Consider the following 51,999-nt stretch of genomic DNA (forward strand, 5'->3'; position numbering starts at 1 on the left):
GCAGTACTACCGGCGAACCGCGTTCGTACCCCTCCCCGGGCCTTCTACCAGCGAGATCGCCGCGGCGGTCGCCGGACTCGACGGCCAACCGGACGCGTTGGAGACCATCGATTCGGCCGACGAGCATTCCAGCGGTTAACATCGACGTCGCCGCGTTAGTCCGCGGCCACGGTGGCTGTAGTTCAGTTGGTAGAGCACCAGGTTGTGATCCTGGATGTCGCGGGTTCGAGCCCCGTCAGCCACCCCAAGAGGTCAGAGGGCGTTTTCGCCCTCCGACCTCATGCACCAGACCGGTCGGACCTCCGGTGCCCGCCGACTTCTTAGATCTCTCCGACAGGCGTGAGGTCAACCGCTATTCGAAACCGGCCAACGTAATCCGCAACGCGTTCTCCATCTCGACGTGCATCGGCGACGTCGGCGTGTTGTCCGCGGTGAGCCACCGGTCGATGACGAATCGGACCGTCGCCAAACTCGTGTGGACCAGCAGCGCGGGCCGGATGTCGACCGACGCGTCAACGCCCATCCGGGCCGCGACGTGCTCGACGAACTTCTGTTGATCCTCGTCGCTCACCAGGGATGTCTTCCGGAGCAGATGGGGGGCGGTCGCGACGGCTCGCTGCCAGGTATCCAGGTTGAGATCGCTGGCGTTTTCGGCATGGGTGACAAACAGGTCGATCAACGCCTTCACCGCCGATTCATCGGCCGGCTTGGCGCTGTAGGACACAACGATCTCCCGGACCGCCTCCCGGACCGGGTCGACGAGAAGCCCTTCCTTGGTCGGCGCATGCCGGAAATAGGTGCTGATCGAGATTCCGGCGGCGGCCGCGATGTCCTCGGTCGTCACGACGTCGAACCCACGCTCGGCGAACAAGTCGTGCGCGGTGTGCCGAATTTGCGAGAGCAGCTCTGCGCGGCGTCGGTCCCGTAGCGAATCGGTGTTTGCTGTGGACATGCGATCACCTTCGCGATTCGGGCATTTCCAACACGATCGTGCGATCCAACGCTGGAGTCAAGTGACTGACACTACACTATTGAAAGTGCCTATCAACTAGGCTAGCGTGTTACCGCGAACCCGACTGAGCTGCAGAGTTGCGGGACCGCGGGCACCCCTACCACAGCAGGGCTCGCTTGACGCCGCTCGATCCCTTCTGCTCGGCACTCGCAACGCAACTGGTGGAAAGAGCGCAAATGAATGCGGATTTGTACCCGCGATGACAATGCTGTGGGTTTGCTCAGAGTCTTGCCGGGCACGTTGAGATGACTCTCCAACACGATCCCCCGGTGCGCGACGACGGCGTCGGCGCCATCAAAGAGTGGGGAGTCGGGTACGTCGACCGCCACCCGGTGGCGTCGCTGCGGACGGTCGGAGAACAGTTCGTCCTCGGTGTGCGGACAATCCAATACTTCTTCATCGATCTGTTCACCGGCCGCTTCCAGTGGCAGGAATTCGTCCGGCAGGGCGCATTCATGGCCGGCACCGCCGTGCTGCCGACCGTCCTGGTGTCGCTGCCGATCAGCGTCACCCTGTCCATTCAGTTCGCGCTGCTCGCGGGTCAAGTGGGCGCCACCTCGCTGGCCGGGGCGGCCAGCGGCCTCGCGGTCATCCGGCAGGGCGCTTCCCTGGTGGCCGCCGTGCTGATGGCGGCGGCCGTCGGCTCTGCCATCACCGCCGACCTGGGTTCTCGAACCATGCGCGAAGAGACCGACGCGATGGAGGTGATGGGGGTCTCGGTGATCCGGCGCCTGGTGGTACCGCGACTTGCCGCCGCGATCATGATCGGTGTCGCGCTGACCGGCGTGGTGTGCTTCGTCGGGTTCTTCGCCAGCTACATGTTCAACGTGTACTTCCAGGACGGCGCCCCGGGCAGCTTCGTGTCGACCTTCGCCTCCTTCGCCACCACCGGCGACATGATCCTCGCGCTGCTCAAAGCAGTCATCTTCGGCGCCATCGTCGCCATCGTGTCGAGCCAGAAAGGGCTGTCCACCAAGGGCGGACCAACCGGTGTGGCCAACTCGGTCAATGCCGCGGTGGTCGAATCGATCCTGCTGCTGATGATCGTCAACGTCGCAATCAGCCAGCTCTACATCATGTTGTCGCCCAGGACGGGGCTGTGACATGACCGCCTCTCCGTACCTGCCGCTGGCGCCGATCAGCACCCGGCTACTTCGCGCCTACCGCAGGACGACGAAACCGATCAGCCGGCTGGGCCACATGCTCGTCTTCTTCTTCCGCGCCCTGGCCGCCATCCCGCTCACCCTGCGCCACTACAACGGCGAGTTCCTGCGCTTGCTGTCCAACATCACCTGGGGCAACGGCTCGATCGTGGTGGGCGGCGGGACCGCCGGTGTCGCAGTCGTTTTGGGCGTCACGGTGGGTGCGCTGGTGGGCATCGAGGGGTACAACTTTCTCGACCTGCTCGGGCTGGGACCCGCAACCGGGTTCGTGTCGTCACTGGTCAACACCCGGGAGCTGGCACCGCTGATGGCCGCGATGGCGTTCGCGATGCAAGGCGGTTGCCGGTTCACCGCGCAGCTGGGATCGATGCGCATCGCCGAAGAGATCGACGCGATGGAATCGATTGCGATACGGCCCATTCCGTATCTGGTGACGACCCGGTTGATCGCCTCGGTGATCGCGATGGTCCCGCTTTACGCCGCGTGTCTGGCCATCGGCTATCTCACCACTCAGGTGGTGGTGCAGATCAGCAGCGGCGGCTCCACCGGGTCCTATCTGCACTACTTCTCGCTGATGCTGGCCGGCCAGGACATCTTGTACTCGCTGTTCAAGGCGATCATCTTCGTCTGGATTTCCGCGACCATCCAGTGTTACTACGGTTTCTACGCCAGCGGCGGCCCCGAGGGCGTCGGTGTCGCGGCGGGCCACGGTATGCGGGCCAGCATCACCGTGATGATCATGGTCAACATGCTCCTCACGATGGCGCTGTGGGGAGTCGACTCCGGCGCAAGGTTCGGTGGCTAGGTTGAAGAACCAGCCCAATTCCTTTGACGTCGACGGACGTGGCCCGACTGATCGGCAGCTGCTCGGCTGCGGGGTGGCCGTGGTTCTGGTGGCAGCCCTGCTCACCACGGGACTGTTGTTCAAGTCCACCGGCCGCCTCGATGACTACATCCGGGTGATCGCCGATCTGGTCAACGTGGGCGACGGTCTGCCGCAGAAGTCGGACGTCAAATATCACGGCGTGCTCGTCGGCATGGTCGACGACGTGGTGCCGGCCGCGCACGGTAAGCCGAACTTCGTCCAGATCAACCTGAAACCCGAATACGCCAAGTCGATTCCGGCCGCGGTGACCGCTCGCGTGGTTCCCAGCAACGTCTTTGCGGTGTCCTCCGTCCAATTGGTCGGAACCGGCCCGGGAGCCATTATCCGGCCGGGCGCGCACATTCCGGAAGACAAGAACCTGCCGACGGTGTTGTTCCAGACCACCGTCAGCAAGTTGCGCGACCTGCTGGCCGCGGCTGGGCGCGGCCGCGACGACAGATCTGTGGGCATCCTCGCGGCGCTGGGGGCCGCGACCGATAACCGCAGAGTCGCCCTGCTCAACAGCGGAACACAGTTGAATCGCGCTCTCGACCAACTCAATTCGATCGTCAGCACCGACGCCGGCCCCTCGACGGTGTCGGCGCTTCTGGACGCGGCGCGGGGACTTGGGGAAACCGCCCCCGACCTGCTCGACGCGCTGCACGAGGCTGTCGAACCGATGCGGACCTTCGCCGAAACACGCGCGCAATTGACCAATTTGCTCACCGGCGCCGACTCCACGATGGGCACCGTGCACCAGTCCTTCGACCATCACATGGACCAGCTCATCAGGATTTCTTCCGACCTGACGCCGGTGCTGGGCATCCTGGCGCTGAAGTCGGACAACTTCGTGCCCGCGGTGATCAAGCTGGACAACCTGGCCACAAAATTCCTGCAGGAAGTCTGGGACCCGGTGCTGGGCGTCGGCAACATGAGGGCCAGGCTGTCGTTCACCCAGACTTTCGCCTACACCCGTGCCGACTGTCCGCGCTACGGAGAACTGAAGGGACCCAGCTGTTTCACCGCGCCGTTGGTTCCCAACAAGCCTGATCTGCCCGAAGTGCTGCTCCCGCAGAACTACCATCCGCCCCAGAGTCTGGCGCCACCCCCCGGAACCGTCATCGGACCGGACGGCAACCTGGTGGCTGTGGGGCCGCCGTATATCAACCCGAATCCGAGCCTGGCCGACCCCAATCCCGCTCTGCCGCCTTTCATTTCCCCGTCACCACCGGTTCGCACCGATGCCAATCCGGACGATCCGGACCCGTCACCGCCGGCGCATGGCCCGGTTGCGCCGCCACCCCTGCTCGGGCCGCCGGCGCCGGGGTCGGTGACGCCGTCATCTTTCGGTGGCAACGTCGGGCCGGTCGGCAGTGACTACGAGCGAACGATGTTGGGCGTGATCACCGGTCGGCCCGCCACCGCCGCCACCGAACTGTTGTTGGGACCCGTTGCTCGCGGAACCACGGTGTCCGTGGTTCGTCAACCGCCGACCGGGGAGGCCAAGTGAAGTTTCGTGGCCCCCTGATCGGCCTCACCCTGTTCATGGTCGTCGCGCTGGCCCTCACCTGGATGGTGTATGTGAGCCTGCGCCGCGACGTCGGCGGCACGACGGCGCAGTATTCGGCGATGTTCACCGACGTGTACGGGCTTCGTGACGGTGACGACGTGCGGATGGCCGGGGTGCGGGTGGGCCGGGTCGAAAAGGTCGAGTTGAGCGGAAAACTCGCGAAGGTTTCCTTCGTGGTGCAAACCGATCAGCACCTGTTCGGCAACACCGTGGCCTCGGTGACGTACCAGAACATCGTCGGGCAGCGCTATCTCGGTCTGTCCCTGGGCACCGAGGGCAACAGCCGCGTACAACTCGCGCCGGGCAGCACCATCCCCCTCGAACGCACCGAACCGTCGTTCGACGTCACCGCGCTGCTCAACGGCTACGAGCCGTTCTTCAGTCTGCTGAACCCGCGCGACGCCGACAACCTCACCAAGGGCGTCCTGGAGTCGCTGCAGGGCGACACCTCCTCGATCGCCACCCTGATCAGTCAAACATCAACGCTCACCGAGACTTTCGCCGGGCGAGACCAGGCACTCGGTGACGTCATCACCAATCTCAACAAGGTGGTGGTCAACCTCGCCGCGCAGAATGCCAGCTTGGACGGTGTCCTCACCCAGACCCGCGACGTGGTGAACGCCCTCGACCGGCGACGCCCGGAGCTGGTGGCTTCGATGGGCTCCATGTCGCGCATGTTGCAGAACCTGTCCACGATCGCCGACGAGGACTACCCGGCGCTGCGCGAGTTCATCGACCGTCGGCCCGGTGCCACCCGGCACATGCTCGACATCGAACCGCAACTGGCCTTCTTGGGCGACAACGTTCCGTTGTTGCTCAAAGGCCTGGTCCGCGTCGGCAATCAGGGCGCGTTCGGGAATGCCTACCTGTGCGACGTGAACGCGTTCGGTTTCTTCCCGGGCCTCAACGACGTCATGCCGATCATCGTCAACGCGGCAACGCCGGGAAACAAAGCCAAGCACACACCCAAGTGCCGGAACGTCGGCGATGAGTGAGCCAACCGCGCGGCGGCGACTCGGTCCGCCCAGGCGGCGCCCGCTGGAGACCTACAGCAAGACGTGGCTGGGGTCCATCGCTGTCGCGGTGGTCGCGGCGCTGATCGGCGCACTGCTTCTGGTGCACGCGCTCGGCGCCGGCTACCGGCACTACACCGCGGAATTTCTGCAGGCGGCCGCGCTGCGGCCGGGAAACCCGATCACGGTGGCGGGCATCCCGGTTGGCGAGGTCACCAGCATGAAGCTGGTCGGCGACCATGTCGAAGCGGGCTTGAAGATCAAAGACGACGTGGCGCTGGGCAAGGACTCGAAGGCTTCCATCCGGGTCACCACCATTCTGGGTTCGCGCTACCTTGCGCTGGAACCCAACGGCTCAGGTTCTCTGGCCCACAACACCTTCGATCTGGCGCACACCGACGTTCCCTACGATCTGCAAGCCGCACTGCACGACGCGACAACCACTTTCGAGCAGGTCGACTCGGATCGGTTCGCGCAGTCGTTGGCGGTGCTGGGCAAGCAACTCGAGGGACTGCCCGCGGTGGTACCACAGGCGATGGCCAACATCGATTCGCTCTCGACGATCATCGGCCAGCGGCGTGACCAACTCGGCCAACTACTCAGAAGCACCGAGCAGGTCACCAATACCTTGCGCCGGCAACAAGGCAGCCTCGGCACTGTGGTCAATCAGGCACAGGATCTGTTGGGGCAGTTCGTGGCCCGTCGGGCGGTCTTTCACGCCATGATGCGATCCCTGACCAATGTCGTCGACATGATGAACCAGATAGTGGTCGACGATCGGGCGGGGGTGGACACCCTGCTCAACGACACGCGTGACTTCACCGCGCTGGTCGCCCAACATGACGACTTGCTGCGCAACATCTTGCAGGTCACCCCGATCTTCGTGCGCGAGGCCGCCAACCTCAGCGGTGACGCCAATGCCGTCAGCTTCAACGCCCCCAACGCCCTACTCATCGACTCGTGGATGTGCGCGATCAGCGGCCGCGCCCAGCAATTCGGGATGATCCCCTATTTCAAGGACTGCAAATGACCGGCCGGGTCATCGCTCTCGTCGCCGTCGTGGCATCGGTGATCGCGACCGTCGGCGTCGGATGGTGGTACCTCACCAAGCCGGAGCCGATCACGGTAACAGCTCAATTCGACAGCGCCACTGGACTATACGAGGGCAATGTGGTCGCCGTGCTGGGCATGCCGGTCGGCAAGGTCACCAAGATCGTCCCGAAGGGCGGCTACGTCGAAGTCCAGTTCACCGTCGACCGGAACGTCACCGTCCCGGCGGACGTCCAGGCGGTGACGGTGTCGACGTCCATCCTGACCGACCGGCAGATCGAGCTCACCCCGCCCTACCGCGGCGGTCCGGTGCTGGCCAACCACGACACCATCGGCTTGACCCGCACCAAGACGCCCGTCGAGTTCAGCCGCGTGCTCGCCGTCCTGAACAAGGTGACCAAGTCACTGGAAGGCGACGGCCACGGCGGCGGGCCGATCGCCGACGTGATCAACGGCGGCGCCGAAGTCGTCAACGGCAACGGCACCAAAATCAAAGGGGCACTCGAGGAGCTGTCCAAGGCTCTAAGGTTGAGCAGCGATGACGGCGCTCAGACCCGCGCCCAGGTCACCACGATCGTCAAGAACCTGGCGTCGCTGTTCAACGCGGCCGCCACCAACGACGGCAAGCTGCGCGAATTCGCCTCGACCATCCATCAACTCAGCCAGATCCTGGCCGACGAGGACATCGGCGGGGGGAGCACCGGCCGGAAGCTCGACCAACTGATGCAGCGGGCCAACGACCTGCTGAACGCCCATCGGGCCACCCTCCGTCAAGCCCTGCTCAACGGCAACGTGCTGGCCAAAACGCTGGTCGACGAGCGGCGTGGCCTGGCCGAAACGCTGGATGTGGCTCCGTTGCTGGCCGACAACGCCTACAACATGATCGACCGCGAGAACGGGGCCGTGCGTGCGCATTTCCTGACCGACCGGATGATCTTCGACAGCCAGATGACCAAAGAGATTTGCAACCTGATGGGTCTGCGACAACTCGGCTGCAGCACCGGGACCATACAGGACTTCGGACCCGATTTCGGTCTGACCTATGTGCTCGACGGCCTGGCCGCGATGGGGCAGAAGTGACCGGCGCACGCGGGAAGACCGCCGCCGCGCTGGCCGCCGTGGCGATCGCCGCTTCCGGATGTGCCACCAACGGCCTTGCCAGCCTTCCGCTTCCGGCCCCGGGAATGGGGTCGGGCGGATACCTGCTCACCGCGGTGTTCTCCAATGCGCTGAACCTGCCGATGAACGCCAAGGTCAAACTCGCCGGCGCCGACGTGGGACAGGTCGAATCGATGGTCGCGCGCAACTACAGCGCGGTCACGACGCTGCGCATCCGTGAGGGTGTCCTGCTGCCGACGGGCAGCACCGCGGAGTTGCGCACCGCGACCCCACTCGGCGATGTATTCGTCTCCGTCCGGCCGCCGGCCGAGATCCGCCCGGCCACAGCGATGTTGAAGGACGGCGACACGATCGGCCTGGAGTCGACGGCGGCCGCGGCGACCGTCGAGTCGGTACTGAGTTCGGCGGCAATCCTGGTGAACGGCGGCGCGGTGCGCAACTTCACCAACATCATCAACGGATTCGGCAGAGCCACCGGCGATCAGGGACACGCGTTCGGGGACCTGATCCGCAAATCCAACCAGTTGCTCGGCACCATGGATTCACGCTCCGCGCAGATCTCCGACGCGTTGACCGAATTGTCCAGCCTCAGTGAGCAACTCGACGCCAAGAATCAGAAGCTGACCGAGCTGATGACGGCTGCCAACCCGGCGATGAACGCGTTGTCCGCCAACACCACGGAACTCTCCAACATGATGGTGCAACTCGGCGACACCAGCCGGCTGTTGTCCAGGTTCCCGTCTCTGGGGGGCACCGACACCAGCGGGCGCAGTGTGATCCGCGACCTGAACACGGTCGCCGGGGCCGCCAACGACGTTGCGGTAAGCCCCGACACCAGCCTGCTGGCGCTGAACCGGCTGCTGCCGGTATTGATCAAATCCACTGCCGGGAACTCGATTTCCGTTCACATCAGCCTCGACCAACTGGTCCTGGGGTCGATACCCGACATCGGATTCCCCGGCGATCGCGGACTGCACGGACCCAACAGGTTCACCTGGAATCAGTTCATCGGGACGCTGAAGTACACGTTGTGGCGGTTGCAGGAACGCGTTGTCGGGCGAGGACCCGACGCGCCCCAGCTGCCGGTGATACCGGACCCGAACATCCCGGCTGGAATCCTGCCCGCCCCGCCCGGTCCGCTCTCTCCGGGACCACCGCCGTGATCTCCTCGGCCTCGAGCACCGTGGTCCGCGCGGTACGGGCCGCACACCGCCGACAGGTTTGGTTGTCGGTGGCGGGTCTGGCGCTCATCCTGGTCGTCGCGACCACCTATCTGCTGATCGGCGCGCTGCGGGTGAAGCCTTTCGCGTCGTCCTACCGAATTACGTTGCAGCTGACCGAATCCGGTGGACTGCTGCCCAATCAGGACGTGTCGATGCGTGGGGTGCGGATCGGTCGGGTCGATTCCCTGCAACTCACCGACCGCGGCGTCAACGCCATCGCCAGCATCGACGGCACGGTGAAGGTGCCCGCGTCGGCCGTGGCGCACGTGTCGGCGCTGTCCCCCGCCGGAGAGCAATTCATCGACTTCCAAGCCGAATCCGACGCCGGCCCGTACCTGCACGACGGCAGCATGATCGGGCTCGACCACACGACCGTTCCGGTCAGCCTGGCGCAGTTGCTCGGCGACGCCGACGGCCTGCTGGCCCAGGCCGACCCGCACAAGATCGAACTGATCAAGCGCGAACTCAGCATGAGCAAGGAGGGCCCCGGCAAGCTGGCTGCCATCGTGGACGGCGGGACGTTCCTGCTGTCCACACTCGATTCGGTGCTGCCCGAAACGGTCAGCGTCCTCAAGAACAGCCGGGTGGTGCTGACGCTGGCAGCCGACAAGAACGCCGGATTGGCCGCAGCCACCGTCGACCTCAATCGGACGCTGGCAGGCGTGGCCAGAATGCAGGCGGGGTATCGGCGCCTGGTTGATCGGTCACCGCAGACGTTGGCGGCGATCGACAACTTGTTCACCGACAACTCCGAGACCATGGTGCAGTTGCTGGGTAGCCTGGCCACCGCCTCCCAACTGCTGTATCTGCGAGTGCCCGCACTCAATGCGCTGTTCCCCGACTACCGGGGGTCGGTGCTGGACGCGGTGGCGAGCGCCTTCCACGATCACGGCGTGTTCGCGACGGCCGAGCTGTACCCCCGTTACGCGTGCAATTACGGCACGCCGGCCTATCCGCCTTCTGCCGCAGACTATTACGAACCGTTCATGTACACCTACTGCCGGGACGACGATCCGGGCGTCGGGATCCGGGCCGCGAAGAACGCACCGCGTCCGGCCGGCGACGACACCGCCGGCCCGCCCCCGGGCGCGGATCTGGGCCGAAGGACCGACCCGACCCCGCGGGGCCGCTACACGATTCCCACCCCCTACGGTGGCCCGACCCTGCCGATCGAACCGCCGCACTAGGCCCGACACACACAACCCGAGGAGAACATCATGACCGCGACAACCGAGGAAGGCGTCGACCTCAAGAAACCTGTCGGCGCAACGGAAGAACTCGACGACGTCGAAGACACCCCCGACGCGGGTGAGGACCTCGCCGATCCGGACGCCCGGGACACCGACGAGACCGACGTCGAGGACGAGGACACCGACGCAGAAGACTCCGACGAAGACGACGGGCCGCTGCTGAAAGGGAAGGGCGAGAAGGCCAAACGCACCAAGCGACCATGGCGCGCCTACCTGCGTCGCAGCATCATGCCGCTGTTATTGGCTATCTCCCTTGCGGTTTCAGGCTTCCTGGGCTGGCAGCTCTGGCAACAACATCAGGTGCAGGTGGCCGCTCAGGAGGCCCGGGAAGCCGCGATCAAGTACGCCGGGGTACTGACCAGCATCGACTCCAACAACGTGGACGAAAACTTCCGGCAAGTGCTCGACGGCGCGACCGGTGAGTTCAAGGACATGTACACCCAGTCCAGCGTGCAGCTCCGACAGTTGCTGATCGACAACAAGGCCACTGCGCACGGTGTGGTGGTGGACTCCGCGATCGCCTCCCAATCGGCCGAGAGGGTTGTGGTGCTGGTCTTCATCGATCAAACCGTGGCCAACATGGCCGTGCCCGACCCGCGCATCGACCGGAGCCGGATCAAGATGACGATGGAAAAGGTGGACGGTCGCTGGCGGGCCGCCAAAGTCCAGTTGCTCTAACCGAATCGGAGCCACCTGTGTTCAGAAGGACAGTAGCGATATCGATACTGCTGGTGGCCATGTCCGCTGTCCCGCGCCCCGCGACCGCGGGGGCGTCGGCCGAGTCGTTCTGCGGCGAGCTCGGTGGCGGCTGGGACGGCCAGTACTGCCACACCGCGGTAACATCCGAACGAAACGCCGTGCGCGACATCAAAGTTGCGGTACCGGCCGAACTCGTCGACAACCCCACGACCGGCCCGGTGATCCGCGACTATTTACGCACCCTGGTCGCCAATTGGCGAAAAGCCAACACGCTGATGGCGGCGGACAGCTACGGCGAGGAGAACTACCAGGTCTTCCAACACAGCGACCTGCTCAGCGCGGTCTTCCACGAGGATTATCACGCCGACGGGCCCAAACCCAACAACGCCTACCGCACCTTCACCTTCGACATGGCGCGCGGCCAACGGGTGCAGTTGTCGGACCTGGCCGGCGGTTCACTGGGCGCGATTGCGGGTCCGGCCCAGCCGTTCATCGAAGCTGCGCTGAATCAGGCTGCGCCACCGCATGATCCGGGGACTTACCCGTTCACCGTCGACCGGTGGACGCCCGACAAGGTCTACTCCGGCGCCTACCGCGCGTGGGCGCTGACCCCCGACGAACTGATCCTGTACATGCCCGACTACCCGGTCGGGCACGACGAACCCGTGAATTACTCGCCGGGGATGCCGCAGTGGTTTATGGACGGCGGCACAGTCGAGGCGCACATCCCGCTGTCAGCACTGGGCGGCGTGCTGCACGTCTGAGTCGGGCCCGCGATCACCTAGCTGGCGTTGGCGTTGCCGGCCCGCCACTGCTCCCACGGAATGTTCCAGTCGCCGAGGCCGTCGGTACCGGGCAGGATGCTGCCGACGGTGTTGACGATCTCGACGATGTCGCCGCGCTTGCTGTGGTCGTAGAACCACACCGCGTTGCTCGGGCTCACGTTCAGACAACCGTGGCTGGTGTTCGAGTGACCCTGGGCGCCCACCGACCACGGCGCGGAGTGCACGAAGATTCCGCTGTAGGAAATCTGTGTGGCCCAGTCGACGTCGGTGCGATACCCGTTGGGCGAGTTGACCGGAACGCCGTACGTCGACGAATCCATGATGATGTGCTTGAACCGGGCGCCGACGGTGTAGATGCCGTTGTTCGTCGGCGTGCTGTCCTTGCCCATGGACGTAGGCATGGTCTTGACGACCTCACCATTGATCCGCACCGTGATGATCTTGGTGTTGTCGTCGACCGTGGCGATGAACTCGTCCCCGATGGTGAAGTGCATCTTGACGTTGTCCTCGCCGAACATGCCTTCGCCGAGGTCGACGCCGTAGGTGTTGACCGCCACGTCGACGGTGGTGCCGGGCTTCCAGTAATGCTCTGGACGCCAACGGACTTCGCGCCGGTTCAGCCAATAGAACGCACCCTCGACCGGCGGATTGGTGGTGATCTTGATGGCCTTTTCGGCGGCGGCACGGTCGGCGATGTTCTCGTCGAACCGGATGGCCACCGGCTGCCCGACGCCGACGGTCTCGCCGTCGCTCGGCACGACGTAGGGCATGGTCAGGTGCGCCGGTGAACTGGTCTGGAAGGTCATCTGCCGGTTCGCGGCGCCGCCGAGTCCCAGCGCCTTCGCGTTCAGTGTGTAGCGGCGGTTGTAACCGAGTTGTTCGGTGGACTGCCAGTGCAGCCCGTCGGGGCTGAGCTGACCGGCGATCTGCCGACCGCTGTCGTTGGACAGGGTCACCGACCCCAGCACGCCGTCGGCGACGCTCACCGTCACCGGCGCGTCCACGGTCACCCCGACGGCGCCGTCGGTGACCGAGGCGGTCAATTTCGGGACCAACAGGTCGGCAAACGGCGTGCCCTTGTTTTCGATGACCTTGGGGGCTGCCGGCGCCTTGCCGCCACTGCTACAGGCGACACCGAACACAGCAACTAGGACCATGGCCACAGCCAGCCACGATCGACGTCTGCGCAAAGGCGTCATCAAGTGACCTTCCCCATTTTGTTCACCTACAACGGTCACCGCTGACCAGGATTGTTTCTAGTATTGTAGTGCCTTCTCCCCACCCACCGAGTCAGTCCGGCCGATTGCGGCTTTCCGTGCTGCAGCTCACTGTGAGGGATTTCCCTCCGCGACGCAATGCCTGTTATTGTCGATAGCCGGTCTCTGGCCGTGCACGCGCCGTTAGCTCAGTTGGTAGAGCAGCTGACTCTTAATCAGCGGGTCCGGGGTTCGAAACCCTGACGGCGCACTTCAAGTCGTTTTGCCCTTCCCCTTCATCCGAGTGAAGGGGGAGGTGTATCCGACGGAGGCAGCAACGTGAGTTGCCGGATGCGCCTGGACCGGGCGCGAGCATCAGCGGCTCGTCCGCACGTGTCTCTTGCCTCCCGACAAAGGCGCTCGGAGGTGTCCTGATAAACCCCTTGCCGCAACTGGCGGTAAATCCGTTCGAGTTCGAGGTCGATGACTTGCCGGTCCGAGCTTTCACCGGGGACAACTGGCGGACTGGCGTCGTTGCGACTCATACGCACCGAATACCAGGGCCGGAGCACTTTAAACCGCCGAAAATTCGTTCGAAAGTTTCGGATTAACAGTTGCACATACAAAGTATTCGCCCTGCGGATTCGGTGCAGAGCCGGATCTCGGTGTATGCCGTAGGCAAACGGGTACCTCCCGCGGTATGGACAGCGCCACGCTGAGGCTGCCGGGCATCGTTCTCGGTGTCGGCTTGGGCGGGTTCGTCGACGGCATCCTGCTCCACCAACTGCTGCAGTGGCACCACATGCTCACCAGCGCTGACACCGCGCGCATCAACATCGCTTCCTATCCCGCCGACACCGTGCACGGCCTGAAGGTAAACACCTTGTGGGACGGCCTCTTTCACACCTTCACCTGGCTCGCAGTGCTCATCGGGCTGGCGCTGCTGTACTCACGGTTGACCCGAACCAGGCAGCGGGTGTGGACGGCTCGCCCCCTGTGGGGTTGGGTGCTGGTCGGCTGGGGGCTGTTCAACCTGGTCGAGGGGACGATAGACCATCAAATCCTGGCCATCCACCACGTCCGCAGCGGTGCCCATCAAGCGTTGTGGGACATCGGGTTTCTGGTGTTGGGTGCGCTGCTCGTGCTCGGCGGTTGGCTGCTCCAACGCAGCACTCCGACGGCCTCGGACACGACGTGACGCTCCTCGCCCACGGACCTGTCAGCCACGAAGGCGGCACCGCTCTAGCGGCTGGCATCGCCTTCGCGGTAGCCGTCGGCTATGTCGCGCTTGCACTGGCACGAAGCCGGGAGCCGCGCGGCCGGAACCCGTGGCGGACGTGCAGTTTTCTCCTCGGCACGGGCCTGCTGATTCTCGGCGTCGAGTCCGCGGCCACCACCGGATTCGGTCACCACATGCTCGGACACTTGCTGATCGGTATGTTCGCGCCGACGGCGCTGGTGCTGGCGGCACCCGTCACGCTCATCCTTCGATCGGTCACCCCGCGCTACGGCCGACTCCTCGTCCATGCGCTGCGCTCCGCACCCGCGCGGACCGTCTCCCACCCCGCTGTGGTGCTGACTGCAAACCTCGGCGGCCTCGTCCTGTTGTACTTCACTCCGCTGTTCACCGTGGCGAGCTCCAATACCCTTGTGCACCAGTTGGTTCACCTGCATTTCTTCCTCGGCGGGTATCTGTTCGCGTGGCTGATCGTCGGTCCCGATCCGGGGCCGGACCGCCCGTCGGTACGCAGTCGCATCGTCATCCTCGGGGTCGCGGTGGCAGGGCATTCGGTGATCTCCCAGCTGCTGTACGGCGGGTTCTTCGTTTCCGCGCCTATCCCGCCCGACGAGCTGCGCGACGCCGGGACGCTGATGTACTACTGGGGTGATATCGCCGAGATGCTGCTGGCGGTGGCGCTGCTGTCGTCGTGGCGAAGGGCCTCGGGGGTCCCCGGCGTCAAAGCCCAGCGGATGGGCTCTCCGGTCCGGTCACCATGGCGAACAGCCTGCTGCCCAACAGCCGAACCGCGCTCACGGCTGACGACACAATCACAGCTTTACGGTACGAGCCGTGCCGCAGATTACTCGAAGTCGACGTTGCGAAACTAACTACCGGCTATGCGAAGACAGCCGGCGCATGCCACGAACTAGGACTCGCAGGCGATACCGTCTCCGTCGCGGTCCAGCTTCGAACTGTACGCGGGGTCATCCTTCGTTATGTTGTACCGGCCGTCTTTGGCAGCGGCCTTGCAGTTGGCGTACGGCGGATCAGCCTGTGCGACAGGCGCAATGGTCACCCCGACGCTCAGTCCCGTAGCAATGGCGACCACTACGGCCGCGAGAATGCGTATCTTCATCTCGAAACACCCTCCCTGTGTCGGTTGGCGAGATTACGACACGCGGGGGCCGCCCGCGCCGAAATCGGCAAAAAACAGGGAATTTGCTGATGACCGCGTCAGACAGGCGCCACGATGCGCCGGGCCGCCTCGATCAAACCGGCACGCCGAGCGGCGACGACTTCGGGATCGTCGGACCGCGCGTCCGGGTGCGGCGACTGCGCCCACGCCAATCCCACGCCGAACAACAGCACGAGCAACTCCATCGGCTGCCAGGACGGGTCGACGTGGCCGGCCGCCTGCGCGGCCTCGATAGCGCGGATGTCGCGGGCGGGGACTGAATCCCATTCCTCGGCCGGGGGCGGGTTCAGAGCAAGTCCTTCCAACTGTGCCCAGGTGAGCATGCGCAGATGCTCGGGACGCCGCCGGGCGAGGTCGTAGATGTCCCCCACGAACTCCGGCACCGCGTCCGGGCGCAGGGCGACCGAGGCGAAGAACTCGGCCCCGTCAGCGGCGACCACGCTGCGAAACAGCGTCTCTTTGTCCTTGAAGTGGGCGTAGAGCCGTTCTTTGCTGGCCTCGGCGACGCGGGCGATGCGGTCGATGCGGGCGCCGGCCAGACCGTAGTTGGCGAACTCGGACCGCGCGGCGCTCAGGATCGAGTCGCGAAGCTCGTCGGTGGTCCGCACGGTCAGATCATACCCCATACGAACTAGTTCGTTTGTTATGCTGCCATGCATGGCCCCTCCTTTCCCTTCTCGGATCGACCAGCTCGCGAAGCAGCCGATCGACCTCGACGCCGTGATGACCCACCCGCCCCGCGTGCAGACGCTGCGCAACGCGCTCGACAAACTGCAAGACGGCATTGCCCCGTTGATCGACCTGTGGCGTCCTTTCGTGGACGGTTTGGACACCCTCCCCGCCGACGGCCGATTTCTGTTGGTAGGCAATCACACTCAGTTCATCGGCGGCGAAGTGCTGCTCATCCCGCACTTCGTGCGGCGGGCCGTCGGCACCCGGGTCCGCCCGCTGGCCGATCGACGCTTCGCTCAGCAGCCCGGTTTCGGCCACGACGTGATGACCGCCTACGGCGGGGTCATCGGTGCACCCGAGACGGCGCGGGAACTGATGCGCCACAACGAGACCGTCCTGGTCTTCCCGGGCGGCGGGCGCGAAATCGCAAAGTTCAAAGGCGAGGAATACCAGCTGAGCTGGCACGGTCGTTCCGGGTTCGCCCGGGTCGCCGTGGAGAACGACTATCCGATCGTCCCCGTCGGCTTGGTCGGGGGTGACGACGTCTACAAGAGCCTGATCACCCGCGACAGCACGCTCGGTCGACTCAGTAGCACCCTCAGCGCCCGGTTCGGCGGCGGAAGCGACATGGCCGTGCCGCTGATGCGAGGCATCGGGCCCACCTTCATTCCCCGCCCGCAGCGGATGTATCTGCGCTTCGGCGAACCGATCGTCACCACGAAACCCGAGGGCGAATCGCCGGAGAGCTGGGTGGCCACGGTCCGAGAGCAAACCAGGCACGCGTTGGAGAAAATCCTGGCCGACCTGCTGGCCATCCGCGCGGACGACCCGTTCCGCGAACTGAATCCGCTGGCGTGGTCGCGCGCGGCCTAGCCGTCCTAACCTGACCGCGATCCCGAAAGCAGCCGGCGCGCAACCAGATCCAGCACGTAACCGATCAATCCGATCACCACGATCACCGCGACCACCTGCCCGTACGCCAGCTGGTCGCGTGCGTTGAGGATCTGATAGCCCAAACCCGAACGCACCCCGAGCATCTCGGCGGGCACCAGCACCACCCAGGCGATGCCCAGTGCGACGCGCAGACCGGTCTGCAGGTGACCGCGGATCGCGGGCAGCACCACCACGGTGAGTTGTTCGACCCGGGTGGCCCCGAACGACTTTGCCACCTGTAGGTAACCGGGGTCGATGGCATGCACGCCGGCGGCGGTGTTGATCAGGATCGGCCACACCGACGCCGCGGCGATCAGAAAGATCACCGGTTCGTTGCCGATGCCGAAGAGTGCCACCGAGATCGGTGCCCACGACAGCGGCGAGATCATGCGCAGGAACTGCACCACCGGGCGGGTGGCCCGATCGGCGGTGTCATTCAACCCGATCAGCAACCCGGCGGGGATGCCGATGACCGCACCGACCAGCAGCCCAACCAGCAAGCGCCACAGGCTGACACCGGTGTCGGGCAGCAGGACTCCGCGGTGGTGCAGGTCGGCCAGCGACTTGACCACACGCAGCGGCGTCGTCTCCCGCAACAGTGACTGGGCCGGGGCCAGGACCCCGGTCGCCAACCACCACACCGCGACAGCCGTGCCGATGGCCAGCACCGGTGGCCACCAACGCTGAGCCAGCGCGCCGGCCGTGGAATCTTCGGGCTTAATGGTCGTGGTGTCCGAAGTCATCGCGGCTGTACCTGTTCCGTTCGGGTCAAATCAGTAGGGATACCGAAACTTTCGGGACCTCCGTGTGCGCTCAACGCGGAGCGTACGAAGGTGTCGTCCACCAGATCGGCGTGCACGGCCCCGGGATCCAGCCGCTCTAGAAACCGCCGGTCACCGTCCACGACGGTGTCGTGCATGGCCTCCACGAGGCGGCGAGTGAAGCTGGGAAACGGAAAAGGCTGATAGCCCAACCGCTGCGGCTGCCAGTCAGGATGAGCGATCCGATAATCCTGCGGGCGATAGCTGAGCGCGGTCTTGATCGCCGGGAGCGGCTGCGGCAGATACGCGCCCTTGGACAAGGCGGCGGCCGCCGCGGCTCGGTCGGCATTGATGTGTTGCTGCGCAACCACAATCGAGTCGACCAGCGACGCGGCTGCCTGCGGCCGGTGCTCGATCAGGTCCTCGTGGGCCAGCACCACGCAGCAGGCATGGTCACGCCACACGTCGCCGAGGAAGGTATGGATGCGACCGATCTTGCGCACCTGGGCCATAGCGTTGAACGGGTCGGCCACCACGTAGCCACTGATCGACCGGTTGGCCAAGGCCGGCACCATGTCCGACGGGCTCATCACGATCAGTTCAACGGTCCGCGCGCTGCGCGAGGCGCTGCGGCGCACCACCGGCACCAGGTCGTGGGCGCGCAGCAACTGCTGCAGGATGATGTTGTGGATTGACCACCAAAACGGTATCGCCACTTGCGTTCCCGCCAACTGGCCCAGGTCGGTGATGTCGGGCGCCACGGTGAGGGCCGAACCGTTGGTGTGGTTCCAGCTCAGTATCCGCACCGGACTGCGCAGCAGGAAGCGCAGCTGAATCGCGGTCGGCATCAGCATGTGCACCGCGTCGACCTGGCGAGTGACGAAGGCCTCGGCAAGCGATGCCCAGCTGCGGAACAGCACCGGCTTGGCCGCGCTCACCACACCCGGCTGATAGAGGCCGGCCGCGTGCGCGATCAGCAGCGGCGCCGCGTCGGTGATGGGCAGATATCCGATCCGTAGTTGCCCACTGGTGTTGGTGCGGTCGATGCTGGCGGCGTGCGCCAGATCAGCCACCCCTGCCACGCCTCCCACTGCGGCCAGGGCCGCCGCGCCGGTCAGCAGGGACCGCCGCGAGATCAGGCCGTCCGTCACCGCTCGACCAGGCGATAGTGGTCGAGGATCTCCTCGCGGAGCGGCTGGCTGCCGGGCTGCCATTCCCGCCGGATCCGCCCGTCGGGACCAAGCAGCACCACGCGGCTGGCCAGCAGCAGGGCCTCGTCGACGTCGTGGGTGACCAGGACGACGGTGACGCCGAGTTCAGCGGCGAGATTGCTCAGCCAGCGCTGCAGATCGGCGCGGATGGCGGGGTCGAGCGCGCTGAACGGTTCGTCCAGCAGCAGTAGCCGTGGCCGGGTAGCGACCGCGCGGATGATGGCGACGCGCTGCGCCTGCCCACCGGAAAGCTGGTCGGGGTAGCGGTCGGCGACCCGGTCCAGATCGAATCGGCGCAGCAGCTCTTGCGCGTAGTCCCGTTGGAACGTCGCTTTCTGCGCGGCGAACCGCCCGGCCAGCAGTACGTTCTCCCCGGCGGTCAGCCACGGTAGCAGCAGCGGCTGCTGGAACACCACGCCGCTGTGCGGTCGCGCCGAACCGCCGTCAGCCCATTGGACCGTTCCCGACGTGAGTTGCTCCAGGCCGGCGATCACCCGCAGCAGGGTGGATTTCCCACTGCCACTGCGTCCCAGGATGGCCAGGAAGTCGCCGTCGTCGATGGTCAGGTCGACGTCGGCCAGCGCGTGGCTGTCGGCGTCAAAGTGCTTGTGGCCACCGACTATTCGCACAGCGGCAGTTCCCACGTTCGTTCCTTTCGACGGTGGCGCCGTCCCGAGGGACACGGCACAGGCAGCACGCTGCCACTGGATCCTGCGACTTGTCCACGCGTTGCGGTGTGCGCGTAACCCGAAGCGACTCCCAGGCTCCGTCGCGGTTGTGCCGCCGCCGCACTCGGCGACACTTGTCGAACGGTGCGAACTGTGTTGACCTACAACATGTTTGGCTTGCTCCGGACCGCACGCTGACGCAATTGCCCGTACCGTCGGCCGCCTGGAGCCGCAAGATGGGATCGCGCTGATCGCAACGAAGCGTGAACCGACCCCGTCGAGTCCGACGCGGGTCTGTCGCGCCGCGCCGGCCGCAGGTACTTTTTCATCACACAGCATGCCGTCGAAGGAGCCGCAATGGGGTTCATCCAGCCGAACCTGCCCGTCGTCGACGTTCCGGAGTGGAGCCGGCGGACGCGATCGGAGCGGGTCGTGCCGATGATGCGGCACATCGCGGAGAACGGCTTCGGCACTCCGCTGGTGATGCACGTGATGTACGGAGTGAAGATCGTGCTGTACATCCTGGGCATCTGGGTGTTCGCCTGGACCACCGATGGCATCGGTGGCTTCACCGATCTCACCGCGTGGTGGACCGAGCCGATCGTGTTCCAGAAAGCCGTGCTGTTCACGATGCTCTTCGAAGTCGTCGGACTGGGTTGCTGTTTCGGCCCGCTGGCCGGGCGGTATTTCCCGCCGATCGGTTCGATCCTGTACTGGCTACGGCCCGGCACGATCCGGCTACCACCCTGGCCCGGCCGGGTTCCACTGACCAAGGGCCACAATCGAAGCCCGCTCGACGCGCTGCTTTACGGCGCGCTGATCACGTTGCTCCTCCTCGCACTGGTGTCCGACGGGGCCGGGCCTATTCCGGCGTTGGGCACGCAGATCGGCGTGCTGTCACCGTGGCAGACGGTCGCGATCCTGTCCGTGCTGGCTGCGCTCAGCGTGCGGGACAAAGTGATCTTCTTGGCCGCCCGCGCCGAGGTGTATGCACCACTGGCGCTGGCCTTTCTGTTCACCGGTGCCGACATCGTGGTCGCAGCCAAGCTGGTCTTCGTCGTGATCTGGATGGGTGCGGCGACGTCGAAGATCACCCGGCACTTTCCGTTCGTGATCTCGACGATGCTGGCCAACAACCCGTTCATCCCGTCTGGGATTCTCAAGACGTCGTTGTTCAAGCGCTACCCGGATGATCTGCGCCCGGGTGCGGTCTCGGGCTTCATCGCTCATTTCTCCACTGCCATCGAAGGACTGGTGCCGCTGGTGCTGTTCTTCTCGCACGGCGGGTGGCCGACGACCATCGCCGCGCTCGTGATGATCGTGTTCCACTTGAACATCCTGCTGGCGTTCCCGATGGGGGTGCCGTTGGAATGGAACGTCTTCATGATCGTCGGGGTGCTGTGGCTGTTCGTCGCGCACGCGCCGCTCGGGCTGTCCAGTGTCGGTAACCCGCTGCCGGTGGCCGCGTTGTTCGCCGTCATGGTCGCCACCGTCATCCTCGGAAACCTGTTCCCGCGCAAGATTTCTTTTCTGCCCGGGATGCGGTACTACGCCGGCAACTGGGACACCACGCTGTGGTGCGCGAAGCCGTCCGCCGACGAGAAGATCCGCCTCGGCGCCCGCGCGCTCGGGCCGATGCAGCACTTGCAGCTCGAGCGGCTGTACAAGAGCAAAGACGCCACCCTGGTCCCCCTGCACCTGGCATACGCGTTCCGTGGCATGAACACGCACGGGCGTGCGTTGTTCACGCTGGTGCACCGCGCGCTGGCCGGGTACGACGAGGACGACTACAACCTGTGCGAAGGCGAGACGCTGTGTGCGGTGGCGGTCGGCTGGAACTTCGGCGACGGGCACATGCACAACGAATGCCTCATCGAGGCGCTCCAGGAGCGTTGCGGATTCGAGCCCGGCGAGGTTCGGGTGGTGATCATCGACGCCCAGCCCATCCACATCCAGCGTCAGGAGTACCGCCTCGTTGACGCCGCGACGGGCGAATTCGAGCGCGGCTACATCGAGGTCGACGACATGGTCACCACCCAGCCGTGGGTCGATGATCTCCCGGTGCACGTCACCAGTGGCACGGGCCTGAAGGCATGACGACGGCTCTGGTCACCGGCGCCTCGACGGGTTTGGGCCGCGAATTCGCGGGTTTGTTCGCGGCTGACGGGATCGACGTGGTCGTGGTGTCCAGCGAGCGCAGCGCGGCACAACTGGCTGAATTGGCCGACGAACTGCGGTCCCGCCATGGTGTCCGCGTCGACGAGATATCGATGGACTTGTCCCGGGCGGGTGCCGGGGCAGAGCTCGTCGCGCGCGTCGACGAACTCGGTGTCGACGTCGAGTACCTGGTCAACAATGCCGGTGTCGGGATCTTGGGTCTGAAGATCCAGGAGTGCGATCCGGCGGCGATATCGAAGATGATTCGGCTGGACGTGGTGACGTTGACCGACCTGACCACGTTGTATGCCGCGCGGATGGTGAAAGCGGGGCGCGGAGCCATCCTCAACGTCAGCTCGATCGCCGCCTACGTCATTCCGCATGGGCTCGAGGCGGGCTATGCCGCCAGCAAGGCCTATGTGCGCAGCTTCTCCGAGGCGGTGGCTGCCGACCTGCACGGCACCGGCGTCACCTGCACGCACCTGGCGGCGGGTCCGACCCGCACCGAGTTCGGGCGCACCGCCGGTGTCGGGGACTGGTCGCGCCTGGATCGGTTCATCATGGACGCCGCGCCGACGGCCCGGGCCGGGTACGACGCGATGCGGGCCGGTCGGGTCATGGTGATGCCGGGAGTGGGCAACAAGATCATGCGCGCGGCCGCGCCGCTGTCGCCGTCACGTCGGCTGAAGGCGCGGATTTCGGGTTACTTCGTAGCGCGTCGGTGAAGTTCCGGCGTCGAGTGCGCGGCTGGCGTCCCACTTGGCGGGAGGCGCGCGGGGTCAGCGGTTCCTGATCTTGTGGATCACCACGATGACGGCGACGACACCTGCCCCGGTCAGCGACACCGTCACGATCGGCTTGTTCAGGAACTCAATCACCTTGGCCTTGACGTCGTCGGCCAGACGGCGGGGATTGGCACGCTCGGCAAGCGAGTCGACGGTCGCCGCGAGCTGCTCGCGGGCCACATCGATCTCCTGCTTGATGGTGTCGGGATCGCGGTCCGCCACGTGTCTGTCCTCCAAGTCAGGCTGGTGCACTGACGAACTACCCTAGAGCAGCTGAGGCAAACCCCGACGCACCGGTGAACCGAAAGGACTCCGCACGTGACTGAGACCGCCCGCCTGGCTCCCGGTGACAAAGCGCCCGCGTTCAGCCTGCCCGACGCTGACGGCAACAAGGTGTCCTTGGCGGACTTCAAGGGTCGTCGCGTCGTCGTGTACTTCTACCCGGCCGCGTCCACGCCCGGCTGCACCAAACAGGCCTGCGACTTCCGCGACAGTCTGTCTGAATTGGACGGGGCCGGGATCGACGTCGTCGGCATCTCCCCCGACAAACCGGAGAAGCTGGCGAAGTTCCGCGACGCCGAGAAGTTGACGTTCCCGTTGCTGTCCGACCCCGATCGCAAGGTGCTGACCGCCTACGGCGCGTTCGGTGAGAAGAAGATGTACGGCAAGACGGTCACCGGCGTGATCCGGTCCACCTTCGTCGTCGACGAGAAGGGCAAGATCGAGGTCGCGCAGTACAACGTGAAAGCGACCGGACACGTCGCGAAGCTACGGCGCGATCTGTCGGTTTAATACACTCGACCCCGTGGGGGAAATAGCCGGCTATCACAGCGTCGGACCGGAGCCGTGGCTCACGACGATCGGTGACATCTCAGTCTCCGAGCACTGGGTGTCGACGCCGAGTGGGCCGCACCCGATCCGCGGCTCGGTGTGGACAGTGACAGACATGTCGCGCTACGAGGAGAGCATCTCAACCGTTGGTGTCGTTCTCGCGGTGGTGTTCGTGTGGTTTTGCCTGCTGGGCTTGCTCTTTCTGCTGATGAAGGAACGCAGGCTCGGCGGATTCGTTCAGGTCACCGTGCAAGGCAACGGCTTCTACCACTCCACGTTGATTCCGGTGACGGGCCCGCACTCGGTGATGAACGCTCACCAGGCGGTGAACTACGCGCGATCGTTGGCCGCTGCCGCCTGAGTGTGCGCAAGATTCGCCAGCAACAGCGCCTCGGCGATCGCCGCACGCTCCAGCACCCCCAGGTGCAGGCTTTCGTTGATGCTGTGCGCCTGGGTGCCGGGATCCTCCACCCCGGTGACCAGGATCTTGGCCTGCGGGAACGCCTCGGCGAACTCGGCGATGAAGGGGATCGACCCGCCCATGCCCATGTCGACGGCGTCGACACCCCACGCTTGCCGGAATGCCGCTCGCGCGGCGTCGTAGACCGGACCGTCGGCGTCGATCGCGTAGGGCTGGCCGATCTCGCCGCGCACGACGTCGACCTGGGCACCCCACGGCGTGTGCGCGCGCAGGTGGGCTTCCACGGCGTCCAGGTGCTGCACCGCGTCGCCGCCGGGTGCCACCCGAATGCTGATCTTGGCGCGGGCCCGCGGAATCAGCGTATTCGACGCTGCCGCAACGGATGTGGTGTCGATGCCGATCACGGTGATCGCCGGCTTGGCCCACAGTCGTTGCGGCACCGAACCCGAACCGATCTCGCTCACCCCGTCCAGCAGACCGGAGTCCCTGCGTGCGCGTCCGGGCGGATAGTCCGGGTAATTCAACCCTTCGGTGTCCAGTTCATGCAGACCCTTTACCGCCACGTTGCCGTCGTCGTCGTGCAGGCTGGCCAGCAGTCGCACCAGTACGCTCAGCGCGTCGGGGATCACGCCGCCCCACAGCCCGGAGTGCAGCCCGTGATCCAACGTGGCGACCTCCACCACGCAGTCGGCCATGCCCCGCAGCGAAATCGTCAGCGCCGGCACCTCAGTGCTCCAGTTGTCCGAGTCGGCGATCACGATCACGTCGGCGGCCAGGGCGTCGCGGTGGGCGGCCAGCAACCTGCCCAGGGACGGAGATCCGGACTCCTCCTCGCCCTCCACGAAGACCGTCACACCCACCGGCGGCTGACCGCCGTGCGCCCGAAAGGCCGCCAAATGTGTTGCTATTCCGGCCTTGTCGTCGGCGGTGCCACGGCCGTACAGTCGCCCGTCCCGCTCGGTCGGCTCGAACGGCTGCGACAGCCATTGCCCGCGGTCGCCTTCGGGTTGCACGTCGTGATGGGCGTACAGCAGCACGGTCGGCGCCCCCGGCGGCGCCGGATGGTGCGCGATGACGGCTGGGGCGCCACCCTCGCTGACGATGCGCACATCGTCGAAACCGGCCTGCGACAACAGGTCTGCTGTTACCTGCGCGCTCCGGCGGACTTCGTCGCGGCGCGCCGGGTCGGCCCACACCGACTCGATCCGCACCAGATCCTCCAGGTCGCGCCGCACCGACGGCAGCACCTCACGCACCCGCTCCACCAGATCAGTCATGGTTCCGAGGCTAGCCACCGCCGTGAGTTGTGGGCCTTCTGATCACCGATAGACTCAGCTGCCATGGAGGCCGAAGGCATCGAGCCGCGTGTCGCCGCTCTGGAAGGCGAGGTCCGGGAGTTCCGGCATGCGGTGGCGGGCAGTTTCAACGCAATGCGGCAGGACTTCGTCGATCTCCGGCAGGAGTTCAACACGCTGCGCGACCACGTCGACCGCGGGTTCACCGAGATGCGCGGCAAGTTCGACGCCGCGGCCGCCGGCCAACAGCAAATCGTGGGACTACTTCACGTAATCGTCGCCGAGCGCCGACGCGAGCAGTGACTTACCCAGACTCATTCAGGTCAAGTCGGTGACCGCCCCCGGTCCCGACCCGACGGCTCCGCTCTGGCGGGCAGCTCAGCTGTTCCGGCTCCTGGGTTGCCTGTATGCGCTGGGCTTCCAGATCGCGGTCAACTCCGATCTGCGCCACCCGGGGTGGGGTTGGACCCTGTTCGCGGTGCTGATCGGCTGGAGTGTCGCCTGCGCGGTCGCCTACCTGCACGGGTTCGGCCGGCGCCCGGCGTGGGTGGTCGCCGAACTCGTCGTCGTCGTGCTGCTCATGCTGTCCACCGAGGTGGTAGCGACCGGGCAGTGGGCGCACAACAATCAGACGTGGCCGACGACGTTATGGGCCAGCAACGCCACTATCTCTGCCGCGTTGCAGTTCGGTCCGACCGGGGGCATGTTGACCGGGGTTGCGGTGACCGCCACCAGTGAATTCGTCAAGGGCTATGTCAGCGTCAACCTGGGCCGCAACGCCACCGTCATTGTCGAGTTGGCGGTCGGTCTGGCCGTCGGACTGGCCGCCCGGACCGCGCGTCGCGCCCACGACGAATTACAGCGCGCGGCCCGCCTCTCGGCGGCGGTGGAAGAACGCGAACGGTTGTCCCGCCAAGTCCATGACGGTGTCATCCAGGTGCTCGCGCTGGTCGCCAAGCGCGGCCACGAAATCGGCGGCGCCGCATCCGAACTCGCAACACTGGCCGGCGAACAGGAACGCGCGCTGCGCAAATGGGTCACCTCGACCGACATGGAAAGCGACTCGGACACCGTAATCGACCTGCGCGGGCTGCTGCGCCGGCGGGAGTCCGACCGCGTGTCGGTGAGCCTCCCGGGAACTCCGGTACCGCTGGCGAACGTAGCGGCGCAGGAACTCGATGCCGCGGTGGGCAATGCCCTGGACAATGTGCGGCTGCATGCCGGTCCGCAGGCACGCGCCTTCGTTCTGCTCGAAGATCTGGGCGATTGGGTCGCAGTCAGCATCCGCGACGACGGGACAGGCATCCCGCCCGGCCGACTGGAGGAAGCGGTCGGCGAAGGACACGTCGGCATCGCGAAATCGATTGTAGGTCGGTTGAATTCGCTTGGCGGCAGTGCGGATCTGAGTACCGATGTCGGTGACGGCACCGAGTGGGAACTGAAGGTGCCGCGCGGAAAGGGACGGTATGGCTGAACAGAACGACCCTACGGTGATGGTGGTCGACGACCACCCCATCTGGCGCGACGCGGTCGCGCGCGACCTTGCCGACGACGGCTTCGATGTGGTCGCCACGGCCGAGGGTGTGGCCGCCGCGCGCCGTCGCGCAGCGGTGGTGAAGCCGGACGTGGTGGTGATGGATATGCGCCTGGCTGACGGCGACGGTGTACAGGCCACGATGGAGGTGCTCGAGGTGTCGCCGTCGACGCGGGTGCTGGTGCTGTCAGCCTCCGACGAACGCGACGACGTCCTGGAGGCCGTCAAAGCCGGCGCGACCGGTTACCTGGTCAAGAGCGCTTCCAAGGCCGAGCTGGCCGACGCCGTGCGCGCCACCGCGGCCGGACGGGCCGTGTTCACCCCGAGCCTGGCCGGCTTGGTATTGGGTGAGTATCGGCGCATCGCACAGAGCCCGGACTCCGGGCCCGCCACCCCCAGCCTCACCGACCGGGAGACCGAGGTGTTGCGCTATGTCGCAAAAGGGTTGTCGGCGAAGCAGATTGCCGAGAAGCTGACCTTGAGCCACCGCACCGTGGAGAACCATGTGCAGGCCACGTTCCGCAAGCTGCAGGTCGCCAACCGGGTGGAGCTGACGCGCTACGCCATCGAGCACGGTCTCGACCAGTGACAGGTTTTGGGTAGTCCTACTCATCCGAACACCCGAGGCGCCGCGGCAGGGTGGGTACCCATGACCCAATCGACTCAGGCTGTTATCAGCCGGCTTTCCCAGGAATTCGACGTCCTGTCGCGTCAGATGTCGCGAGTCTCCGGTGAGCTGGGCCAGCTCAATCGGCTGATCTCCGATCCCGCGGCCACACCCCCGCCGCCGCCGGCACCGGTATTCGTCCCGCCGCCAACGCCCGCCCAGGCCGTCCCCTACTGGCAGAACTACTGGCACGGTTGGGCACCAGCGGCAACCGCCCCGCGCCCCCCGCTACCACCGCGCCCATCCGCTCCCCCGCCCGCGCCCCCGCCGCCCGTCCCGTCGGACAACGCCGAATCCAATTGGATCGGCAAGCTGCTGGCCGTTGCCGGTGTGGCCGTCACGCTGATCGGCGTGGTCCTGCTGCTCGTCCTGGCGGCGCAGGCCGGCCTGCTGCGACCGGAAATCCGGGTCGCCGGCGGCTGCGCGTTGGCGACGGCACTCGTCGCTGTGGGCGCCCGGTTGCGTGGTCGTCCCGGCGGACGGGTCGGTGCGATCGCGTTGGCGGCCACCGGCATTGCCGCGGCCTACCTGGACGTGATCGCGGTCGTGACGATCTACAAATGGGTGCCCGCATCGATGGGGCTGGTGCTGGCCGCCGTCGTCGGCGGAGCGGGCCTGATCCTGGCCCGGCGGTGGAACTCCGAACATCTGGCGCTGCTCGTGCTGGTCCCGTTGATGGGCCTGGCGCCCGTGCTCACCCGCGGTGTCGACCTGCTTCTCGTCAGCTTCATGCTGGCACTGTCGGCCGCCGCGCTGCCGGTGCAGGTGGGCAAGGACTGGATCTGGATGCACGCTGCCCGGATGGCGGCGACGACGTTGCCGCTGTTGCTGGCGTTGGTAGCGGTCAGCAGGCACGACAACGCCTGGCTGGTCGGTGGCGCCTGCGGCGTCGCGGCCCTGCTCGCCATCGTCAGCGGCCTGGTCCTATTGCCCGGCACCACCCACGCGACGGCACTGGCGCTGGCGACCGCGGCGGGCACGCTGCCCGTACTGGCCAGCGCAGTCGGAGTCAATCACGTTCTGGCAGCTGTCCTTTCCGCGGCGCTGGCCGCCGGGATGCTCAGCGTCACCCTGCTCGGCAACCCGCCGCGTGTGGTCGGCCAGATTTGGTCGGCGTGGTCGGCGATCGCAGCGTTGATCGCTGTCACCGTCGCGTTCGACGGTTACGTGGCCGGCCCGTTGCTGCTTGCGCTGGCAGTCGCGGTCGGCATCGCCGGGCGCCGAGACGTCGTAGCACGCTGGGCTGCAGCGGGATTCGGCCTCATCGGTACCGGCCTGTTCTACAGTCACGCACCCCTGCGCGCGCTGGTGCGGGCCACCGCGATGCCGACTGCGGTGGCGGTGTCAACCCTGGCGGCCAGTCTGCTCGTCATCGCCGCGGCGGTCGTGTTGACCCGCGCCTTCCTAACTTCCGATGCCGCGGGTCTGCTCGTCGCGGGGGCGGGGTCGCTGATCGTCTATGCCGTCACCGCGTTCACGGTGACCGCCGGTGTGCTGATCGGCGGCACGGGCGGCGGCTTCCTCGCCGGACACATGGCGGCCACCATCTGCTGGATCGCCATGGCCGCAGCGCTTTTCGTCTACGCGCTGCGACGGGGACAGGACCACCGTCATGAGGCGGTCACCGCCGGACTGGCACTCACCGGGGCGGCCACCGCCAAGTTGTTCTTGTTCGACTTGGCCACGCTGGACGGCATATTCCGGGTGGCGGCGTTTATCGTCGTGGGCCTGGTGCTGCTGGGCATGGGTTCGGGTTACGCTCGCAGCCTCGCCTCGGCCCGCACTGAGATAGCCAGTTAACTGCCTTGCTCACCCAGATTGAGAATCTGCAGCCTGCGTGCGAGTGCAGCGCTGCAGATTTTCAATCTCGGGCGCTATCTAAGTGGCCGGGCTGAGCGTTCGCGCAGTGCGGTGAGCGTGCGGCGCTCCGCGACGTGCTCGGCCTCAGCGAGCGCCGCCGCCTCGTCCGCCGGATCGGCGCGCAGGAAGCTGCCACTACCGGGCCTGCCGCCAGCGCCCAGCTTGTTCATCTTCTTGGGCACCGGTGCCCGCTGATACTCGAGGGGCCTCGCGCCCAGTGGCTGATGCAGTTCGATGTAGGCGCCGTGCGGCAGCCGCTTGATGATGCCGGTCTCCACACCGTGTTCGAGCACCTCGCGGTCGCTGCGCTGCAACCCGACGCACCACCGGTAGGTGATGAAGTAGACCAACGGCGGCAGGATCACCATGCCGATCCGCCCGATCCAGGTGGTTGCGTTGAGCGAGATGTGGAACGTCAACGCGATGATGTCGTTCATCGCCGCCAGGGTCAGCACCAGGTAGAAGCTGATGGCCATCGCCCCAATCGCGGTGCGCACCGGCACATCTCGCGGCCGCTGCAGCAGATTATGGTGCGCAGTATCACCGGTGAAGCGCTTCTCGAGGAAGGGATAGCTGGTCAGCAGGACGAAGACCAACCCCATGATCAGCGCGACCCCGACGGTGGCCGGCACCGTGTAATGGCCGATGTAGATCTCCCAGGCCGGCCACAATCGCTGCAGGCCGTCCGGCCACATCATGTAGAAATCCGGCTGCGAACCGGCCGACACCTGAGAAGCCTTGTAGGGTCCCAGGTTCCAGATCGGATTGATCTGCAGCAGCCCGCCCATCAGGCCCAGCACGCCGACGATGCAGGTTAAGTAGGCGCCGGACTTGACCGCGAACGTCGGCATCACCCGCACGCCGACCACGTTGTGCTCGGTGCGCCGCGGTCCGGGGAACTGGGTGTGCTTCTGGAACCACACCAGCGCCACGTGCACCCCGATCAGCGCCAGGATGATCCCGGGCAGCAACAGCACGTGCAACGCGTACAACCGTGGGATCAGGATGGTGCCCGGGAAGTCACCGCCGAACAGTGCCCAGTGCAGCCACGTCCCAATCACCGGCAATCCCAACGTGATCGATGACAATGCAGCGCGCAGGCCGATGCCGGACAGCAGGTCGTCGGGCAGCGAATAGCCGAAGTATCCCTCGAACATGGCCAGGATCAGCAGCAGCGACCCGATCACCCAGTTGGCCTCGCGCGGTCGGCGGAACGCGCCGGTGAAGAACACCCGGGCCAGGTGCACCATGATCGACGCGGCGAAGAGCAGCGCGGCCCAGTGATGGACCTGACGCACGAACAGCCCGCCGCGCACTTCGAACGAGATGTTCAGCGTCGACTCGTAGGCTCGGGACATTTCCACGCCCCGCAGCGGCTGGTACACGCCGTCGTAGGTGACTTCGGTCATCGACGGGTCGAAGAACAGCGTCAGATAGATGCCCGTGATCAACAGGACGATGAAGCTGTACAAGGCGATTTCACCCAGCAGGAACGACCAGTGCGTGGGAAACACCTTGTTGAGCTGACGGCGCAGTGCGGCAGACGGGTGATACCGGGTGTCGATTTCTTCGAGGTCCACGGCGACCATCCCCTCATTACTACAATGTGTAGTACCACAAACTGTAGTACTTGAGGCCGCGGGAGTAAATAGGTGCGCGAGCAGACGCAGAATCGCACGAATTGCGCTCGCTCAGCGCGATTCTGTGTCTGCTCGCGAGAGGTAGCTAGGGACTGGTCTCCAGGATGGCGACGGCGGCCGCGGTGTCGGCCTCATGGGTGAGCGACACGTGGATCGTCACGTCGGCCAGATGCTTGGCGATCTCCCCGCTCAGCCGCACCCGCGGCCGACCCCACATGTCGGTGACCACCTCGATGTCACGGTGGATGTCCTCGGGCAACACCGGCCGCTGCGCGAACCGCGAACCCGACCACGCCTTGATCACGGCTTCCTTGGCCGCCCAGCGCGCGGCCAGGTGACGCGCCGCCGACGAGCTCTTGTCGGACGCGTCGCGGCGCTCACCCGGCGTGAAGGTCTCGGCGAACACCGTTCCCGGTTGGTCGACCTGCTCGGCGAAATCGGGAATGGACACAAGGTCGATCCCGATTCCGACGATGCCCATGGGTGGTGAGGTTAACTGATGTGCCGGCTTATTCCGCAGACACCTGGTAGGCCCCGCCCTCACCCAACCGGGCGGCCGCGCTCAGCAACATCGACGCCTCCTGCGGCTTCTCCGGGCCGCCGTGATCGAAGCGCCGGTCCGGCGGCCGCTGGTACATCGGCTCACCCCCGGCGATCGCCGAGGCCAGCCGGCGCCGACCGGCCAACAGGCGACTGTCCGCACGCTTCTGGTAATCCGCGCGCTCCGCGGGCTCCAACGAGGCGATGAACGCCTGCGGGTGCACCAGTGCCACCAGACCCGACACGTGGCCGAACCCGAGGCTGGTCAGCAGTCCTGCCTTGAGCGGGAATCTGTCCCCGAGGCGCAGCGTGTCGCGCAACCAGACGAAGTGCGCCGAGCCGGCCAGTTCGTCGTCGACGCAATCCAGGCTGCGGTTGGGTGGAATGACCCCGTCGCGCAGCATCTGGCACAGCCCCATCGTCTGGAACACCGCCGCGCCGCCCTTGGCGTGACCGGTCAGGCTCTTCTGCGACACCACGAACAACGGCGCACCTTCGGAGCGGCCCAACGAGTCGGCGAGCCGCTCGTGCAGTTCGGTCTCGTTGGGGTCATTGGCCAGCGTCGACGTGTCGTGCTTGGAAACCACCGCGATGTCATCGGCGGTCACGCCGAGCTTGGCCAGCGACCGCGCCAACTGCGAGTCCTTGCCACCGCGGCCCGCACCCAACGCGCCCAGGCCCGGGGCCGGGATCGAGGTGTGCACACCGTCCGCAAACGACTGCGCGTAGGCCACCACCGCGAGCACCGGCAGTCCCATCCGCTGGGCCAGGTCGCCGCGCGCGAGCAGGATGGTGCCGCCGCCCTGCGCCTCGACGAAGCCCAGCCGGCGCCGGTCGTTGGGCCGGGAGAACTTCGAGTCGTCGATGCCGCGGCCACGCATCATCGAGGTGTCGGCGGTGGCGGCCATGTCGCCGAAGCCGATGATGGCTTCCAGCGTCAGGTCGTCCACCCCGCCCGCGACCACGAGTTCGGCCTTGCCCAGCCGGATCTTGTCCACACCCTCCTCGACCGACACCGCTGCCGTCGCACACGCCGCGACCGGGTGGATCATCGAGCCGTAACTACCGACGTAGGACTGAATCACATGCGCGGCAACGACATTCGGCAGCACTTCCTGCAGGATGTCATTCGGCTTGTTACGGCCGAGCAGGTTGCCGTGATACATGGTCTGCATCGAAGTCATGCCACCCATGCCGGTGCCCTGGGTGCTGGCCACCAGGCTCGGGTGCACGTAGCGCATCACCTCGGCCGGGCTGAAGCCGGCGGACAGGAACGCGTCGACGGTGGTGACGATGTTCCACAGCGCCACCCGGTCGATCGACGTGGCCATGTCCGGGCTGATGCCCCAGACGGTCGGGTCGAATCCGGTGGGTATCTGCGCGCCGACGACGCGGGACAGCTTGGTCTTACGCGGCACCCGGATCTCGGTGCCGGCCCGGCGGGTGACCTGCCAGTCGCTGGAGTCGGGTGCCGGCTTGATCACCGTGTGCTCGGGGTCGAACTCGGCGAAGGACCGCGCCTCGGCTTCCGAGGACACGACGAAGCTGAAGTCCTTGTCCAGGAACACCGAGACCAGCAACGGCGACGCGTGGTCGGGGTCGATCGCGCCGTCGTCGACGAACTCGCGGATGCCGCAGCGCTCGACGACGGTGTCGTGGTAGCGCTCGACCAATTCGGACTCGTCGACCAGATCGCCGGATTGTGTGTCGTACCAACCCGGTTGGGGGTCGTCCTCCCAGCGGATCAGCCCGGTGGTCCAGGCCAGTTCCAGCACGCCGGCCGCGGACAGTTCGTTCTCGACCTCCATCTCGAAACGGGTGCGTGACGAGCCGTAGGGACCGAGTTCCGCACCGCCGACGATCACCACCAGGTCGGCGGGGTCGACGGCGAGGTCGTCCCACTGCGGGGGCGGCACCGGGGTGTAGCCGCGCGGCGGCGACGGCAGGGCCGCGATGGTGCCTTCGGCCGGAGCGTCATCAGTGGAGGTCGCCTCGGCGGACATCTCCTCACGCGCCTTGGCGGCCAGCTCTGCCATGTCCAGCTCGACTCCAGCCAGCCCACCGGTGAAGTCGGCCTTGATCGGCGCACTCGACGCGGCGACCTTGGATTCCACGTCGCACAGTCCGAGCAGCATCGCCGCCATCTCGTCGGTGGAATACGTTGTGACGCCAGCCTCTTCGACGGCGGTGACGATGGCGTCGTTGTGACCCATCAGTCCGGTACCGCGGGTCCAGCCGATCAGCGCGTGCGCCAGGCTGACCCGTTCGGCCCACGAGGTCTCGGCGTGCCAGCGAGTCACCACCGCATCCAGCGCCGACTTGGCTTCACCGTAAGCTCCGTCGCCACCGAACATTCCACGGTTGGGCGACCCGGGAAGCACCACGTGCAAACGTGAAGCGATGTCGCGTTCGGCGCCGATCTTCGACAGTCCGCTGATCAGCCGTTGCGCGGCCCACAGCAGCACCTTCATCTCCATCTCGGCGCGGGCACCGACCTCGGACAGATCCCCGACGACGCGCGGTGCGGCGAACGGGAACAACAACGTCGGGGTTTGTGCATCCTTGATGTGGATCGATTGCGGCCCAAGACTTTCGACCTGCTCCGTGCCGACCCACTCGACCAGGGCGTCGATGTCGGAGTAGGACGCCATGTTGGCCGGCACCACCCACAGCGCCGCACCGTAGCGGGCATGGTCGCGGTAGAGGTTGCGGTAGAACGCCAGTCGCTCGTCGTTCAACTTCGAGGTGGTGGCGACCACGGTGGCACCGCCGTCGAGTAACCGCGCGGCCACCGATGCAGCGATCGAACCCTTGGAAGCGCCTGTCACGACGGCGATTTCGCCGCTGTACGGCCCGGCGTCGGGGTTCTCGGCACCGGCGGCGATCCGTCCGTACAGCGAGGCGTGCACCTGCCGGCCCGCGGCCAGGGACTTACCCTGCCACCAGGTGGCCTGGGTCGCCACGACGTGTCCGGCACCTTCGAACCGCTCGGACAGACGCACCCAGTCGGCGTCGATGTCACCCTCGTCGGTGAGCCACAGCTTGACCAAATCCTCACGGGCACTGGCCCAGCGGTCGTCGAAGACGATCGCCTTCTTCGCGTCGAACACCGGTGCCACCAAACGTGGCCAATCCGCGCCCAATTCGGCGGTCACCAAGTCGATGAGCTCGGCGTCGGTGGCCGTCGGTGCTGTGCTCACCGGGTCGTCCAGGCCGAGCTGACCCAGCACCAATCGGGCGGCCGAAGCCAGCACGCCGTCACGGCCGGTGATCTGGTCGGCGAATTCGTTCAGCGCGGCCGAGTCGACCGTTGCACCGCCGCCACCGCCTGCCGAGGGCAGCGAAACCGACACGCCACGGCGCCCGGCGACGGCGGCCACCGCCGCATCGATGACCTTGTCCACCGCGGCCGCGTCGGCCAGCGCACCCTCGTGCAGGTGCCCCATCGCCCCGCCGCGCACGCTGGTCCCCTCGCGGGTACCGAGGGCGACCTCGACGGTGACGTGCTTGGCCCAACCCTCGCCCAATTCCCAGGTCTTGGTGACTCGTTCGGTGATCGCACCGGGCCGCTTGCCCGAGGGTCCGAACGCCGTACGCAGTTGGTCGTTGATCGCGTCGGAAAGCACTGGGCCGTATGGCTTGTAGGTGCGGGCCAGCTTGGTGACCTGCGCGCGCAGCCCGGCCAGGTCGGCCTCCGCGGCCCCGTCGATGGCGCCCAGGTTCAGCTCGGAGCCCAGGTCCACCAGCAGCTGGTTGCGCCGTGACGACGCACCGTCGGTGATCGATTCGATGGAGTCCAACGGCTCGATCTGGTCGATGCGCATCTTGGCCGAGATCGCGATCAGCGCGACGGTGGCGTCTGCGGCGTCGAAACCGATGTCCTCGGGGCGTGGGCCCCCGGACGGAGCGGCGGCGGGCGCCGGTGCCGGCGCGGCCTCGACGGGAGCGGCCGCCTCGGGCTCGGGAGCCGACTCGCTCACCGGCTCGTCGTCCGGCTCGGGGTCGGTGTCGGTGGCAAACAGCACCGCAGCGTCACGCTCGGCGTTGAGCACTTCGATTGTGCTGTGGGCGTATTCGGGCAGCTTCAAGGTGTTGGTGGCCAGTCCCGCCACCGTCGGCGCGGTCTTCACACCGATCTCGACGAAGCGCTCCACACCCAGGCCGCCGGCGGCTTCCTCGGTGAACAGCAGATCCTGCGTCTCGATCCAGCGCACCGGACTGGCGAACTGCCAGGCCAGCAACTCGATCAGGACGACGCGCGCCAGATCGCGCGGTCGCTCACGCCAGGCGTCGTAGTTCTCCAGGATCTCGTCGAGCGGTTCGGCGGGGACCAGATCCCGGATCTCCTGGATGAAGTCGCGGTCCAGTGTGAACGGCCGCGGCACCAGGTTGGGGATGTAACGCCCGATGATCACCTCGGGATCCTTGTCGCGCGGCATCAACCGCTCCAGTGACCGCCGGAATTCGTCCACACCGACGCGCAGCACCCGGGAGTGGAACGGCACGTCGACACCCGGAACCAGAATGAAAGAGCGCTTGCCGCCGGTGATTTCGCGTCGCCGCTCTACTTCAGCCTCCAGCTCCTTCAATCCGCGCACCGTGCCGGCGATCGCGTACTGCGAGCCGCGCAGGTTGAAGTTGACGATCTCAAGAAATTCGCCAGTACGAGCCGCGATGTCGGCGACGAACTGCGTGACTTCGTCGTCCGGCAGGTCGATCTGGGACGGCCGGATGGCGGCCAGCCGGTAGTTGGACCGGCCCAACTCGTCGCGGGGCACGATGTCGTGCATCTTCGAACCGCGGTGGAACACCGCCTCCAGCAACGCATCCAGTTCGAAAACGCCGCTGACACAGGCCAGCGCGGTGTACTCCCCGACCGAGTGGCCGCAGGTGATCGCACCGTCGACGAACGCACCTTGCTCACGCATCTCGGCGACCTGCGCGGCGGCCACCGTCGCCATCGCCACCTGGGTGAACTGCGTCAGGAACAGCACGCCGTCGGGGTGGTGGTAGTGCACGCCGCTGGCGATGATGCTGGTGGGGTTGTCCCGCACCACGTGCAGCACCGAGAAGCCCAACGTGTCGCGGGTGAACTTGTCCGCCTCGTCCCACACCTTGCGGGCCGTCTTGGAGCGCGCCCGTACGTCCATGCCCATGCCTTTGTGCTGGATGCCCTGGCCGGGGAACGCATAGACCGTCTTGGGCGAGGCCAGCCGGGCACTGGCCGACATGACCAGCTCCGAGCCGACCTTGGCGGTGACCTCCAGAACCTCTGCGCCCAAGTCGATTCCGACCCGCTCGACGCGGAAGTCCACCTCGTCACCGGGCAGCACCATGCCCAGGAACCGAGCGGTCCAGCCGACCAGCCGCGCCGGCGGGCGCGCCTGCCCGTCGGTCGCGGTCACCGCGTGCTGCGCGGCGGCCGACAGCCACATGCCGTGCACGATCGGCGAACCCAGCCCGGCGAGCAGCGCCGCGGGCTTGTCGGTGTGGATCGGGTTGTGGTCCCCGGACACCACGGCGAACGGGCGCATGTCGACCGGGGCGCCGACGGTGACGTCGCGGCGGCGCCGGCGCGGGGTGTCGGTGGCGTTCTCCGAGACCGCGCCACCGGCCCGGGCCGGGTCGGCGAGTTCGGCGGTACCGGTGCGGCCCAGGATCGCGAAGCGCTCCTCGAGCGCGGCGATGATCGCGCCGTCGCTCCCGGTCACGGTGACCGACACCGGCACCACACGGCCCATGTCGGTGTCGGTGGCCTCGGCAGCCGTTGCGACGACGGTCAATTCGGCGTCGACAGTGGGCAACTGGGCGGACAGCCGAACGGCGTGGTCCAAGTGCACCAGGCTGAGTAGGCCCTCCACCACCGGCACCCCGGTCTCGGTCAGCGCGGCACCGATCGCGGCGAAGACCGCCGGCCAGCAGTGACCGACGAGCGCGTCGGGCACGGTGGTCAGGCTGGGCGCCAACGGCTCACCGAAGGTGGCCGTGACGCCGGTGTGGTCGGCGACCCGTTCGGGGTCCCAGGCCACGGTGAGCGTGGCCGAACCGTCCTGCACTGCCGGCAGCGACGCGGGGCCGTCGACGCCGGCCGCGATGGCCAGCACACAACGCATGGCCGCGCTGGCGTCCTCGGTGGACACCACCGGGATGCCGCCGTCAACGGTGTTGGGCGGCAACGTGAACGGGATTTCGATCCAGGTGCCGGATACCGGCACACTGAGCACGACCCCGTCGCCCTCGGACTTCACCGCGAGCCTGGCTCCGGTGGATGTGTGTGTGGCGGTGCGGTTTTCGTGCACCTGCCAGTCGCCGGGCGCGGCGATCCGGTGCACCGGGTTGGTGGTGGTGCGGCCGGCCCACACCACGTCGGGTGCGTCGAGCACGGCGGCCAGCGGTCCGCGGACATCGGGGCGGCCCAGCCGTCGCGAGGTCACGTCGGTGGGCTCCATGCCGGTGGCCAGCACGTCGTCGATCGCGGCCTGCTCGAAACGGTCCAGCAGCTCACCGACGGGTTCGTCGACCCGGGTGATGCCCGACACCGCGGCGGGGCCGGGGATGATGCACACCTGGTCGGCGTCGTAGCGCGCGTCGTGCGCCTGCCACAGGGAGTCACTGCGCCACCAGCGCCGCACGTCCTTGTCGATGACCGGGACGAAGTTGACCGGCTTGCCCAGCGTCTTGCACAAGGTGACGAAGAACGGCACGTCGGCGGGATGCAGCTGGACCGTCTCGGCGTCCGGGTAGTGCGCAACCAGCGCGGTGATGGCCTGCTCGGGGTTCTCCAGCACCGCGGTGTCGGAGAAGAGCGTCTCGATCGGGCCGGATTCCTTGGCGTGCAACCGCGCTTCGGTGCGCTTGAGCATTTCCTCGAACCGGTCGCGCCAGGTGTCGGCCAGCCACGGGCTGCCGGGTGCGGCGGTGTCGGCGGTCGAATTGCCTTCTCCGATGGCAAGTTCCACGTAGCGGCGCAACCACTGCAGGTACGTCATGTCCGCGACGTCGCCGAAATACGGCTTGGCGGTCTTGGCCATCGCGGCGATGATCTCGTCGCGGCGTTCGGCGACCGCGTCCGCGTCACCGGCCACCTCGTCGAGCAGCTGCCCGCACCGGGATGCGCTGTTGTCGATCTCGTGGATGTCGGCGCCGAGCTGGCTGCGGCTGGAAGCCATGCCGCCCTGGGCTTTTCCGGCGCTGATCCACTGGTCGGTGCCCTGGATGTCGACGAGCATCTGCTTCACCGAGGGTGAGGTGGTGGACTCCAGCGTCGCCATCGCCGCGGTGCCGACCAGGATGCCGTCGATCGGCATCGACGGGAAGCCGTAGGCCTTCGCCCACCGACCGGACAGGTACTCCGCGGCCCGCTCCGGGGTGCCGATGCCGCCGCCGACGCAGACGGTGATGTTGGCGCGCGAACGCAGCTCCGAGTAGGTCGCCAGCAGCAGGTCGTCGAGGTCTTCCCACGAGTGGTGACCGCCGGCGCGGCCGCCCTCGACGTGCATGATCACCGGCTTGGTGGGCACCTCGGTGGCGATGCGGATCACCGAGCGGATCTGCTCGACGGTCCCGGGCTTGAACACCACGTGGCTGATGCCGATGTCGTTGAGTTCTCCGATCAGGTCGACGGCTTCCTCGAGTTCGGGGATACCGGCACTGACCACCACGCCGTCGATCGCCGCGCCGGACTGGCGGGCCTTCTGCACCAGTCGCTTGCCGCCCAACTGCAGCTTCCACAGGTAGGGATCTAGGAACAGCGCGTTGAACTGGTAGGTGCGGCCCGGCTCGAGCAACCCGGAGAGCTGCTGGACGCGGTCGGCGAAGATCTCCTCGGTGACCTGACCGCCCCCGGCCAACTCGGCCCAGTGCCCGGCGTTGGCCGCGGCGGCGACGATGTTGGCGTCGACGGTGGTCGGGGTCATGCCGGCCAGCAGGATCGGCGAGCGGCCGGTCAGCCGGGTGAACTTGGTCGACAGCTTGACGCGGCCGTCGGGAAGCCGCACCACGGTCGGCGCGTAGCTCGACCAGGCTCGGGCCACCTCCGGCGTGGCTCCGACAGTGAACAGGTTGCGCTGGCCGCCCCGGGTTGCCGCGGGCACGATGCCGATGCCCAGGCCGCGGATCACCGGGGCGGTCAGCCGGGTCAGGATGTCCCCCGGTCCCAGGTCGAGAATCCAGCGGGCTCCGGCGTCGTGCACCTGGGTGATCTCGTCGACCCAGTCCACCTTGCGGACCAGGATGGCTTCGGCCATCTCCCGGGCCAGCGCGACGTCCAGACCCACCTTCTCTGCCCAGCGACCGACGATCTCGATGCCGTCGGCCAGCCGCGGGGTGTGGAAACCGACCTCGACCTTGACCGGCTCGAAGACCGGCGCGAAGACGTCGCCGCCGCGCAGCTTGTTCTTGCGCTCGGCTTCTTCCTTCTCGGAGATCTGGTTGCAGTACAGCTCGAAGCGGGACAGCTGCTCGGGAGTTCCGGTGATGACGACGGAGCGGCGTCCGTTGCGGATGGACAGCACCGGCGGGAGCACGGTGCGTACGTCCTGGGCGAACTCGTCGAGCAGCCGTCCGATGCGTTCCGGGTCGGCGTTGGTGACCGAGACCATCGGCGGGCGGTCGCCGAGTACCGAGATTCCCCGTCGGCGGGCGACGAGCGTTCCGGCGGCACCGACGAGTTGGGCGATGGCGAACAGCTCGACATCACGGGCGCCGCCTGCCTTGAGCGCCTCGACGGCCAGCACACCTTGGGAATGTCCGGCAACGGCAACCGGCGGGGTTTCGACCAGGTCCATGCCTTGCCGGCCCAGCGCGCGAATGGCCGCGACCTGGGTGAGCAGCACGCCCGGCACGGACACAGCCGCCGACGTCAGGTGCTTCTCCGACGGGACGGCATCTTCGGCCGCCAGCGCGCGGACCCACTGCAGCGGTTCGAAGCCGATGGGACGTACCACGACCAGTTCTCTTGCGACCGGCTCGAGCAGCAGCTCGACCTCACCGGCCAGTGTCGCCAACTCGGATTCGATGCCGGCCCCGGAGACCAGCTCTTCCAGGGTCTCCAGCCAGGCACTGCCCTGACCCCCGAACGCGACGGCGTACGGCTCGCCGGCTGTCAGACGATCAACCAGAGCATGGGTGTTGTGTGGGCCGCTGCCGTCACGGTCAGCGGAAACCCTGTCGTGCTCGTGGATCGTCACCTTTTGTCTCCCTACATGCGTCTCTGCGTCTGGCTGCGTCGACCGGTTCCGGGACCCGTCCCCCGCCGAGTGCCTGGCAACTTCGGGCGATTCCGCGTCGAATCACAGCCGTAGTCGTCTGACCGGTGCTGCGTATGGGCGGCGGCACGTCGTCGAGCGGGGCCATGCGCTGCACGCGGTCCTAATAAGGGTGTCATGTGAATCTCTACGAATTCTTGGAGGTGATTGGTTACTGGCGAGTTCTACGCGCGGGTAACCGTGTCGTGGGTAACACCACGTTTGGCCACCGATGCTGACGTTGCCGACAAACGTCCTGCATGCAGGTGGTTACGGTTGAGTAGCTATAACGTCGCTGTTCAAGGCAGTATTGTTACCAAATCGTTATCTCAAAAATTTCGCCCTCGGCCGTCGCGTATTTCCGCGCCCGCCGGCCGGCTGCGCATCCGTCCGTCCGCGAGCTGAGCGAACGAGTGTTTGCTGGAATGCCTGCTAAAAACTCTCAGCAGTCTTAATAAGTGGTCCGGGTCACGCCCACTGGCCGAACTGGGGCTTGAGGATCTCGTTGATGTCGACGCCCACCCCGCCGACTGTGCGCTTGTCTATTTCGACCTGGTGCAGATGCGCCGCGGGGTGGGTGTAGCCCTGGGGGGATCCCCAGTTGTGCTGCCAGAAGAAGGTGCCCAGTCCGTCGTTGACCGCCCAGTCGATGGTTTTCGAGTTGGCGTACACCCCGGTGCGCTGATGTCCCACGACCGACTCCCAGGACCGCAGATACGGCACGATCTGGTTCTTGTACTGCTCGTATGACGGGTTGTCGTCGATCGAGGCGTAAATAGGAGCATTGGAGGGACCTCCGGCAGCCGCGTGCAACTCCATCCCACGTTTGGCGTGTTGCACGCCGGCGGCCGCACCGCCCAGCCAATCCGAGGTGCTGCCCTTGCCGAATTGATAGCAGGACACGATCTTGAGGCCGCTGCCGTGCAGGTCGCGCGCCTCGGCCAGCTGGATGGGCTTGCCGAGCATCCACGCGCCGCCGGGCCTGCGGTCCGAAACGTACCGGATTGCCCCGATCGCGCCGGCCGCCCTGATCTCGCTGGCGGGGATGACGCCTGCCGCGTAGTCCAGCAGCGTGCCGAGCGAGCCAGAAGCTGTAGGCGCGGCCACCGACGCCGCTGCGCCCAGGGCCAGCAGGCCGGGAGCCGTGGCCGCGATCCTGAGCACGTCGCGACGAGAGACCGGCATAGGCCAGAGGGTACGACACAAACATCACAAGACACGGCGGCCACACCAGTCACTGCGCATTTGATTGACTCTGCGCACAGGGCGCCAAAGTGCGAGTAACCCCCACCCTCAGCGCAGACTCAACGCCCGAAGGCGACACAGCACGCCTGGCCTGCCGGGCACCTTCAAGTTGACTCTGCGCACAGGGCGCCAAAGTGCGAGTAACCCCCACCCTCAGCGCAGACTCAACGCCGCGAAGGCGTGCTGCGACGCGCCTGTCACTATAAAGTTAGTAAAGTTAGCTTCGGGCATGCGCGAACAGGGGCTCCGATGGATCACGACCAGCTGATCGACCTCGCCCGCCGTGCGCTGAAACTGGCGCGCGACAAGACAACCGATCTCGCGCCGACCACACACCGCGTCGCCGCGGCCGAGTACACCTCCCGCGAGCGGCATGACCGTGACCGGGCAATGGTGCTCAACAGCCCGCAACTGGTCGGCTATGTCTCCGAACTGCCACGGCCGGGCGCCTACTGCACGAAGACCGTGCTGGGCCGGTCGATCCTGCTGACCCGCACGGGAGACGGTTCGGTCAAGGCGTTCGACAACGTCTGCCTGCACCGGCAGTCCCAGGTCGCCTCCGGATGCGGGGTCGCCAAGCGGTTCACCTGTCCCTACCACGCCTGGACGTACGACAACACCGGCCGTCTGGTCGCGGTGCCGGGCCGCGAGGGTTTCCCCGACACCACGCCGAAGTCCGACGGGCTGACCGAGCTACCGGCCACCGAATTCGCCGGATTTCTCTGGGTGGCACTGGATCCCGGCACGACGCTGGATGTGGCGGCGCACCTGGGACCGCTGGCCGACGAACTCGACTCGTGGGGCATCGGACGCTGGTCTCCCCTGGGCGAGAAGGTGCTCGACACCCCGATCAACTGGAAACTGGCGGTGGACACCTTCGCGGAGAACTATCACTTCGCCACCGTGCACGAGAACACGTTCGCGACGATCGCCCGCAGCAACTGCACGGTGTTCGACGCCTACGGGCCGCACCACCGACTGATCTTCCCGCTCAACACGATTCTGGACCTGGAGAACGTCCCCGAGGACAAGTGGGTTCCGTTCAACAACCTGGTCGTCATCTACGCGATCTTCCCCAACATCGTCATCTCGGTGACGATGGCCAACGGCGAGTTGTTCCGGGTGTATCCCGGCGACCGGCCCGGCCGGTCGATCACCGTGCATCAGAACTCCACTCCCCTGGACATCTCCGACGAATCCGTGGCAGCCGGCGCGCATGCTGTCTTCGAGTACGCGCACGCCACCGTCCGCGACGAGGACTACAAGTTGGTGGAGGCGTTGCAGGCCAACCTCGAATCCGGTGCGCGAGAACACCTTCTGTTCGGCCGCAACGAGCCGGGGTTGCAGCACCGTCACATCGCTTGGGAACAGGCGCTGTCAGCCCGTTGACAGTGCGGTGATCAGATCGTCGAGAATCGTTGCCAGCGTGTCTTGTTGAGCGCTGCGCAGTTTGTCCGCCGACGCCACGGCCTCATCGCGTCGGCCGGTGGCCACGAGCATAGAGATCTCATCCACCGCGGCCCGCAGTCTCGGATCGTCCACTTCGGTTTCCAGTACCTGCAGCAGTTCCCAATCCCGGTACAGCGCCAGCGAACGTTCGTTGAAGGCGAAGGCGGTCACTTGCTCACCGGCCAAGGTTCCGCGGTATCGGTACGGGCCCTCCATGTACTCGATCGGCAGGCCGTGCGCCGGCGCCGGCACCAGCGGCTCGCCGACGATGTCCAATTGCAGTGCGGCGCAGGTGATCCTGTGGCGGTCGGGCAGGTACCGGGCCTTGGCGGGCGGGCGAATCAGCGACCGGATCGACTCCGGCCACCGGACGTAGCTGTCGACGACGACGTCGAAGTCTTCGATGCACTGCGGCGGAGTCCCGTCGGGATAGCTGGTCGTGATCCCGGTAAACGGCTGCAGCGCATTGCCTTCGGTGCGCAGGAACTGCCGCCAGATGCTCATGTCGACGCCGTTGTCGAAGTTGATGGTGCGCCATTCGTGGGATCTGGTGCGCGGCGGCTCGCCGGTGCCTCCACCGGCGTATTTGGGGAACCACTGCCGGTCGACGTGCCCGCTGGTGCCGCTGACTCGTTCGTCGCGTTCGCCCCAGCGCAGCGTCCCCGTCATCGCCATACCGGTTTGGAAGTAGGAGTAGGTGTCGTCCTGGCCGAAGCAGGCGATCTTGCCGTTGTGGACCGAGGCGCCCAGCGGGGTCGGCGACCGAGTCGGGGTGACGTGTAGGTCCAGCCGCATGGGCTGCCCGTGCTGGTCGGTGCCCAGCAGGCTGACGTCGTAGGTGTAGGGCCGCAACTTCCCGTCGGCATCGCGTGATGCCGTCCAGGTGGCGGTGCCCGAGCCGGTGTCATACTCCAGCCCGAGGTACCCGACCGCGCTGGACAGTTTGGGCTTGGCGCCCGGTTCCATGCTGGCCGGCGGCATGTCGTAATCGGTGAATGTGCCGTACTCTCCGGTGTCCAGGTCGAACAGTGCCAGCGTGTAGAAGTCGGCGACGATCGATCCGCCGGGGCGGTTCCTGTTGAAAATGGTCAGGAACGCAAGCGACCGACCGGTATCGGCGCTCAGTTCACCGGCGATGAACCAGGTGTCGGACTCCTGGCCGGGATGCTGACCCTCGGCGGCGGGGAAATCGAGTTGCTCGTCACCAGGTACGAGCCGGAACGGATAGCTGCGCCAATCATTCGTCACGTTCCACGCCTCATCCCGCTTTTTTGGCAATGTTAACATCAATAGCGAAAATGACCGTCTGCTTGCCCTGAGGTGGTGCCCCGATGACGGCGAACCCCCGCTCGTACGACGAGTTGTTCATCGGTGGCCGCTGGCGCAAACCGGCTGCATCCGAACGTCTTTCGGTGATATCCCCGCATACCGAGGAACCGATCGCTCAGGTCCCCGCCGCCGGACCCGACGATGTGGAGGCTGCTGTCGCGGCCGCACGACGGGCATTCGACCACGGCCCGTGGCCGCGACTGTCTCCGCAGGAGCGGATGCGCAAGGTCGAGGAACTGGCCGGCGTCTACGGCCGTCACATCGACGAAATGGCCGATCTGATCACCGCGCAAATGGGCTCGCCGCGCAGCTTCAGCAGGCTGGGCCAGGCGGCGGGGGCCGCCTCGATGATCCATCTGGCGCTGGCGACCGCCCGCGATTTCCCGTGGGTGGAGCGACGCCGCGGCGTGCTCGGCGAGGCTCACCTGCGGCGCGCCCCGGTGGGCGTGGTCGGCGCGATCGTCCCGTGGAACGTGCCGCAATGCCTGATCATGCCCAAGCTGATCCCCGCGCTGCTCGCGGGCTGCACGGTGATCATCAAGCCGGCGCCCGAAACCCCTTTGGACGCCTTGTGGTTGGCCGAGATGATCGAACAGATCGATCTGCCCGAGGGCGTGGTGTCGGTCATCACCGGCGGTCCGGAGATCGGCGAGGCGTTGGTGCGGCATCCCGGCGTGGACAAGATCGCCTTCACCGGGTCCAGCGCCACCGGTCGCCGCATCGCCGCGTTGTGCGGCGAGCAGCTGAAGCGGGTGAGCCTGGAACTCGGCGGCAAGTCGGCGGCGATCGTGCTGGACGACGCCGACATCGGCAAGACTGTCGCCGGACTGAAGACCGCCGGCCTGATGAACAACGGCCAGGCCTGCGTCGCGCAGACCCGCATCCTGGTCAGTGAACGCCGCCACGACGAACTCGTCGAGGCGCTGGCCGACATGATGACGACGCTGACCGTCGGGGATCCCGCCGACGAGAAGACCGATATCGGACCCCTTGTCGCACAACGACAACAACAACGGGTGCAGGACTTCATCCGGTCCGGGCAACAACAGGGCGCGCGACTGGTGGTCGGCGGCGACAACAGCCCCGAACCGCGGGGCTGGTACGTGCGGCCCACGCTGTTCACCGACGCGTCCAACGACATGCGCATCGCCCGCGAAGAGATCTTCGGCCCGGTCCTGACGGTGCTCACCTACACCGACGAGGACGACGCGGTCCGGATCGCCAACGACAGTGACTACGGATTGGCCGGCTCGGTGTGGACGGCCGACACCGCGCACGGTCTCGAGATCGCGGGGCGGGTGCGTACCGGCACCTACGGCATCAACATGTACATGCTCGACATCAGCACCCCGTTCGGGGGTTTCAAACATTCGGGGCTCGGGCGCGAGTTCGGCCCCGAGGGGCTGCACGAATATGTGGAGTTGCAGTCGATCGCGTGCAACGGAAAGCTACCTCCGCTACCCAGCTGAGCTATGCCGCCAGCACCTCGAGAGTGACCTCGGCGGGACAGCAGAGCTCTCCGCGTTGGTTATAGACGCCGACCTTCAGGTCGATGAGAAATTGTGAATCATCACCAGAGGTGTTGCAGCGCTTGGCGATAACGTTTCCGCGGCCGATCATCGTGTCGCCGGCATAGATCGAGCCCAACAGCGACATCTTGCGTCGCAGGACTCGGCTATAGGGACCCGCCCAGTCCGTGCCTACCCGGTCGACGAAGCCGGCGATATGCATCGTGTTGACGAAGATCGTCGGATGACCTTGAAGCTCAGCATATTCCGGATCGAAGTGCCCGGGGAAATAGTCCCAGGTCGCGCCCGCATTCATCACCACGCGTTCGTAGCTGATCTCGTCCACGACAGCAGGCAGTTCGACGGGGACGATCAACCCATGCCAGTCGAACCGGCGCTCGTGCGGTCCATCAGCCATCCGTCACCTCCCGCGGGTTGAAGCGGAACAGAGTATTGCGGTTCAGCGCGACCACGGCCCCGTCGTCGCGTCGGAAAGTGTCCAGCGTCTGAACGAAATGTCCGACACCGAGTTTGGTGGTTTTCTCCGCCGACACCGACACCACCTCCTCTACGATCGAGAGTCGATCGCCTTCGACCACCGGGATCAGGAACTCGGCTTCGTTGGACGCGTTGACAAAGGTCTTGCCCGGCAAGGGAACCCGGATCGCCAGTCCAGCCGCCGGCCGCTCACCGTCGGCGGACCACGGCTGCGGAATCAGCCAGCCCATCAACAATGCGGGCGGACCGACCAGCCCGCCCCACGTCCGGGTCGCGAAGTCCGGGTCCCAGTACGCCGGATTGCTGTCGCGCACGAGCGCGGCGAAGTGCTGGATCCGCGCCCCGCTGACCGCAGTTCCCGCCATCCTGGCCTCGGTGCGAAAACCCACCATCTTCAGCGCGTCCTCGTAGGTCCCGAACGCGTACCTGTAATTGATGTCCTCAGCCATCGACCGTCAGAGTATCTCCTACGTGCCGTCGTTGCCGGGGGTGCCGGGGGGGCCGGGGGGGTTTCCAGAGCCACCGACGGAACCGGAGCCGCCGGCGCCACCGGCGCCTTTCTGACCGTCCGCCCCGTTGCTCCCGTTGCCACCTGCGCCGGTGCCGGCCAGACCGCCCTCGCCGTACCACGCTCCATCGGCGCCATCCGTGCCGCTACCGCCAGCACCGCCGAAGCCTGACAGGCTGTCACCGCCATCACCGCCACCGCCCCCGCGTCCGCCGGTGCCGCCGTTACCACCAGTGCCGCCGTCAGCGCCATGGCTACGGGGATCTCCCGCGATACCGTTGCCACCATCGCCGCCGAAGCCGCCGTAGCCACCACTGCCGGCAATGCCGCCCGACCCGCCCTCACCGCCAGTGCCGGTCCCATTGGCCGCGCCGCCGGACCCGCCGCGACCGCCGGTGCCACCGGTGCCGCCGACTCCGCCGTTGCCACCGCGCGCGCCGTCTTCGGCGTACTGCGAGGGAGAGTTGCCGCCGTGGCCACCGTTGCCACCCTTGCCGGCGTCGCCGGCATTGCCGCCACGACCGCCGTCCCCTCCGTCGCCTGACCCCAGTGCCTGGCCGCCGGTGCCGCCGATGCCGCCGGCACCACCCTTGCCGCCGACCCCACCGTCACCGCCGACGCCGGTATGGGGGTCGGCGCCGATGGTGAGGCCGAAGCTGGTGCCGCCGTTGCCGCCGTCGCCGCCATCGCCTCCGGTGCCGCCGTCGCCGCCGCTGCCGCCATTACCCGAGATGGCACCGCCAGCACCGCCGGCACCGCCATTGCCGCCGGCAAAGCCGTTGGAGCCGTCCCCGCCGCGGCCGCCGGGGTCTCCATCACTACCGGTGGTGCCTAGTGAGCCGGACCTGCCGGCCGTGCCGTTACCGCCTGCACCGCCATCGCCACCGTTGCCGACCACCCCGCCGTTACCACCCGCACCGCCGTTGCCGGCGCCGCCACCACCACCGTCACTACCAGCACCACCGTTGCCGCCGTTACCGGACGGGCCGGCCGCCGGCGCACCATCGCCGCCGTTACCGCCGGCACCGCCGCCACCCCCGGCACCATCGGCACCCGTGGCCGCTTGAATGGGATGGTTGGCTTCGCCACCCACGCCGCCGACGCCGCCGATAGCACCTGCAGTGCCGTCGGCGCCGGTGCCGCCGTTACCGGCGAGGCCGGAGGCGGAGTCGCCGCCGTTCCCGCCCCGGCCGCCGAGACCTCCGGCACCACCAGTACCGCCGACACCGCCGACCCCGTTAGCTGAAAGGTCGGAATGCCCACCGTTACCGCCCTTGCCGCCTACACCGGCTCCGCCCGCGCTGCCACCGTTGCCGCCAGCACCGCCGGTGCCTGATCCGAGGGCCGCGCCGCCGGCTCCGCCGAGGCCGCCGGTACCGCCCGCCCCGCCGGTGCCGCCGGCGCCCGCTGTACCACCGGGGCCGAAAACGGAGGTCCCGCCGTCGCCGCCGAGCCCGCCGACCCCGCCTGCGCCAGCCGACCCGCCGAGACCGCCAGCCCCGCCGTTGCGTGTCCCTTGGGCCGCGCCGCCAGCGCCGCCAATACCGCCGACTCCGCCGTTGCCGCCGGTCCCGCCGCCACCCCCGGTGCCACCGGTATCGGTGGAGTTATTTTCGCCGGTGCCGCCGCCACCGCCGGCACCACCGTCACCGCCGCTGCCGCCGTTGCCGCCGTTGCCGCTGTTGCCAGAGATCGCTCCGCCCAAGCCGCCGGCACCGCCGTTGCCGCCGTTGCCGCCCGTGGTGCCGGCACCTCCGGCGGTGCCCGCACCGTTGACGCCGTGTGCGCCAGTGGCGCCGGTACCGCCACCGCCGCCGTTACCGCCGTTGCCGCCGTTGCCGACCGACCCAGCGTTTCCACCGGCTCCACCATTGCCGCCGTTACCGCCGTTGCCACCGCTGCCACCGCCGGAGCCACCGTGACCGCCGTTACCGGAGATCGCGCCGCCCGCGCCACCGTTGCCGCCGCCGCCGCCGGTGCCACCAGCTGAGTAGCCGCCGACTCCGCCTGCACCGCCGTTGCCGACCGACGCGACGTCACCTCCTAGCCCGCCGTATCCACCACCGGCGACGCCACTCCCGCCGGCACCACCGTCACCACCGTTTCCGGAGATCACACCGCCGCCGCCGCCATTGCCGCCGCCGCCGCCGACGCCGCCGGTGGCGCCGCTGTTACCGCCGTTACCGCCGCGGCCACCGTTACCGACCGACCCGCCGTCACCGCCGGTCCCGCCGTCACCGCCGTCACCGGCACCGAGTCCGACACCGCCGCCGCCGCCGTTACCACCGTTACCGGACGGGCCGGCCGTTGCGGCACCGTTGCCGCCGTCGCCGCCCGCCCCTCCAGCGCCCCCGGCAGCGGACGTACCCACGGCGCCTTTGGCACCGTCGCTACCCGACACCACACCACCCGTGCCGCCAGACCCGCCTTGGCCGCCAGACCCGCTGGCGCCGGCGTGGCCGCCATCAGCACCGTCCCCGGCGGCCCCGCCAGCGGAGTCACCGCCGCGGCCACCGGCACCACCGCTGCCTCCCATTCCGGAATCGCCGCCGGCACCGCCGTTGCCGCCGTCGCCGGTGCCACTTTGGTCGCTCCCACCGGTCCCACCGAAACCGCCGTCACCGCCGGCCGACCCCGTACCGCCGGCACCGCCGACCCCGCCGACACCGGACCCGTTGGCCGCCCCGCCGGCACCGCCAGCCCCGCCGGCCCCGGCGTTACCGCCACCACCACCGGCAGCGCCGGACCCGCCCGAGGAGCCCTCGGCGAATACGCCGTTGTTGCCGCCGTTCCCGCCGTCGCCGCCAAGTCCGCCCTGGCCGGCGGCACCGCCGGCACCGCCGGCACCGCCGTTGCCCGACCCCAGCGCGGTGCCGCCAGCGCCCCCAGCACCAGCGTTGCCGCCGTCGCCGCCGGCACCGCCAACCCCGCCCGGGTTACCGGAGCTGAAAAGGCCACCCGAATCGCCGGAGCCACCATTGCCACCGGTTCCGCCACTACCGCCGTTACCGCCGGCCCCGCCGTTGCCTCCGTTACCTGAGATCGCGCCACCCAGGCCACCGGCCCCGCCGTTGCCGGCGCTGCCGCCTATGGTGCCGGCACCGCCCGCGGTGCCGGTCCCGACGCCGCCGGAGGTGCCGGCAGTACCGGAAGCGCCGTTGCCTCCGACACCGCCCTGCCCGCCGTTGCCCACCGACCCGCCGTTACCGCCGGCCCCGCCATTGCCGCCTTGCCCACCGAGGACGCCCTGGACGCCGTTCGCGCCGTGGCCGCCTTGGCCGCCGTTGCCACCGCTGGTCGCCGCCGCACCCGCACTGCCGGTGGCGCCGTCGCTGCCACCCGTACCGCCGCTGCCAACCAATCCGCCGTCACCGCCGGCACCGACAGCACCGGGATTACCGCCATCACCACCACGCCCCCCGTCGGGAACACCACTAGCGCCGGAACCACCCGAGCCACCGTCGCCGGCTTTACCCGCCGCGCCGCCGGTACCGCCGTTGCCGCCGGTGCCGTTGATACCCGCGCTGCCCGAACCACCCGCAGCGACGCCGCCGGCATTACCCCCGGCGCCGCCGACACCACCGACCCCGCCGTCGCCACCAGCACCGCCGTTCTGTCCTGCTGCGCCCGCAGTGTCGGCCGCCGCACCATCCACACCGTCCCCACCAGCCCCGCCGCCGCCACCGGTCCCGCCGAGCCCGCCGGTCCCGCCGTCACCGCGCAACGACCCACCTAAGCCGCCAGTACCACCGGCACCACCGGCACCACCGGCACCACCATTGGCACCCGGATCGCCGGAATTGACCCCGCCTGCACCGACCGCGCCTGTCGCGCCGTTGCCACCGGCGCCACCGGTGCCACCGGTGCCCAGGTTGCCGCCGTTGCCGCCCGACCCGCCTTGCCCACCCGTGCCGGGCAGATCACCCGGCGCCGGGACGGTCGCACTGCCACCCTTACCGCCGGCGCCACCATTGCCCGAGGTCCCGGTCGGCAACTGACCAGCCGCGCCCTTGGCACCAGTGGCGCCACCGCCGCTGTCGCCACCGGCACCGCCCTGGCCCACCGCGCCCGCGTCGCCACCATTGCCGCCGGCACCACCCGCACCTCCAGTGGCCGCGTCGATCCCGGCACCGCCGGTACCGCCGTCGCCGCCGGCGCCGGCAGTGCCGCCCGCACCGCCGGTGCCGCCGACCCCGTGGGCCCCGTCGCTGTATCCGGCAGCCTGATGCCCGCCGCCGACGCCGCCGGCACCACCCAGCCCGCCGGTACCACCGGCACCGCCGTCACCACCGTCAAACCCGATTCCGCCGGCCGTGACCGCGTCCGCCCCATCGACACCGGCCCCGCCGGTGCCACCGACCCCGCCGGTCCCGCCCCTGCCGCCGTTCCCGCCGTCACCGCTCAGTGCGCCACCCAGACCGCCGGTCCCGCCGGCACCACCCCTACCGCCCACCCCGCCGACCCCGCCCGGGTCGTCAGGGTTGACCCCATCCACCCCGGCCGCGCCAGTCGCACCATCACCGCCCGCACCACCGGCGCCGCCATTGCCGCGGTTGCCGCCGGCACCGCCCGCGCCACCGTCGCCGCCACTAGCGCCGGCCGCGGCGGCATGAGAACCCGCCCCGCCGGCGCCACCGTTACCCATCACCCCGGTCGGGGTGGCCCCGGCCACGCCATCATTGCCCACACTGCTACCACTGCCGCCCGTGCCGCCCGCGCCGCCGAATCCGGTGTTGCCACCAGCCCCACCAGCCCCACCCTGACCCGTGAGCGAGCCGCCAGAGGCCCCGTCACCGCCGTCACCAGGGGTCGCGCCGTTACCGCCGTTGCCGGCGTTACCGCCGGCACCCGAGACCGCTGCGGTGCCATCAGCGGCCTGT

The 51,999-nt window shown here is 67.3% G+C and carries 41 protein-coding genes and 2 tRNA genes (1 of these 43 cut by a window edge); 26 read left to right on the top strand and 17 right to left on the bottom strand.

Annotated features, from left to right (window positions below; all coding sequences use genetic code 11):
* Both orn and AC5Y47_RS18215 read left to right on the top strand, forming a co-directional pair.
* Positions 1-139, top strand: partial view of an oligoribonuclease gene (gene orn, locus AC5Y47_RS18210; protein ID WP_499945673.1) — the 3' end only. It extends 509 nt beyond the left edge of the window; 139 of the gene's 648 nt are visible here — the last part of the coding sequence; its start codon lies off the left edge, out of view; its stop codon occupies positions 137-139.
* A 32-nt stretch (positions 140-171) separates the two neighbouring features.
* Positions 172-247: transfer RNA gene (locus AC5Y47_RS18215), tRNA-His, on the top strand.
* A 105-nt stretch (positions 248-352) separates the two neighbouring features.
* Here the strand turns inward: AC5Y47_RS18215 and AC5Y47_RS18220 are convergent.
* Positions 353-952, bottom strand: a complete 600-nt coding sequence (locus AC5Y47_RS18220; protein ID WP_499945629.1) for a TetR/AcrR family transcriptional regulator — start codon at positions 950-952, stop codon at positions 353-355.
* Between the two features lie 305 nt (positions 953-1,257).
* Between AC5Y47_RS18220 and AC5Y47_RS18225 the strand changes: the two genes are divergently transcribed.
* From AC5Y47_RS18225 to AC5Y47_RS18270, 10 genes are read left to right on the top strand one after another with little or no spacing between them, the layout of a single operon-like run.
* On the top strand, positions 1,258-2,115 hold the full coding sequence (locus AC5Y47_RS18225) for an MlaE family ABC transporter permease (protein WP_499945630.1): 858 nt from the start codon (positions 1,258-1,260) through the stop codon (positions 2,113-2,115).
* Position 2,116: 1 nt separating this feature from the next.
* On the top strand, positions 2,117-2,980 hold the full coding sequence (locus AC5Y47_RS18230) for an MlaE family ABC transporter permease (RefSeq protein WP_499945632.1): 864 nt from the start codon (positions 2,117-2,119) through the stop codon (positions 2,978-2,980).
* A complete protein-coding gene (locus AC5Y47_RS18235) occupies positions 2,973-4,550 on the top strand; it encodes an MlaD family protein (protein ID WP_499945633.1) in 1,578 nt (525 codons plus the stop codon). Before AC5Y47_RS18230 ends, AC5Y47_RS18235 begins: the two co-directional genes overlap by 8 nt.
* A complete protein-coding gene (locus AC5Y47_RS18240) occupies positions 4,547-5,605 on the top strand; it encodes an MlaD family protein (RefSeq protein WP_499945634.1) in 1,059 nt (352 codons plus the stop codon). The genes AC5Y47_RS18235 and AC5Y47_RS18240 overlap by 4 nt, the downstream gene beginning before the upstream one ends.
* The gene (locus AC5Y47_RS18245) at positions 5,598-6,653 is read left to right on the top strand and encodes an MCE family protein (RefSeq protein WP_499945635.1); all 1,056 of its coding nucleotides are present in this window, start codon (positions 5,598-5,600) and stop codon (positions 6,651-6,653) included. The genes AC5Y47_RS18240 and AC5Y47_RS18245 overlap by 8 nt, the downstream gene beginning before the upstream one ends.
* Positions 6,650-7,753, top strand: coding sequence for an MCE family protein (locus tag AC5Y47_RS18250; protein ID WP_499945636.1), 1,104 nt, complete (start codon positions 6,650-6,652; stop codon positions 7,751-7,753). The genes AC5Y47_RS18245 and AC5Y47_RS18250 overlap by 4 nt, the downstream gene beginning before the upstream one ends.
* On the top strand, positions 7,750-8,955 hold the full coding sequence (locus AC5Y47_RS18255) for an MlaD family protein (protein WP_499945637.1): 1,206 nt from the start codon (positions 7,750-7,752) through the stop codon (positions 8,953-8,955). The genes AC5Y47_RS18250 and AC5Y47_RS18255 overlap by 4 nt, the downstream gene beginning before the upstream one ends.
* Positions 8,952-10,202, top strand: coding sequence for an MlaD family protein (locus AC5Y47_RS18260; protein ID WP_499945638.1), 1,251 nt, complete (start codon positions 8,952-8,954; stop codon positions 10,200-10,202). The genes AC5Y47_RS18255 and AC5Y47_RS18260 overlap by 4 nt, the downstream gene beginning before the upstream one ends.
* 30 nt (positions 10,203-10,232) lie before the next feature.
* A complete protein-coding gene (locus tag AC5Y47_RS18265; RefSeq protein ID WP_499945639.1) occupies positions 10,233-10,943 on the top strand; it encodes an Rv1363c family protein in 711 nt (236 codons plus the stop codon).
* Positions 10,944-11,002: 59 nt separating this feature from the next.
* Positions 11,003-11,728 carry a mannan-binding family protein gene (locus tag AC5Y47_RS18270; protein ID WP_499945640.1) on the top strand — a complete coding sequence of 242 codons (726 nt, stop codon included), beginning with the start codon at positions 11,003-11,005 and terminating at the stop codon, positions 11,726-11,728.
* A gap of 17 nt (positions 11,729-11,745) precedes the next feature.
* Here the strand turns inward: AC5Y47_RS18270 and AC5Y47_RS18275 are convergent, their stop codons facing one another.
* Positions 11,746-12,948 (bottom strand): L,D-transpeptidase, encoded by a 1,203-nt coding sequence (locus AC5Y47_RS18275; protein ID WP_499945641.1) that lies wholly within the window; start codon positions 12,946-12,948, stop codon positions 11,746-11,748.
* Between the two features lie 195 nt (positions 12,949-13,143).
* Between AC5Y47_RS18275 and AC5Y47_RS18280 the strand changes: the two genes are divergently transcribed.
* The 3 genes from AC5Y47_RS18280 (at position 13,144) to AC5Y47_RS18290 (ending at position 15,054) form a co-directional block, all read left to right on the top strand.
* Positions 13,144-13,216: transfer RNA gene (locus AC5Y47_RS18280), tRNA-Lys, on the top strand.
* Between the two features lie 429 nt (positions 13,217-13,645).
* Complete coding sequence (locus tag AC5Y47_RS18285) at positions 13,646-14,143, top strand: DUF2243 domain-containing protein (protein ID WP_499945642.1); 498 nt, start codon at positions 13,646-13,648, stop codon at positions 14,141-14,143.
* Entirely contained in the window at positions 14,140-15,054 is a 915-nt protein-coding gene (locus AC5Y47_RS18290) for a cytochrome c oxidase assembly protein (RefSeq protein WP_499945643.1), read from the top strand. The genes AC5Y47_RS18285 and AC5Y47_RS18290 overlap by 4 nt, the downstream gene beginning before the upstream one ends.
* Positions 15,055-15,092: 38 nt before the next feature.
* On the opposite strand, the gene AC5Y47_RS18295 is transcribed toward AC5Y47_RS18290, so the two are convergent.
* Together AC5Y47_RS18295 and AC5Y47_RS18300 are read right to left on the bottom strand one after the other, a co-directional pair.
* Positions 15,093-15,302, bottom strand: coding sequence for an excalibur calcium-binding domain-containing protein (locus tag AC5Y47_RS18295; RefSeq protein ID WP_499945644.1), 210 nt, complete (start codon positions 15,300-15,302; stop codon positions 15,093-15,095).
* Positions 15,303-15,400: 98 nt separating this feature from the next.
* Entirely contained in the window at positions 15,401-15,970 is a 570-nt protein-coding gene (locus AC5Y47_RS18300) for a TetR/AcrR family transcriptional regulator (protein WP_499945645.1), read from the bottom strand.
* Positions 15,971-16,019: 49 nt separating this feature from the next.
* Here AC5Y47_RS18300 and AC5Y47_RS18305 point away from each other — a divergent pair, with 49 nt between their 5' ends.
* A complete protein-coding gene (locus AC5Y47_RS18305) occupies positions 16,020-16,907 on the top strand; it encodes a lysophospholipid acyltransferase family protein (protein WP_499945646.1) in 888 nt (295 codons plus the stop codon).
* A gap of 5 nt (positions 16,908-16,912) precedes the next feature.
* Here the strand turns inward: AC5Y47_RS18305 and AC5Y47_RS18310 are convergent, their stop codons facing one another.
* From AC5Y47_RS18310 to AC5Y47_RS18320, 3 genes are read right to left on the bottom strand one after another with little or no spacing between them, the layout of a single operon-like run.
* Positions 16,913-17,710: an ABC transporter permease gene (locus AC5Y47_RS18310; RefSeq protein WP_499945647.1), complete on the bottom strand. Its 798-nt coding sequence runs from the start codon at positions 17,708-17,710 to the stop codon at positions 16,913-16,915.
* Positions 17,707-18,879 (bottom strand): ABC transporter substrate-binding protein, encoded by a 1,173-nt coding sequence (locus AC5Y47_RS18315; RefSeq protein ID WP_499945648.1) that lies wholly within the window; start codon positions 18,877-18,879, stop codon positions 17,707-17,709. The genes AC5Y47_RS18310 and AC5Y47_RS18315 overlap by 4 nt, the downstream gene beginning before the upstream one ends.
* Entirely contained in the window at positions 18,876-19,583 is a 708-nt protein-coding gene (locus AC5Y47_RS18320; RefSeq protein ID WP_499945649.1) for an ABC transporter ATP-binding protein, read from the bottom strand. The genes AC5Y47_RS18315 and AC5Y47_RS18320 overlap by 4 nt, the downstream gene beginning before the upstream one ends.
* A 381-nt stretch (positions 19,584-19,964) precedes the next feature.
* Between AC5Y47_RS18320 and AC5Y47_RS18325 the strand changes: the two genes are divergently transcribed.
* Positions 19,965-21,704 carry a DUF3556 domain-containing protein gene (locus AC5Y47_RS18325; protein WP_499945650.1) on the top strand — a complete coding sequence of 580 codons (1,740 nt, stop codon included), beginning with the start codon at positions 19,965-19,967 and terminating at the stop codon, positions 21,702-21,704.
* Positions 21,701-22,489 (top strand): SDR family NAD(P)-dependent oxidoreductase, encoded by a 789-nt coding sequence (locus AC5Y47_RS18330; protein WP_499945651.1) that lies wholly within the window; start codon positions 21,701-21,703, stop codon positions 22,487-22,489. Before AC5Y47_RS18325 ends, AC5Y47_RS18330 begins: the two co-directional genes overlap by 4 nt.
* A gap of 54 nt (positions 22,490-22,543) precedes the next feature.
* Here the strand turns inward: AC5Y47_RS18330 and AC5Y47_RS18335 are convergent, their stop codons facing one another.
* A complete protein-coding gene (locus tag AC5Y47_RS18335) occupies positions 22,544-22,771 on the bottom strand; it encodes a DUF3618 domain-containing protein (protein WP_499945652.1) in 228 nt (75 codons plus the stop codon).
* Between the two features lie 96 nt (positions 22,772-22,867).
* Between AC5Y47_RS18335 and bcp the strand changes: the two genes are divergently transcribed.
* Positions 22,868-23,341 carry a thioredoxin-dependent thiol peroxidase gene (bcp, locus tag AC5Y47_RS18340; RefSeq protein WP_499945653.1) on the top strand — a complete coding sequence of 158 codons (474 nt, stop codon included), beginning with the start codon at positions 22,868-22,870 and terminating at the stop codon, positions 23,339-23,341.
* 13 nt (positions 23,342-23,354) lie between these two features.
* A complete protein-coding gene (locus tag AC5Y47_RS18345) occupies positions 23,355-23,741 on the top strand; it encodes a hypothetical protein (RefSeq protein ID WP_499945654.1) in 387 nt (128 codons plus the stop codon).
* Here AC5Y47_RS18345 and AC5Y47_RS18350 read toward each other — a convergent pair.
* Positions 23,711-25,078 carry a dipeptidase gene (locus AC5Y47_RS18350; RefSeq protein WP_499945655.1) on the bottom strand — a complete coding sequence of 456 codons (1,368 nt, stop codon included), beginning with the start codon at positions 25,076-25,078 and terminating at the stop codon, positions 23,711-23,713. The two genes, AC5Y47_RS18345 and AC5Y47_RS18350, sit on opposite strands and share 31 nt — an antisense overlap.
* Positions 25,079-25,141: 63 nt before the next feature.
* Here AC5Y47_RS18350 and AC5Y47_RS18355 point away from each other — a divergent pair, with 63 nt between their 5' ends.
* The 4 genes from AC5Y47_RS18355 to AC5Y47_RS18370 are packed head-to-tail and all read left to right on the top strand — an operon-like array spanning position 25,142 to position 29,097.
* Entirely contained in the window at positions 25,142-25,399 is a 258-nt protein-coding gene (locus AC5Y47_RS18355) for a hypothetical protein (RefSeq protein ID WP_499945656.1), read from the top strand.
* A 28-nt stretch (positions 25,400-25,427) separates the two neighbouring features.
* The gene (gene macS, locus AC5Y47_RS18360) at positions 25,428-26,570 is read left to right on the top strand and encodes a MacS family sensor histidine kinase (RefSeq protein ID WP_499945657.1); all 1,143 of its coding nucleotides are present in this window, start codon (positions 25,428-25,430) and stop codon (positions 26,568-26,570) included.
* Positions 26,563-27,219, top strand: coding sequence for a response regulator (locus AC5Y47_RS18365; protein ID WP_499945658.1), 657 nt, complete (start codon positions 26,563-26,565; stop codon positions 27,217-27,219). Before macS ends, AC5Y47_RS18365 begins: the two co-directional genes overlap by 8 nt.
* A gap of 60 nt (positions 27,220-27,279) precedes the next feature.
* Entirely contained in the window at positions 27,280-29,097 is a 1,818-nt protein-coding gene (locus AC5Y47_RS18370; RefSeq protein ID WP_499945659.1) for a DUF2339 domain-containing protein, read from the top strand.
* Positions 29,098-29,171: 74 nt separating this feature from the next.
* On the opposite strand, the gene qcrB is transcribed toward AC5Y47_RS18370, so the two are convergent.
* From qcrB to AC5Y47_RS18390, 4 genes are all read right to left on the bottom strand, one after another.
* Positions 29,172-30,737 (bottom strand): cytochrome bc1 complex cytochrome b subunit, encoded by a 1,566-nt coding sequence (gene qcrB / locus AC5Y47_RS18375; protein WP_499945660.1) that lies wholly within the window; start codon positions 30,735-30,737, stop codon positions 29,172-29,174.
* A gap of 145 nt (positions 30,738-30,882) precedes the next feature.
* Entirely contained in the window at positions 30,883-31,278 is a 396-nt protein-coding gene (gene acpS / locus AC5Y47_RS18380) for a holo-ACP synthase AcpS (protein ID WP_499945661.1), read from the bottom strand.
* Between the two features lie 28 nt (positions 31,279-31,306).
* Complete coding sequence (locus tag AC5Y47_RS18385; protein ID WP_499945662.1) at positions 31,307-40,525, bottom strand: fatty acid synthase subunit beta domain-containing protein; 9,219 nt, start codon at positions 40,523-40,525, stop codon at positions 31,307-31,309.
* A 525-nt stretch (positions 40,526-41,050) separates the two neighbouring features.
* Entirely contained in the window at positions 41,051-41,767 is a 717-nt protein-coding gene (locus AC5Y47_RS18390) for a DUF1906 domain-containing protein (protein ID WP_499945663.1), read from the bottom strand.
* Between the two features lie 309 nt (positions 41,768-42,076).
* Here AC5Y47_RS18390 and AC5Y47_RS18395 point away from each other — a divergent pair, with 309 nt between their 5' ends.
* Positions 42,077-43,216, top strand: a complete 1,140-nt coding sequence (locus tag AC5Y47_RS18395; RefSeq protein ID WP_499945664.1) for an aromatic ring-hydroxylating oxygenase subunit alpha — start codon at positions 42,077-42,079, stop codon at positions 43,214-43,216.
* On the opposite strand, the gene AC5Y47_RS18400 is transcribed toward AC5Y47_RS18395, so the two are convergent.
* On the bottom strand, positions 43,205-44,524 hold the full coding sequence (locus tag AC5Y47_RS18400) for a lipocalin-like domain-containing protein (protein ID WP_499945665.1): 1,320 nt from the start codon (positions 44,522-44,524) through the stop codon (positions 43,205-43,207). The two genes, AC5Y47_RS18395 and AC5Y47_RS18400, sit on opposite strands and share 12 nt — an antisense overlap.
* An 83-nt stretch (positions 44,525-44,607) precedes the next feature.
* On the opposite strand from AC5Y47_RS18400, the gene AC5Y47_RS18405 reads away from it, so the two are divergent.
* Positions 44,608-46,074 carry an aldehyde dehydrogenase gene (locus tag AC5Y47_RS18405; protein ID WP_499945666.1) on the top strand — a complete coding sequence of 489 codons (1,467 nt, stop codon included), beginning with the start codon at positions 44,608-44,610 and terminating at the stop codon, positions 46,072-46,074.
* A 1-nt stretch (position 46,075) separates the two neighbouring features.
* Here the strand turns inward: AC5Y47_RS18405 and AC5Y47_RS18410 are convergent, their stop codons facing one another.
* From AC5Y47_RS18410 to AC5Y47_RS18420, 3 genes are read right to left on the bottom strand one after another with little or no spacing between them, the layout of a single operon-like run.
* Positions 46,076-46,531 carry a MaoC/PaaZ C-terminal domain-containing protein gene (locus AC5Y47_RS18410; protein ID WP_499945667.1) on the bottom strand — a complete coding sequence of 152 codons (456 nt, stop codon included), beginning with the start codon at positions 46,529-46,531 and terminating at the stop codon, positions 46,076-46,078.
* Entirely contained in the window at positions 46,524-47,060 is a 537-nt protein-coding gene (locus tag AC5Y47_RS18415) for an FAS1-like dehydratase domain-containing protein (RefSeq protein WP_499945668.1), read from the bottom strand. Before AC5Y47_RS18415 ends, AC5Y47_RS18410 begins: the two co-directional genes overlap by 8 nt.
* 18 nt (positions 47,061-47,078) lie before the next feature.
* Entirely contained in the window at positions 47,079-51,764 is a 4,686-nt protein-coding gene (locus AC5Y47_RS18420) for a PE family protein (RefSeq protein WP_499945674.1), read from the bottom strand.
* Positions 51,765-51,999 lie beyond the last annotated feature (235 nt).

This window comes from Mycobacterium sp. NGS22 (assembly GCF_059813095.1).

Bases quoted from the DNA above. Each gene is read 5' to 3' on its own strand.
- AC5Y47_RS18220 (WP_499945629.1), bottom strand. From the start codon at position 952: ATGTCCACAGCAAACACCGATTCGCTACGGGACCGACGCCGCGCAGAG.
- AC5Y47_RS18225 (WP_499945630.1), top strand. From the start codon at position 1,258: ATGACTCTCCAACACGATCCCCCGGTGCGCGACGACGGCGTCGGCGCC.
- AC5Y47_RS18230 (WP_499945632.1), top strand. From the start codon at position 2,117: ATGACCGCCTCTCCGTACCTGCCGCTGGCGCCGATCAGCACCCGGCTA.
- AC5Y47_RS18245 (WP_499945635.1), top strand. From the start codon at position 5,598: ATGAGTGAGCCAACCGCGCGGCGGCGACTCGGTCCGCCCAGGCGGCGC.
- AC5Y47_RS18250 (WP_499945636.1), top strand. From the start codon at position 6,650: ATGACCGGCCGGGTCATCGCTCTCGTCGCCGTCGTGGCATCGGTGATC.
- AC5Y47_RS18265 (WP_499945639.1), top strand. From the start codon at position 10,233: ATGACCGCGACAACCGAGGAAGGCGTCGACCTCAAGAAACCTGTCGGC.
- AC5Y47_RS18270 (WP_499945640.1), top strand. From the start codon at position 11,003: ATGTCCGCTGTCCCGCGCCCCGCGACCGCGGGGGCGTCGGCCGAGTCG.
- AC5Y47_RS18275 (WP_499945641.1), bottom strand. From the start codon at position 12,948: ATGACGCCTTTGCGCAGACGTCGATCGTGGCTGGCTGTGGCCATGGTC.
- AC5Y47_RS18285 (WP_499945642.1), top strand. From the start codon at position 13,646: ATGGACAGCGCCACGCTGAGGCTGCCGGGCATCGTTCTCGGTGTCGGC.
- AC5Y47_RS18295 (WP_499945644.1), bottom strand. From the start codon at position 15,302: ATGAAGATACGCATTCTCGCGGCCGTAGTGGTCGCCATTGCTACGGGA.
- AC5Y47_RS18305 (WP_499945646.1), top strand. From the start codon at position 16,020: ATGGCCCCTCCTTTCCCTTCTCGGATCGACCAGCTCGCGAAGCAGCCG.
- AC5Y47_RS18310 (WP_499945647.1), bottom strand. From the start codon at position 17,710: ATGACTTCGGACACCACGACCATTAAGCCCGAAGATTCCACGGCCGGC.
- AC5Y47_RS18325 (WP_499945650.1), top strand. From the start codon at position 19,965: ATGGGGTTCATCCAGCCGAACCTGCCCGTCGTCGACGTTCCGGAGTGG.
- AC5Y47_RS18330 (WP_499945651.1), top strand. From the start codon at position 21,701: ATGACGACGGCTCTGGTCACCGGCGCCTCGACGGGTTTGGGCCGCGAA.
- AC5Y47_RS18350 (WP_499945655.1), bottom strand. From the start codon at position 25,078: ATGACTGATCTGGTGGAGCGGGTGCGTGAGGTGCTGCCGTCGGTGCGG.
- AC5Y47_RS18355 (WP_499945656.1), top strand. From the start codon at position 25,142: ATGGAGGCCGAAGGCATCGAGCCGCGTGTCGCCGCTCTGGAAGGCGAG.
- AC5Y47_RS18365 (WP_499945658.1), top strand. From the start codon at position 26,563: ATGGCTGAACAGAACGACCCTACGGTGATGGTGGTCGACGACCACCCC.
- AC5Y47_RS18370 (WP_499945659.1), top strand. From the start codon at position 27,280: ATGACCCAATCGACTCAGGCTGTTATCAGCCGGCTTTCCCAGGAATTC.
- acpS (WP_499945661.1), bottom strand. From the start codon at position 31,278: ATGGGCATCGTCGGAATCGGGATCGACCTTGTGTCCATTCCCGATTTC.
- AC5Y47_RS18390 (WP_499945663.1), bottom strand. From the start codon at position 41,767: ATGCCGGTCTCTCGTCGCGACGTGCTCAGGATCGCGGCCACGGCTCCC.
- AC5Y47_RS18395 (WP_499945664.1), top strand. From the start codon at position 42,077: ATGGATCACGACCAGCTGATCGACCTCGCCCGCCGTGCGCTGAAACTG.
- AC5Y47_RS18405 (WP_499945666.1), top strand. From the start codon at position 44,608: ATGACGGCGAACCCCCGCTCGTACGACGAGTTGTTCATCGGTGGCCGC.
- AC5Y47_RS18410 (WP_499945667.1), bottom strand. From the start codon at position 46,531: ATGGCTGATGGACCGCACGAGCGCCGGTTCGACTGGCATGGGTTGATC.
- AC5Y47_RS18415 (WP_499945668.1), bottom strand. From the start codon at position 47,060: ATGGCTGAGGACATCAATTACAGGTACGCGTTCGGGACCTACGAGGAC.
- AC5Y47_RS18420 (WP_499945674.1), bottom strand. From the start codon at position 51,764: ATGGGTAACGGTGGCGCCGGCGGGGCGGGTTCTCATGCCGCCGCGGCC.